General features: G+C 71.3%; 37 protein-coding genes and 1 tRNA gene. 17 read left to right on the top strand and 21 right to left on the bottom strand.

What is annotated here, in order from left to right; genetic code table 11:
* The coding region (locus C6N31_RS37650; RefSeq protein ID WP_198359256.1) for a homocysteine S-methyltransferase family protein at positions 1 to 2,002 on the bottom strand (2,002 nt) is incomplete at its 3' end.
* Positions 2,003 to 2,168: 166 nt separating this feature from the next.
* Here C6N31_RS37650 and C6N31_RS37645 point away from each other — a divergent pair.
* The 4 genes from C6N31_RS37645 to C6N31_RS37630 all read left to right on the top strand — a co-directional run bounded on the left by C6N31_RS37645 (position 2,169) and on the right by C6N31_RS37630 (position 7,028).
* On the top strand, positions 2,169 to 2,936 hold the full coding sequence (locus C6N31_RS37645) for an IclR family transcriptional regulator (RefSeq protein ID WP_138354795.1): 768 nt from the start codon (positions 2,169 to 2,171) through the stop codon (positions 2,934 to 2,936).
* Between the two features lie 145 nt (positions 2,937 to 3,081).
* Entirely contained in the window at positions 3,082 to 3,843 is a 762-nt protein-coding gene (locus tag C6N31_RS37640; protein WP_138354794.1) for an MIP/aquaporin family protein, read from the top strand.
* A gap of 42 nt (positions 3,844 to 3,885) precedes the next feature.
* Positions 3,886 to 5,412, top strand: a complete 1,527-nt coding sequence (gene glpK / locus C6N31_RS37635) for a glycerol kinase GlpK (protein ID WP_138354793.1) — start codon at positions 3,886 to 3,888, stop codon at positions 5,410 to 5,412.
* A 5-nt stretch (positions 5,413 to 5,417) separates the two neighbouring features.
* Positions 5,418 to 7,028 carry a glycerol-3-phosphate dehydrogenase/oxidase gene (locus C6N31_RS37630; protein ID WP_138354792.1) on the top strand — a complete coding sequence of 537 codons (1,611 nt, stop codon included), beginning with the start codon at positions 5,418 to 5,420 and terminating at the stop codon, positions 7,026 to 7,028.
* 100 nt (positions 7,029 to 7,128) lie between these two features.
* Here the strand turns inward: C6N31_RS37630 and C6N31_RS37625 are convergent, their stop codons facing one another.
* Positions 7,129 to 7,704 carry a TIGR03086 family metal-binding protein gene (locus tag C6N31_RS37625; protein ID WP_138354791.1) on the bottom strand — a complete coding sequence of 192 codons (576 nt, stop codon included), beginning with the start codon at positions 7,702 to 7,704 and terminating at the stop codon, positions 7,129 to 7,131.
* Between the two features lie 74 nt (positions 7,705 to 7,778).
* Here C6N31_RS37625 and C6N31_RS37620 point away from each other — a divergent pair, with 74 nt between their 5' ends.
* Positions 7,779 to 8,582 carry a helix-turn-helix domain-containing protein gene (locus C6N31_RS37620; RefSeq protein WP_198359255.1) on the top strand — a complete coding sequence of 268 codons (804 nt, stop codon included), beginning with the start codon at positions 7,779 to 7,781 and terminating at the stop codon, positions 8,580 to 8,582.
* Positions 8,583 to 8,701: 119 nt separating this feature from the next.
* Positions 8,702 to 9,373 (top strand): FadR/GntR family transcriptional regulator, encoded by a 672-nt coding sequence (locus tag C6N31_RS37615; RefSeq protein ID WP_138354790.1) that lies wholly within the window; start codon positions 8,702 to 8,704, stop codon positions 9,371 to 9,373.
* A gap of 6 nt (positions 9,374 to 9,379) precedes the next feature.
* Here C6N31_RS37615 and C6N31_RS37610 read toward each other — a convergent pair whose 3' ends face one another.
* From C6N31_RS37610 to C6N31_RS37585, 6 genes are all read right to left on the bottom strand, one after another.
* Positions 9,380 to 10,345, bottom strand: a complete 966-nt coding sequence (locus tag C6N31_RS37610) for an aldo/keto reductase (protein ID WP_198359254.1) — start codon at positions 10,343 to 10,345, stop codon at positions 9,380 to 9,382.
* 61 nt (positions 10,346 to 10,406) lie between these two features.
* Entirely contained in the window at positions 10,407 to 11,447 is a 1,041-nt protein-coding gene (locus C6N31_RS37605) for an ABC transporter permease (protein ID WP_138354788.1), read from the bottom strand.
* Positions 11,440 to 13,038 (bottom strand): sugar ABC transporter ATP-binding protein, encoded by a 1,599-nt coding sequence (locus C6N31_RS37600; RefSeq protein ID WP_138354787.1) that lies wholly within the window; start codon positions 13,036 to 13,038, stop codon positions 11,440 to 11,442. The genes C6N31_RS37605 and C6N31_RS37600 overlap by 8 nt, the downstream gene beginning before the upstream one ends.
* A 2-nt stretch (positions 13,039 to 13,040) precedes the next feature.
* On the bottom strand, positions 13,041 to 14,093 hold the full coding sequence (locus C6N31_RS37595; protein WP_198359253.1) for a sugar ABC transporter substrate-binding protein: 1,053 nt from the start codon (positions 14,091 to 14,093) through the stop codon (positions 13,041 to 13,043).
* Positions 14,094 to 14,280: 187 nt separating this feature from the next.
* A complete protein-coding gene (locus tag C6N31_RS37590) occupies positions 14,281 to 15,081 on the bottom strand; it encodes an SDR family NAD(P)-dependent oxidoreductase (protein ID WP_138354785.1) in 801 nt (266 codons plus the stop codon).
* The gene (locus tag C6N31_RS37585) at positions 15,078 to 16,424 is read right to left on the bottom strand and encodes an L-fuconate dehydratase (protein ID WP_138354784.1); all 1,347 of its coding nucleotides are present in this window, start codon (positions 16,422 to 16,424) and stop codon (positions 15,078 to 15,080) included. Before C6N31_RS37585 ends, C6N31_RS37590 begins: the two co-directional genes overlap by 4 nt.
* A gap of 109 nt (positions 16,425 to 16,533) precedes the next feature.
* Between C6N31_RS37585 and C6N31_RS37580 the strand changes: the two genes are divergently transcribed.
* Both C6N31_RS37580 and C6N31_RS37575 read left to right on the top strand, forming a co-directional pair.
* Positions 16,534 to 17,556 carry a glycoside hydrolase family 18 protein gene (locus C6N31_RS37580; RefSeq protein WP_138354783.1) on the top strand — a complete coding sequence of 341 codons (1,023 nt, stop codon included), beginning with the start codon at positions 16,534 to 16,536 and terminating at the stop codon, positions 17,554 to 17,556.
* Positions 17,557 to 17,727: 171 nt separating this feature from the next.
* The gene (locus C6N31_RS37575; protein ID WP_138354782.1) at positions 17,728 to 18,675 is read left to right on the top strand and encodes a PAC2 family protein; all 948 of its coding nucleotides are present in this window, start codon (positions 17,728 to 17,730) and stop codon (positions 18,673 to 18,675) included.
* A gap of 83 nt (positions 18,676 to 18,758) precedes the next feature.
* Here the strand turns inward: C6N31_RS37575 and C6N31_RS37570 are convergent, their stop codons facing one another.
* The 5 genes from C6N31_RS37570 to C6N31_RS37550 form a co-directional block, all read right to left on the bottom strand.
* Entirely contained in the window at positions 18,759 to 21,791 is a 3,033-nt protein-coding gene (locus C6N31_RS37570; RefSeq protein WP_138354781.1) for an NPCBM/NEW2 domain-containing protein, read from the bottom strand.
* Positions 21,792 to 22,048: 257 nt separating this feature from the next.
* Positions 22,049 to 23,278: a cysteine--1-D-myo-inosityl 2-amino-2-deoxy-alpha-D-glucopyranoside ligase gene (mshC, locus tag C6N31_RS37565; protein ID WP_138354780.1), complete on the bottom strand. Its 1,230-nt coding sequence runs from the start codon at positions 23,276 to 23,278 to the stop codon at positions 22,049 to 22,051.
* A gap of 171 nt (positions 23,279 to 23,449) precedes the next feature.
* The gene (locus C6N31_RS37560; protein WP_138354779.1) at positions 23,450 to 24,352 is read right to left on the bottom strand and encodes an SCO1664 family protein; all 903 of its coding nucleotides are present in this window, start codon (positions 24,350 to 24,352) and stop codon (positions 23,450 to 23,452) included.
* Positions 24,316 to 24,906, bottom strand: coding sequence for a DUF3090 domain-containing protein (locus tag C6N31_RS37555; RefSeq protein ID WP_138354778.1), 591 nt, complete (start codon positions 24,904 to 24,906; stop codon positions 24,316 to 24,318). Before C6N31_RS37555 ends, C6N31_RS37560 begins: the two co-directional genes overlap by 37 nt.
* A gap of 186 nt (positions 24,907 to 25,092) precedes the next feature.
* A complete protein-coding gene (locus C6N31_RS37550; protein WP_138354777.1) occupies positions 25,093 to 25,830 on the bottom strand; it encodes a histidine phosphatase family protein in 738 nt (245 codons plus the stop codon).
* A 47-nt stretch (positions 25,831 to 25,877) separates the two neighbouring features.
* On the opposite strand from C6N31_RS37550, the gene corA reads away from it, so the two are divergent.
* Both corA and C6N31_RS37540 read left to right on the top strand, forming a co-directional pair.
* Complete coding sequence (gene corA / locus C6N31_RS37545; protein WP_138354864.1) at positions 25,878 to 26,870, top strand: magnesium/cobalt transporter CorA; 993 nt, start codon at positions 25,878 to 25,880, stop codon at positions 26,868 to 26,870.
* A 306-nt stretch (positions 26,871 to 27,176) separates the two neighbouring features.
* Positions 27,177 to 27,782 (top strand): hypothetical protein, encoded by a 606-nt coding sequence (locus tag C6N31_RS37540; RefSeq protein WP_138354776.1) that lies wholly within the window; start codon positions 27,177 to 27,179, stop codon positions 27,780 to 27,782.
* Positions 27,783 to 27,926: 144 nt separating this feature from the next.
* Here C6N31_RS37540 and C6N31_RS37535 read toward each other — a convergent pair whose 3' ends face one another.
* Positions 27,927 to 28,976, bottom strand: a complete 1,050-nt coding sequence (locus tag C6N31_RS37535; RefSeq protein WP_138354775.1) for an LLM class F420-dependent oxidoreductase — start codon at positions 28,974 to 28,976, stop codon at positions 27,927 to 27,929.
* Between the two features lie 126 nt (positions 28,977 to 29,102).
* Here C6N31_RS37535 and C6N31_RS37530 point away from each other — a divergent pair, with 126 nt between their 5' ends.
* Positions 29,103 to 30,083 carry an aldo/keto reductase gene (locus tag C6N31_RS37530; RefSeq protein ID WP_138354774.1) on the top strand — a complete coding sequence of 327 codons (981 nt, stop codon included), beginning with the start codon at positions 29,103 to 29,105 and terminating at the stop codon, positions 30,081 to 30,083.
* A gap of 341 nt (positions 30,084 to 30,424) precedes the next feature.
* Positions 30,425 to 32,590, top strand: coding sequence for an ATP-dependent DNA helicase (locus C6N31_RS37525; RefSeq protein WP_232486140.1), 2,166 nt, complete (start codon positions 30,425 to 30,427; stop codon positions 32,588 to 32,590).
* 77 nt (positions 32,591 to 32,667) lie between these two features.
* On the opposite strand, the gene C6N31_RS37520 is transcribed toward C6N31_RS37525, so the two are convergent.
* Positions 32,668 to 33,276: a hypothetical protein gene (locus tag C6N31_RS37520; RefSeq protein ID WP_138353263.1), complete on the bottom strand. Its 609-nt coding sequence runs from the start codon at positions 33,274 to 33,276 to the stop codon at positions 32,668 to 32,670.
* Positions 33,277 to 33,323: 47 nt separating this feature from the next.
* Between C6N31_RS37520 and C6N31_RS37515 the strand changes: the two genes are divergently transcribed.
* Positions 33,324 to 33,512, top strand: coding sequence for a DUF5703 family protein (locus C6N31_RS37515; RefSeq protein ID WP_138353264.1), 189 nt, complete (start codon positions 33,324 to 33,326; stop codon positions 33,510 to 33,512).
* Between the two features lie 110 nt (positions 33,513 to 33,622).
* Here the strand turns inward: C6N31_RS37515 and C6N31_RS37510 are convergent, their stop codons facing one another.
* The 3 genes from C6N31_RS37510 to C6N31_RS37500 all read right to left on the bottom strand — a co-directional run bounded on the left by C6N31_RS37510 (position 33,623) and on the right by C6N31_RS37500 (position 36,440).
* Positions 33,623 to 34,564, bottom strand: a complete 942-nt coding sequence (locus C6N31_RS37510) for a chaplin family protein (RefSeq protein ID WP_138353265.1) — start codon at positions 34,562 to 34,564, stop codon at positions 33,623 to 33,625.
* A 173-nt stretch (positions 34,565 to 34,737) separates the two neighbouring features.
* Positions 34,738 to 34,971, bottom strand: a complete 234-nt coding sequence (locus tag C6N31_RS37505; RefSeq protein ID WP_138353266.1) for a chaplin — start codon at positions 34,969 to 34,971, stop codon at positions 34,738 to 34,740.
* Positions 34,972 to 35,102: 131 nt separating this feature from the next.
* Complete coding sequence (locus C6N31_RS37500; protein ID WP_381587868.1) at positions 35,103 to 36,440, bottom strand: M20/M25/M40 family metallo-hydrolase; 1,338 nt, start codon at positions 36,438 to 36,440, stop codon at positions 35,103 to 35,105.
* 208 nt (positions 36,441 to 36,648) lie between these two features.
* Here C6N31_RS37500 and C6N31_RS37495 point away from each other — a divergent pair.
* From C6N31_RS37495 to C6N31_RS45335, 3 genes are all read left to right on the top strand, one after another.
* Positions 36,649 to 36,736 (top strand) — tRNA-Leu (locus tag C6N31_RS37495).
* A gap of 220 nt (positions 36,737 to 36,956) precedes the next feature.
* Entirely contained in the window at positions 36,957 to 37,370 is a 414-nt protein-coding gene (locus tag C6N31_RS37490) for a hypothetical protein (protein ID WP_138353267.1), read from the top strand.
* Complete coding sequence (locus C6N31_RS45335) at positions 37,367 to 41,080, top strand: caspase, EACC1-associated type (protein WP_138353268.1); 3,714 nt, start codon at positions 37,367 to 37,369, stop codon at positions 41,078 to 41,080. The genes C6N31_RS37490 and C6N31_RS45335 overlap by 4 nt, the downstream gene beginning before the upstream one ends.
* A gap of 28 nt (positions 41,081 to 41,108) precedes the next feature.
* On the opposite strand, the gene C6N31_RS37480 is transcribed toward C6N31_RS45335, so the two are convergent.
* The 3 genes from C6N31_RS37480 to C6N31_RS37465 form a co-directional block, all read right to left on the bottom strand.
* Positions 41,109 to 43,307 (bottom strand): DEAD/DEAH box helicase, encoded by a 2,199-nt coding sequence (locus C6N31_RS37480; protein ID WP_198359252.1) that lies wholly within the window; start codon positions 43,305 to 43,307, stop codon positions 41,109 to 41,111.
* A gap of 50 nt (positions 43,308 to 43,357) precedes the next feature.
* Positions 43,358 to 43,630 carry a hypothetical protein gene (locus C6N31_RS37475; protein WP_198359257.1) on the bottom strand — a complete coding sequence of 91 codons (273 nt, stop codon included), beginning with the start codon at positions 43,628 to 43,630 and terminating at the stop codon, positions 43,358 to 43,360.
* A gap of 463 nt (positions 43,631 to 44,093) precedes the next feature.
* The gene (locus C6N31_RS37465; protein WP_138353270.1) at positions 44,094 to 45,566 is read right to left on the bottom strand and encodes an SDR family NAD(P)-dependent oxidoreductase; all 1,473 of its coding nucleotides are present in this window, start codon (positions 45,564 to 45,566) and stop codon (positions 44,094 to 44,096) included.
* Between the two features lie 277 nt (positions 45,567 to 45,843).
* On the opposite strand from C6N31_RS37465, the gene fahA reads away from it, so the two are divergent.
* Complete coding sequence (gene fahA / locus C6N31_RS37460) at positions 45,844 to 47,091, top strand: fumarylacetoacetase (RefSeq protein WP_138353271.1); 1,248 nt, start codon at positions 45,844 to 45,846, stop codon at positions 47,089 to 47,091.
* The last annotated feature ends 329 nt before the right edge of the window (positions 47,092 to 47,420 follow it).

The following is a 47,420-nucleotide window of genomic DNA, read 5'->3' as shown; positions in this document are numbered from 1 at the left end:
CGCGGTCCAGGCCGTTCTTCTCGCCGTCGATGATCCGCCGCTGCAGGCGCTCGTCGAGCGGCAGCGCGGCCAGTTCCTCCGCGCGGCCGGCCTTGACGGACTTCATGTCGACGCCCTCGAAGAGCTCGAGGAACTTCTGCAGGGGGTCGTAGCCCTCGCTGCGCCGGTCGTAGATCAGGTCCAGGGCCACATCGCGCTGCTCCTCGGTGAGGCGCGCGATCGGGAGGATCTTGCTGGCGTGCACGATCGCGGAGTCCAGGCCGGCGTCCACGCACTCGTTGAGGAAGACCGAGTTCAGCACGACACGGGCGGCGGGGTTGAGGCCGAAGGAGATGTTCGACAAGCCGAGGGTCGTCTGCACCAGCGGGTGGCGGCGCTTGAGCTCGCGGATCGCCTCGATGGTGGCGACGCCGTCCTTGCGGGACTCCTCCTGGCCGGTGGCGATCGTGAAGGTCAGACAGTCGACGAGGATGTCCGATTCGAGGATGCCCCAGTTGGTGGTCAGGTCCTCGATGAGCCGCTCGGCGATGGCGACCTTGTGCTCGGGCGTGCGGGCCTGGCCCTCCTCGTCGATCGTCAGCGCGATCAGCGCGGCACCGTGCTCGGCCGCCAGCGTCGTGATCTGCGCGAAGCGGGACTCGGGACCGTCGCCGTCCTCGTAGTTGACGGAGTTGATGACGGCCCGGCCGCCGAGCTTCTCCAGTCCGGCGCGCAGCACCGGGACCTCGGTGGAGTCCAGCACGATGGGGAGCGTGGAGGCGGTCGCGAAGCGGCCGGCGACTTCGGCCATGTCCGCGGCGCCGTCGCGGCCGACGTAGTCGACACACAGGTCGAGCAGGTGCGCGCCCTCGCGGATCTGGTCGCGGGCCATCTCGACGCAGTCGTCCCAGCGCCCTTCGAGCATGGCCTCACGGAACTTCTTCGACCCGTTGGCGTTCGTCCGCTCACCGATGGCGAGGTACGAGGTGTCCTGCCGGAACGGGACGGTCTGGTAGAGCGAGGCGGCGCCCGGCTCGGGGCGCGGGCTGCGGGGTGACAGGTCCAGGCCCCGGACGCGGTCCACGACCTGGCGCAGGTGCTCGGGGGTGGTGCCGCAGCAGCCGCCGACCAGGGACAGCCCGTACTCCCGCACGAACGTCTCGTGCGCGTCGGCGAGCTCCACCGGCGACAGCGGGTAGTGCGCACCGTCCTTGCCCAGCACCGGCAGACCGGCGTTCGGCATGCAGGAGACCTGGGTCCGCGCGTGCCGGGCCAGGTAGCGCAGGTGCTCGCTCATCTCGGCGGGGCCGGTGGCACAGTTCAGCCCGATCATGTCGATACCGAGCGGCTCCAGCGCCGTCAGCGCCGCACCGATCTCGGAACCCAGCAACATCGTGCCCGTCGTCTCGACGGTCACGGAGCAGATGATCGGGAGGCTGAAGCCGGCCGCCTTGAGGGCGCGGCGGGCACCGACGACCGAGGCCTTGGTCTGCAGCAGGTCCTGGGTGGTCTCCACCAGGATCGCGTCCGCGCCGCCCGCGATCAGGCCCGCCACGTTCTCCTCGTACGCGTCGCGCAGGGCGGCGTACGGGGCGTGGCCGAGGGTCGGGAGCTTCGTGCCGGGGCCGACGGAGCCGAGCACCCAGCGCGGCCGGTCGGGCGTGGCGAAACCGTCCGCCACCTCGCGGGCCAGCCGGGCGCCGGCTTCGGCGAGTTCGAAGATGCGCTCGGGAATGTCGTACTCACCGAGCGCGGCGAGGTTGGTGCCGAAGGTGTTGGTCTCGACGCAGTCGACACCTGCGGCGAAATACTCCTCGTGCACCGACCGCACGATGTCCGGCCGCGTGACATTCAGGATCTCGTTGCAGCCTTCCAGGTCCTGGAAGTCCTCGAGCGAGGGGTCCTGGGCCTGGAGCATGGTGCCCATCGCACCGTCGGCCACCACCACTCGGGTGGCGAACGCCTGACGCAGTGCGTCGGCTCGGGCTTGGCTGGCGAGGGTGGAGGACGACTGCGGGGCCATGGATGTACTCCCAGGAGTGCGACGGCTGTCGGCTTTACGTGCCTGGCCAGGGTAGCGGGCGCGGTGCGCGGGCCTCGAAAGAGTTCCGAGGGGTGGACGAAGGTGTCAGAATCTTCTCTGAGACTATGGGGTTCGACAATGTCGAACGGCTTGCGGAGGTTGGCGGATGCCCGGACCGATTCAGTCGCTGGCGAGGGCAGCCGCGATCCTACGGTTGCTGGCCGGCGGTGAGCGCCGGCTGGGCCTCTCCGACATCTCCTCCTCCCTGGGCCTCGCCAAGGGGACCGCGCACGGCATCCTGCGCACCCTCCAGCAGGAGGGCTTCGTCGAGCAGGACGCCGCGTCGGGCAAGTACCAGCTGGGCGCCGAACTGCTGCGGCTGGGGAACAGCTATCTGGACGTGCACGAGCTGCGGGCCCGCGCCCTGGTGTGGACCGACGATCTGGCCAGGTCCAGCGGCGAGGCCGTCTACCTGGGGGTTCTCCACCAGTCGGGGGTGCTGATCGTGCACCACGTCTTCCGCCCGGACGACAGCCGGCAGGTGCTGGAGGTGGGTGCCATGCAGCCGCTGCACAGCTCGGCGCTGGGCAAGGTGCTGGCCGCGTACGACCCGGTCGCGCACAGCGAGGCGGCCGAGAACGAGCGGCTCGCCCTCACCCCGCGCACGATCACCGACACGGCCGGCTTCGAGGACGTGCTGGAGCTCGCCAGGACCCGGGGCTGGGCGTCCGACCTGGAGGAGACGTGGGAGGGCGTGGCCTCGGTCGCTGCGCCCATCCTGGACCGGCGGCGGATGCCGGTCGGCGCGGTGGGCATCACCGGGGCCGTGGAACGGGTCTGCCAGGAGGACGGCGACATCCAGGCGCGACTGGTGGCCGCGGTACGCGACTGCGCCCGCGCCGTCTCGCGCGACCTCGGCGCCGGACGGTTCTAGGGACTCGGGTCACGATCCGGAGTCCTCAGCCCCAAGCTCTTGACGAGGAAGATATTGCAGAGAAAACTGCCGTTCGGCGGTCGACATTGTCGAACACCGGACGGGACCCGGTCCGCCTGAATGGACGTAAGACAAGGGAGTCGCGGTGTCCAACAGCCATATCTTCTTCGGCGAGACCATCGGTACCGCCGTCCTCATCCTGCTGGGCGGTGGCGTCTGCGCCGCCGTCACGCTCAAGAGCTCCAAGGCCCGCAACGCGGGATGGCTCGCCATCACCTTCGGGTGGGGTTTCGCGGTGCTCACCGCGGTGTACATCTCCTCGAGCCTCTCGGGGGCGCACCTCAACCCTGCCGTCACCGTCGGCATCGCCGTCAAGACGGGCGACTGGAACGATGTGCCGCTGTACATAGCCGGACAGATGCTCGGCGCGATGATCGGCGCGGCGTTGGTCTGGGTGGCCTACTACGGACAGTTCCAGGCGCACATGGACGACAACGAGCTGGCACCGCCGCTCGGACCGGACAGCGGTCCGGCCGGACCGGTCCTCGGCGTCTTCTCCACCGGGCCTGAGGTCCGTAACCCGGTGCAGAACCTCGCCACCGAGATCATCGGCACCGCCGTTCTCGTCCTGGCCGTTCTCACCCAGGGCCTGACGCCGGGCCTCGCACTCTCCGGAACCGGCGCCCTGATCACCGCTCTGGTGGTCGTCAGCATCGGTCTGTCACTCGGAGGGCCCACCGGCTACGCGATCAACCCGGCCCGCGACCTCGGCCCGCGTATCGTGCACAGCCTTCTGCCGCTGCGCAACAAGGGCGGCTCCGACTGGGGCTACGCCTGGATCCCCGTCGTCGGCCCGCTCGTCGGTGCCGTTCTGGCGGGCGGCCTCTACCGGCTGGCCTTCGCGTAACCCCTCCTGTCCGACCGACGCAGACCCCTTGAGGAGCACACCGTGACCGACGCACACACCGCAGGGCCGTTCATCGCCGCGATCGACCAGGGCACCACGTCCAGCCGTTGCATCGTCTTCGACCGGGACGGCCGCATCGTCTCCGTCGACCAGAAGGAGCACGAGCAGATCTTCCCGAAGCCCAGCTGGGTCGAGCACGACGCCGCGGAGATCTGGACCAACGTCCAGGAAGTCGTCGCCAGTGCCGTCGAGAAGGCCGGGATCACCGCCGAGGACGTCAAGGCCATCGGCATCACCAACCAGCGCGAGACCACGCTGCTGTGGGACAAGAACACCGGCGAGCCGGTCCACAACGCGCTGGTCTGGCAGGACACCCGCACCGACGCGCTCTGCCGCGAGCTGGGCCGCAACGTCGGCCAGGACCGCTTCCGCCGCGAGACCGGCCTGCCGCTGGCGAGCTACTTCGCCGGCCCGAAGGCCCGCTGGCTGCTGGACAACGTCGAGGGCCTGCGCGAGCGCGCCGACCGCGGCGAGATCCTCTTCGGCACCATGGACAGCTGGGTCATCTGGAACCTGACCGGTGGCCCGGACGGCGGTGTGCACGTCACGGACGTCACCAACGCCTCCCGCACCATGCTGATGAACCTGCACACCCTGGAGTGGGACGAGAAGATCTGCGAGTCCATCGGCGTCCCGATGTCGATGCTCCCGGAGATCCGGTCCTCCTCCGAGGTCTACGGCACCGCCGCCGTCGGCGTGCTGGCCGGTGTGCCGGTCGCCTCCGCGCTCGGTGACCAGCAGGCCGCGCTGTTCGGCCAGACCTGTTTCGCCGAGGGCGAGGCCAAGTCGACGTACGGCACCGGCACCTTCCTGCTGATGAACACCGGCGAGAAGGCCGTCAACTCCTACAACGGCCTGCTCACCACCGTCGGCTATCGCATCGGTGACCAGAAGGCCGTCTACGCCCTCGAGGGCTCCATCGCCGTCACCGGCTCGCTGGTGCAGTGGATGCGCGACCAGATGGGCATCATCAAGAGCGCCGCCGAGATCGAGACCCTGGCGAGCTCCGTCGACGACAACGGCGGCGCGTACTTCGTGCCCGCCTTCTCCGGTCTGTTCGCCCCGTACTGGCGCGACGACGCCCGCGGTGTGATCGCCGGCCTCACCCGTTACGTCACCAAGGCGCACCTGGCCCGCGCGGTGCTCGAGGCCACCGCCTGGCAGACCCGCGAGATCGTCGACGCGATGAGCAAGGACTCCGGCGTCGAACTGGCCGCGGTCAAGGTCGACGGCGGTATGACCTCCAACAACCTGCTGATGCAGACCATCGCGGACTTCGTGGACGCCCCCGTCGTCCGTCCGATGGTCGCCGAGACCACCTGCCTGGGCGCCGCCTACGCGGCCGGTCTCGCCGTCGGCTTCTGGCCCGACACCGACGCACTGCGCGCCAACTGGCGCCGGGCCGCCGAATGGACCCCCCGGATGGACGCGGACAAGCGCGACCGCGAGTACAAGAACTGGCTCAAGGCCGTCGAGCGGACCATGGGCTGGATCGAAGAGGAGAACTGATCAGAATGTCTTCCACCCTGCAGAGCGTCCCCACCCTCGGGACGCACCCGACCGCCGGCACCGACCCCAGCCGATCCGAGACCAGGGAGCTGCTCAGCCACGCCACGTACGACCTACTGGTGATCGGCGGCGGCATCCTCGGCACCTCGGTCGCCTGGCACGCCGCGCAGTCCGGGCTGCGGGTCGCGATGGTGGACGCCGGCGACTTCGCCGGCGCCACCTCGTCGGCATCCTCCAAGCTCGTCCACGGCGGGCTGCGCTACCTGCAGACCGGCTCGGTCAAGCTGGTCGCCGAGAACCACCACGAGCGGCGGGTGCTGGCCAAGGACGTGGCTCCGCACCTGGTCAACCCGCTCACGTTCTACCTGCCGGTGTACAAGGGCGGCCCGCACGGCGCCGCCAAGCTCGGTGCGGGGGTCTTCGCGTACTCGGCGCTGTCCGCCTTCGGTGACGGTGTCGGCCGGGTCATCTCCCCGGCGAAGGCCGTGGCCGACAACCCGGGCCTGCGCACGGCGAACCTCAAAGCCGTCGCGGTCTACCACGACCACCAGATGAACGACTCGCGGATGGCCGTCATGACGGTCCGCGCGGCCGTGGAGTCCGGTGCCGTGGTGCTGAACCACGCCGAGGTGACGGGGCTGCGCTTCACGCACGGCAAGGTCACCGGCGCGGAGCTGCGCGACAAGCTGGACGGGACGGAGTTCGGGGTGAGCGCCCGGCTGGTGCTCAACGCCACCGGGCCGTGGGTCGACCACCTGCGGACGATGGAGGACAAGGGCTCCTCGCCCAGCATCCGGCTGTCCAAGGGCGCGCATGTGGTGATGAAGCGGAAGGTGCCGTGGAAGGCCGCCATGGCCACCCCGATCGACAAGTACCGCATCACCTTCGCCCTGCCGTGGGAGGACCAGCTGCTGCTGGGCACCACGGACGAGGAGTACACCGGCGACCCGGCGGACGTCCGGGCGACCGAGGCCGACATCCAGCAGATCCTGGACGAGGCCGCGTTCTCCGTGAAGGACGAGCACCTGGACCGGGACCTCATCACCTACGCCTTCGCCGGGCTGCGGGTGCTGCCGGGCGGGCCCGGCGGCGTCGAGTCCGCCAAGCGGGAGACGGTCGTCTCCGAGGGCCGCGGCGGGATGCTGTCGGTGGCGGGCGGCAAGTGGACCACCTACCGGCACATCGGCCGCACGGTGATGAACAAGCTCGCGAAGCTGCCCGGCGGGCCGCTCGGCGAGGACATGGAGCCGCAGAAGCTGCTCCCCCGGCGGATGCCGCTGCCGGGCCTCGCCAACCCGAACGCGGTCGCCCACCGGCTGCTGGTGGACCGCGACCCGGGCATGCGGATGGACCCGCTGACGGCGCGTCACCTCGCGAGCCACTACGGGTCGCTGTCGTTCGACATCGCCCGGCTCGTCAACGAGGACCCGACGCTCGGTGAGCGGATCCACGAGGACGGCCCGGAGATCTGGGCGCAGGTCGTGTACGCCCGCGACCACGAGTGGGCCCAGACGGCCGACGACGTGCTGCGCCGCCGCACCACGCTGACGGTGCGCGGTCTGGACACCGAGGCCGTCAGGACCCGGGTCGAGGACATGCTGGCCCGAAGGGCCTGATCCGTCCGGCGGTACACGGCACACGGCAGCGGAACGGCCGGGTGAGCGGGGATTCCCCGTTCGCCCGGCCGTTCGCGCGTCGCGCCGCCCGGTCCGCGGATCATGCGCTCCAATGCGGGTCGCGGCCGGAGAGCGCGAGGGCGCGTTCGAGATCGGTGGCCGGGCCGGTGAGTTCGACGGGTTCGGCGAAGCCCTTGTACTGGCGGTACATCTCGGCCTGCTGCTCGACGGCGGCGAGCACCACGGCGGCGGTCTCCTCGTCGGTGCGGAACTCCTGGCCGACGGTCTTCGCGACGTCCCAGCCGTGCAGCACCAGCTCGAGCAGGAGCATCGCGGCGATGTCGGCGGCGGGCATCTCGGCCCCGCCCATGTCGATACCGCCCTCCCACGCCTCGGGCCGGGCCCAGGCGGCGAGCGCGCGGTCGAGCTGCGCCGCGTACGCCTCGGCCCACTCCGGGTCCGCGGTGAAGTCGTGCTCGGTGAGCTCCTCGGGGAGGGTGGTGCGCAAGGCGCGGTGCTCCAGGCCGTGGGAGGTGTAGAGCACCCAGTGGTTGATCAGCGTGCGGGCGTCGAACTCCGGGCACGGGGTCGGCGCGGTGAGGTGTTCCGGCGTGATGGTGCGGGCGATACGGGCGGCTTCTGCGGCGCTGCGGACCAGCTGCGGATGAATGTTCATGAATCCCACGGTAGATCCGCGGCCGGGGCCCGTATTGAACAAACGCGACAGCTCAGAGGTCCTAGGCTGGCCGGATGACGACCCCGGAGATGGGGCGGGGAGTGCTGCGTCCCGCCGTGGCGGCCACCCAGTTCGAACTGCTGCGGGAGGAGCCGGCCGAGGCCGTCGCCCCGTACGTGGAGTTCTACTGGATCGTGCGCTGGGATCTGCGCGGCCGGCCGCCGCACGAGCAGAAGGTCCTCTCGCACCCCAATGTGCATCTGGTCTTCGAGAAGCCCGAGACCGCGGTCTACGGGGTGCAGCGCGGGGTCTTCACCCGGGTGTTGCGCGACCGCGGCCAGGTGCTGGGCATCAAGTTCCGGCCCGGCGGTTTCCGCCCGCTGCTGGGGTCGCCGGTCGCGGACCTCACCGACCGGTCGGTGCCCGCCGCGGAGCTGTTCGGGCCCGCCGTCACCACCGCGGAGCGGACGATCCTCGGGGCGTCCGACGTATCCACCATGACCGCCACCGCGGAATCGCTCCTCCTGAGCCTGCTCCCCGGCCCGGACGCGGCCCCTGACCCGGTCACGGCGGAGGTCGCCGCCATGGTGGAGCGGATCACCGCCTCCCCCTCCCTGTTCCGCGTCGACGAGGTCGCGGACGACCTCGGAATCTCCGTCCGCAGACTCCAGCGGCTCTTCGCCGAACATGTCGGCGCCAGCCCCAAGTGGGTGCTGCGCCGGGCCCGGCTGCACGAGGCCGCCGCCCGTGCCGACCAGGGCGTGGGCATCGACTGGGCGGCCCTCGCCGCCGACCTCGGCTACAGCGACCAGTCCCACCTGACCCGGGACTTCACCGCCACGGTGGGCGCCTCCCCGGCCCGTTACGCGGGCGAGTAGGCCGGAGCCGGAGACCGTCTGCGCAGGGAGTCCGCGCGCCGGCCCGTCCGGGGGCATAATGGCCGGATACATCGGAGGTCTGGCGGCGGGTAGCGGGACCAGGACAGGGGGAGGTCGCGATGGCGGTCACCGACGAGGCGATCGAGAAGATCAAGGAAATGATCGTCTCAGGGGCGCTGCGGCCCGGCGACCGGCTGCCGAAGGAGAGCGAGCTCGCGGCTGAGCTGGGGCTTTCGCGCAATTCGCTGCGCGAGGCGGTGCGGGCGCTGTCGCTGATCCGGATCCTGGATGTGCGGCAGGGCGACGGCACCTATGTGACGAGCCTGGATCCACAGCTGCTGCTGGAGGCGATGAGCTTCGTGGTGGACTTCCACCGCGACGACACCGTGCTGGAGTTCCTGGCCGTCCGGCGGATCCTGGAGCCGGCCGCGACCGCGATGGCGGCGCTGCGCATCCCGGGGCCGGAACTCGACGTGCTCCAGGGGAAGCTGGACGCGCTCGGCCCCGAGCCCTCCGTCGAGGAACTGGTCGCCTCCGACCTGGAGTTCCACCGCGGCATCGTGCAGGCGTCGGGGAACTCGGTGCTCTGCTCGCTGCTCGACGGGCTGTCCGGGCCGACCACCCGGGCCCGCGTCTGGCGCGGCCTCACCCAGCAGGACGCGGTGAGCCGCACCCTGCACGAGCACCAGGCGATCCTGTCCGCGCTGCGCGACCGTGACGCGGAGGCCGCCCGCTCCTGGGCGACCGTGCACATCGCGAGCGTCGAGCAGTGGCTGCGCTCCACGCTGTAGGACGCGTCAGACGGGCGCGGGCAGCGGGATGTCCTCGTCGAGCAGTCCGCGCTCCACGAGGGCGCTCCACAGCCCGTCGGGGATCTCGTACGTGAAGAGCGCGGCGTTGTCCCGGACCTCCTCCGGGCTCGCCGCGCCGACGACCGCGGAGACCACCGACGGGTGCCCGAACGGGAAGCGCAGCGCGGCCGCCCGCAGCGGGACACCGAACTCCGCGCAGACGGCCGCGATGTCGAGGGCCCGGCGCACCAGCTCGGGCGGCGCCGCCGCGTAGTTGTACGGGGCGCCGGGCCGGGGGTCGGCGAGCAGCCCGGAGTTGTAGACGCCGCCGACGACCACGGCGGTGGAGCGCTCGGCGCACACCGGCAGCAGGTCGTCGTAGGCGGTGCGCTCCAGCAGGGTCCAGCGGCCGGCGCAGAGCACCACGTCGACGTCGAGGTCGGCGACGAGCCGCGCGAGCACCCCGCTGTCGTTCATGCCGAAGCCGATGGCTCCCACCAGGCCCTCGTCGCGCAGCGCGGCGAGCGCGGGGAAGCCGGTCGCGTAGACCTCCGGCAGGTGGTCCTCGACATCGTGCAGATAGACGATGTCGACATGGTCGGTGCCGAGCCGCTCCAGGGAACCCTCCAGCGTGGCCCGGATCCCGTCGGCGGTGAAGTCCCACTCACGGGCGCGGGCCGGTGTGTCGACGAAGCCCTGGCCGTCGGTCCGCTCCCCCGGGGCCAGCGGCCGCAGCCGGCGGCCGACCTTGGTGGACAGCACGTACGAGGAGCGCGGCCGGCCGGCGAGCGCCCGGCCGAGGCGCTCCTCCGACAGGCCGAGGCCGTAGTGCGGGGCGGTGTCGAGGTAGCCGCAGCCGAGGTCGAGGGCGGCCGCCGTGACGGCGGCCGCGGTCGCGTCCGGCATGGCCCGGTACAGATTGCCCAGCGGCGCGCAGCCGAGGCCCAGGCGGGGCAGTGGCGGTACGGGCATGTGTCGGTCCTTGTCGTCGCGTCGGCCGGCCGGTCGGTCAGTCGGTCGGTCAGTCGGTCGGTCAGTCCTGTTTCTCGCCGCTCGCGAAGCGGGAGATGATCAGCGCCACGATGATGATCGCGCCGTTGAGGAACTGGTTCCACAGCGGGGGCACACCGCCCAGCGTCATCACATTGACGACCAGCTGCAGGGTGAGCACCCCGGTCAGCGCCCCGAAGAGGGTGCCCCGCCCGCCGTTGAGGCTGACGCCCCCGATGACGGTGGCGGCGAACACCTGGAAGATCCAGCCGTTGCCCTGGCTGGCCGAGACCGATCCGTAGTGGCCGGTGTACAGGATTCCGGCGAACGCGGCGAGCAGCCCGCCGAGCCCGAGCACGATCCAGGTGATGCGGTCCACGCGGATACCGGCGGCGCGCGCCGCCTCGGTGTTCCCGCCGATCGCGTAGAGCGCCCGGCCGTGCCGCAGATAGCCGAGGGCCAGGCCGCCGACCGCGAAGAGCACCAGGCAGATCCAGATGGCGGCGGGCGCGCCGAACCAGGAGGCCTTGCCGAGGTAGGCGAAGGACTCCGGCACGTTGACGATCGACTTGCCCTCGGCCACCCCGATCTGGAGGCCGCGCAGCATGGTGAGCATCCCGAGCGTGGCGATGAAGCCGTTGACACGCAGCTTGAGGATGAGGAAGCCGTTGATGCCGCCGATCACCACGCCGACCGCCAGGCAGACCGGGATCGCGGTCCAGGACGGCAGTACGCCCAGACCGTGGAAGGTCGCGGGGCCCGACGAGGGCAGCACCAGCCACATGGCGATGACCGGGGCCACGCCGATGGTGGATTCCAGCGACAGGTCCATCCGGCCGCTGATGAGGATGAGCGCCTCGGCCAGCACCAGCAGGCTCAGTTCGGTGGACTGCTGGGCGACACCGATCAGGTTGTCGGAGGTCAGGAAGGCCGGCGAGACGATGAAGCCGATCACGCACAGCACCAGCAGCACCGGGATCAGCGACAGGTCCCGGTAGCGGGCCAGCTGGAAGCTCAGACCTCCCGGCCGGCGCGTCTTGGAGGTGCCGACCGGCTCCACGGTCAGCTGGGTGGTGTCACTCATCTTCGTCGTCTCCCTTACGGCCGCCCGGGGTCACGGGCAGTCCTTCCATCGCGGAGACCACGTCCCTGTCGGTCCATCCGCTGTCGAACTCGGCGATCACCCGCCCGTGGAACAGGGCCAGTACGCGGTCGCAGACCCGCAGGTCGTCCAGCTCGTCGGAGACGATGACCGCGGCGTTCCCGCTGTCCGCCACCTCCCGCACCACACCGAGCAGGGAGTCCTTGGACTTGACGTCGACGCCCGCGGTCGGCCTGATCGCCACCAGCACCCGCGGTTTGCGGGCCAGTGCCCGCGCGATGACGACCTTCTGCTGGTTGCCGCCGGACAGGTCGGAGACCGACTGGCCGGGTCCCGAGGTCTTGATGTCCAGCGAGTCGATCATCGACTGCGCGAACTCCCGGGTGCGGGAGGGCAGCACGGTGCCGTACGGGCCGAGCTGGTCCGTGACGGTGAGCGTCGCGTTCTCCGCGACGCTGCGGCCCGGCACCAGCCCCTGCCGGTGCCGGTCCTCCGGCACGTAGCCGATCCCGGCGCCGAGCGCGTGCGGCACGCTCCCCGGCCGTACGGTCCGGCCCGCGACGACGGTCCGGCCGGCGGTGGGCTTGCGGAGCCCCACCAGGGTCTCCCCCAGCGCCGTGTTGCCGCTGGCGGTCGCCCCGGCCAGGCCGAGCACCTCGCCGGGGCGCACGGTGAAGTCGATGGCCCGGTAGGCGCCGTCGAGCGCCAGCCCCTCGGCGCGCAGCACGGGTTCGTCCTCCCGCCGCACCGTGGCGCCCGCCTGCCAGGCGGTGGCGGACTGCGCCGAGTCCCCGGTCATCGCCTGCACCAGGTCGGCCTTGCCCAGCTCCGCGACGGGCGCGGTGAGCACATGCCGGGCGTCACGGTAGACGGTGACGGTGGTGCACAGGTCGTACACCTCCTGGAGGTGGTGGGAGATGAACAGGAAGGCGACGCCCTGCCGCTGCAGTTCGCGCAGCCGGGCGAAGAGCCGCTCGATACCCGCCGCGTCGAGCTGGGCGGTCGGCTCGTCGAGGATGATGAAGCGGGCGCCGAAGGACAGCGCTCGCGCGATCTCCACGAACTGCCGCTGCTCGACGGTCAGATCCTTGGCGCGCGCCGCCGGATCGACCTCGACGCCATACTCGGCGAGCAGGTCACGGGCCCGCTGGCGCAGCTTCGGCCAGCGGATCCGGCCCTCCCCGAAGCGGCCGGCCGCGAGGCCGTACCGGTTCAGGAAGAGGTTCTCCGCGACGGTCAGATCCGGGACGACCATGGACTTCTGGTAGACGCAGGCGACCTTCGACTGCCAGGCGGTGGTGTCCCCGAACGCGGGCGCCGCCTCGCCCTGGAAGGCGACGGAGCCCGCGTCCGGGGCGTGCAGCCCGGTCAGTACGGAGACGAGGGTGGACTTGCCGGCGCCGTTGCGGCCGACGAGCGCGTGGGACTCGCCGGCCTGCACCGTCAGCCGCACCCGGTCGAGCGCGACGGTCGGCCCGAAGCGCTTGACGACGCCCTCGGCGTGCACGGCCGGCGGCGGTGCCCCGGCCGCCGGCTCCTGGCGGGGGAGTTCCTTGGCTGGTGCCTGGGACATGGTCAGCTCTTTCCGAGCTGGTTGGCCCACAGCGCGGCGTCGTCCACGTTGCTCTTGGTGACGAGCGGGGCGGGCAGCTGGTCCTCCAGACCGTTCGGGATCTTGATGATGTTGGAGCCGTGGTCGGTCGGACCGGGCTGGAACGTCTTGCCGTCCAGCGCGGCCTTCGCGTAGAAGAGCGCGTACTTGGCGTAGAGGTCGGCGGGCTGCGAGACCGTCGCGTCGATCTTGCCCTCGCGGATCGCCTTCAGCTCCTCGGGGATCCCGTCGTTGGAGATGATGGTGATGTGGCCTGCCGTGCCCGGCGGCTTGAGCAGGTGCTTCTGCTCCAGCAGGGCGAGGGTGGGCTGCAGGAAGACGCCGCCGGCCTGCATGTAGATGCCGTTGATGTCCGGGTCCGAGGCGAGGGTGGCCTGCAGCTTGGAGGAGGCGACATCGCCCTGCCAGTCGGTGGCCAGCTCGATGACCTTGATGTTCGGGAACTTCTCCTTCATGCAGGACGCGAACGCCTCCGAGCGGTCCCGCCCGTTGATGGAGTCGAGCGCGCCCTGGAACTCGACGACCTTGCCCTTGCCGGCGAGCTGCTGGCCGAGGTATTCGCACGCCTTCTGCCCGTACGCCTTGTTGTCGGCGCGCACCACCATGTAGACGTCGCCCTTGTCGGGGCGGGTGTCGACGCTGATGACCGGGATCTTCTTGTCCGCCAGGCGTTCCAGGGTGGAGGCGATGGCGCCGGTGTCCTGCGGGGCCATCACCACCGCCTTGGCGCCCTGGTCGGTGAAGGTCTGGGTGTTCGCGACGAGCTTGGTGATGTCGTTCTGCGAGTTGCTGCGCGGCAGTGCGGAGACGACCCCGTCCTTCACGCCCTTCTCGATGTACTGCTGGTACGAGTTCCAGAAATCGCTGTCGGCACGCGGCAGGTCGATACCGACCTTGCCCGAGGTGCCCGCCTTGTCGTCGCTGCCGCGATTGCAGCCGGCGACGGCGGTGACCGCGAGGAGTGCCGCGCACGCCGTGACCATGGTGCTCGTGAGGGAACGCTGCCGCAGTCTCATCGTCGAGTCCTGCCCTTCTTGGTGTGTAGCGGCTCGGAATGCTTACGCCCTGGGAGGCGATGGGGAGTGGATCAGCGAGCGGTGTCCTGCGGCTTCGGATCCAAGGCGGAGGAGGGAGGCGACGCGGAGCGTCGTCGACCGACGACAACGCCGGAGCCGGAGTCGCAGGACACCGGGAGCCCGCTCCCTATTGCCCCCCAGGGCGTTGGGGGGTGGGGCGGAGTCTCAGTCCTTGCATGCCACCGTCGACGGCCAGTGCCGTCCCGGTGACGCTCCCGGCGGCGGGGCTCGCCAGGTAGGCGATGGCCGCGGCGACCTCGTCGGCGGCGACGAGGCGGCCCAGCGGTTGCCGGGCGTTCAGTGCGGCGCGCTCGGCGGCCGGATCATCGGCACGGTCGAGCAGTCTGCCGATCCAGGGGGTGTCGGCGGTACCGGGATTCACGCAGTTCACGCGTACGCCCTCGCGGACGTGGTCGGCGGCCATCGCGAGCGTCAGCGAGAGCACCGCGCCCTTGCTGGCGCTGTACAGGGCGCGCTGCGGAAGTCCCGCGGTCGCCGCGATGGAGCAGGTGTTGGTGATGGACACACAGCCGGGGCGGTCCGCGGCGGCGGCCCGCAGGTGCGGCAGCGCGGCCCGCGCGGTGCGCACCATGCCGAGGACGTTGATGTCCAGGACGCGGAGCCATTCGTCGTCGTCGTTCTCCTCGACGGTGCCGATCGCGCCGATCCCCGCGTTGTTGACGAGGATGTGCAGGCCGCCGAGGAGTCCGACGGCCTCGGCGACCGCGGCCCGTACCGCGGGGCCGTCGGCGACGTCCGCCGTGACGGCCAGGGTGCCGGGCGGCGCTCCCGCGGGATCGCGGTCCAGGACGGCGACGCGCGCGCCGCGCGCGGTGAGCAGGGCGGCGGTGGCGGCGCCGATGCCGGAGGCGCCGCCGGTCACGAGGGCGGTGAGCCCCCGCAACTCACGGTCTTGGATGTTGTTCATGCGGATCCTTCCTGGCGGGCCTGCGAAACAGTGCGGTCCTCCTGCCGGGCCTGCCAGACCGGGCCTTCCGGGTAGCGGTGGTCGGCGATGGATCGGGGTTTCATCCGGGCGGAGAAGCCGGGACGGGCGGGGGCGCGGTAGCGGCCGTGGTCGATGACGACGGGGTCCTCGAAGTGCTCGTGGAGGTGGTCCACGTATTCGATGACCCGGTCGTCCCAGCTCCCGGAGACGGCGACGTAGTCGAACATCGCCAGGTGCTGCACGAGCTCGCACAGGCCGACACCGCCCGCGTGCGGGCAGACCGGCACCCCGAACTTGGCGGCCAGCAGCAGGATCGCGATGTTCTCGTTGACCCCGGCGACGCGGGCCGCGTCGATCTGGACGAAGTCCACGGCGCCGGCCTGCAGCAGCTGCTTGAACATGACGCGGTTGGCGGCGTGTTCACCGGTGGCGACCTTGACGGGCTGCCCGGCGCGTACCGCGGCGTGCGCGAGGATGTCGTCCGGGCTGGTGGGTTCCTCGATCCAGTACGGGTCGTAGGCGGCCAGGGCCTTCATCCACTCCAGCGCGGCGGAGACGTCCCAGCGCTGGTTGGCGTCGACGGCGATCCGGATGTCCGGGCCGACGGCCTCGCGGGCGATCCGCATCCGGCGCAGGTCGTCGCCGAGATCGGCGCCGACCTTGAGCTTGATCTGGTGGAAGCCGTCGGCGACGGCTTCCTTGGACAGCCGGGCGAGCTTCTCGTCGGAGTAGCCGAGCCATCCCGGTGAGGTGGTGTACGCGGGGTAGCCGCGGTCGCGCAGCAGCGCGGCCCGTGCGGCCCGGCCGGGTTCCGCGGCGCGCAGGATGTCCAGCGCCTCCTCGCGGGTGAGCGCGTCGGTCAGATAGCGGAAGTCGACCATGTCCACGATCTGTTCCGGGCTCATCGAGGCGAGGAACTCCCAGACCGGCTGGCCGGCCCGCTTGGCCGCCAGGTCCCAGGCCGCGTTGATGACGGCGCCGGCCGCCATGTGCATGACGCCCTTCTCCGGGCCCAGCCAGCGCAGCTGCGAGTCATGGGTCAGTTCCCGGTGGAGTCCGCCAAGATCACCGGTAATACTGTCCACGCCGCGTCCCAGTACATAGGGTCGCAGGGAGCGGATCGCGGCGGCGGTGACATCGTTGCCGCGGCCGATCGTGAAGCAGAAGCCGTGCCCCTCCAGGCCGTCGGGGTCATCGGTGCGCAGAACTACGTAGGCGGCGGAGTAGTCGGGGTCGGGGTTCATGGCGTCCGAGCCGTCGAGCTGCTCCGAGGTCGGGAAGCGTATGTCGTAGACGTCGACCTCGGTAATGGTCGGACTCATGTACACCCCCGTCGTGAGACATCGGATCTTTTTTCGAACAACCGATGTATAGCGCCGAAAACCTCGCGAAGTCCAGGGGGTAGAGCCAACTTTGTGGAAGACAGATCGGATGTCTCGCGAGAGACTCCTGAAATGGCTGCGTCGTGGGGCGCTGGTGACCGCTGTGGTGCTCCTGGTCCCCGTGGTGGCCGTGGCCATCGCGCTGCGGCTCGAATACGCCGGGGATCCCGGCGCGGCGGGCCGCACCCGGGGGCATGACGCGGTCTGGCTCGGGCACGCCTGGGTCGACGGCCGGCACACCGCGGCCGACCTCGAAGCCCTGCGCGTCCAGGCCCAGGGCACCGGGATCCGGGACCTCTATGTGCACACCGGACCGCTGGAGCAGAACGGCAGTCTCGATCCGACGCTCTACCCGGGCGCGGCCTGGCTGATCGGCGAGGTCCACCGGATCCTGCCGGGCGTCCGGGTGCAGGCCTGGCTCGGCAACGTCATCGCGCACCACAACGGGGACGACGGGCTGCACCTGCCCGACGAGGCCACCCGCGCCCGCATCCAGGCCAGCGGTCAGCAGGTGCTGGCCGCCGGATTCGACGGCGTCCACCTCGATCTGGAGCCCAACTACTCCGGTGACAAGGACTTCCTGGACATCCTGGACCGGTTGCGCGCCACGACTTCGGCGCACGGCGCCGCGCTGTCGGTGGCCACCCACCAGATCGATCCGCTGCCGGGACTGCACACCATCGCGCTGTCGATGTTCGACCATCCCAAGTGGTGGTCGCAGAAGTACTTCGCCGAGGTCGCCCGCCGCGTCGACCAGGTCGCGGTGATGGCGTACGACTCGGCGATGCCACTGGAAAGCCTGTTCGGGGGTTACCTCGCCCAGCAGACCGCCCTCGCCCTGGAGGTCACCCCGGCCGGCACCGACCTGATCATGGGGCTGCCCGGCTACCACACCAGCACGAGCGGACACCATCCCTCCGCCGAGACCGTCACGGCCGCCGTGCGCGGCGCGCGACTGGGTCTGGCCAGGCACGGAAAGGACCGCGAGGCCTTCGGCATGGCGCTCTACGTGGACTACGCCGCGACCCCCGGCGACTGGGCCGCGTACCGGTCCGGATGGGGCGGGCGCTGACCGCCGCGGGAGCGGATCGTGACCGGACGCGTACGTGCGATGACCGTGGGGATCATCCTGGTACGAGGGCTGCGGAGAGGGCCTCCGTAAGCCGTAGGCTGGTCCCGCACTGACACGAACAGCAGCCGGCAGGGGACGGCCTCGCCCCCTCCGGCCGGAAGGAGGCGCTGGGTGATCGAGCTCGAGGGAGTACCCGAGCTGATCGACCCGGTCATGGTGGCCGCGTTCGAGGGCTGGAACGACGCCGGCGACGCAGCCTCCACCGCGGTCGGCCACATGGACCGGGAATTCAAGGGGGAAGTCTTCGCGGCACTGGACGCCGAGGACTACTACGACTTCCAGGTCAACCGGCCGACCGTCTGGCTGGACGCCGGGGTACGCAAGATCACCTGGCCGACCACGCGGCTGTCGGTGGTCCGCGTCCAGAACCCCCGGCCCCGTGACCTCGTCCTGGTCCGCGGCATCGAGCCGAGCATGCGCTGGCGCTCGTTCTGCAACGAGATCCTGGGCTTCGCCCATGAACTCGGCGTGGAGATGGTCGTCGTGCTGGGCGCGCTGCTGGGCGACACCCCGCACACCCGCCCGGTCCCCGTCACCGGAGTGACCTCCGACGCGGACCTGGCCGTCGCCCTGAACCTGGAGGAGTCCCGCTACGAGGGCCCGACCGGCATCGTCGGCATCCTGCAGGAGGCGTGCACGCACGCCGGCATCCCGGCGGTCAGCCTGTGGGCCGCCGTCCCGCACTACGTGTCGCAGCCGCCGAACCCCAAGGCGACGCTCGCCCTCCTCAACCGCCTGGAGGATCTGCTCGATGTGCGGATCCCGCTCGGCGAACTGCCGGAGGACGCGCGCGCCTGGCAGGTCGGGGTGGACCAGCTCGCGGCCGAGGACAGCGAAGTCGCCGAGTACGTACAGACGTTGGAGGAGGCCCGCGACACCGTCGAACTGCCGGAGGCGTCGGGCGAGGCCATCGCCAAGGAGTTCGAGCGCTATCTGCGGCGCCGCGACCCCGACACCGGCGAGGCCCATCCCTACCTCAGGGACACCTCATCGGGACCGCACCCCGCCCGGGGCGCCGCCAAGGAGGAGCCCGAACCGGACGACTCCGACGACGAGTAGCCCGGTACGCGGGACGACCGGCCGCCGGCCGGGTGCGCGCTGCGCATCCGGCCGGCGGTCGTCCGTCACGGGGTCCCGACGGGTCAGGCGCAGCTGAACTTCGCCGCGGCCCAGTCCCCGTGGTCACCGCTCTTGGAACCGTTGGTGTCGGTGATCTTCAGACGGACGTGGCGCGCCCCGCCGAGCGGGACGTCCACCGGCACGGTCGCGGAGGCGCCCGTCACCTTGGGCGAGGTCCACAGCACCTTGCCGTCGGCCTCGACCGAGAAGGCCACCTCCCCATAGCCGTTGATCTCGTCGTCGATCCCGGCGTCCGCGGTGAAGCGGGTGCAGCGGCCGCCGGTGTAGAGCTCGATGTCGGAGTCGGCGTGGGCGCCGATCCCCTTGGGGTAGACCGTGCCCGCCAGGGTGATCGGATGACCGTCCTCGGCGCCCGACTCCCCGTTGCTGCGATCGCGTTCGGGCGGCCCGTAGCCGTTCCCCTCGCTCAGCCACACCATGTCGCTCGCCCAGGTGTCGGCCACCGGTGGCGGCGGCATCGCGGAGACCGCGAACGGCTGCGCCGTCACCCGGGCCTGCCCGCCCGTCCGGTAGGCGGCGGAGGCCGTCAGCACCGCCTCCCCCGGTGCCGCGTTCTGCGGCGGGGTGACGGTGACCTGGACCCTCCGGGTCGTCCCGGCGGGAATGCGGCCCACCGGCGCAGGGGCGGTCACCGACCAGCCGGCCGGCGCCTTCAGCGTCACCTGGACTCCGGTGGCGTCCCTGCTGCCCGCCGTCACGTCCACCGGCACGGTGGCCGGCACACCCGCGCCGACCTCCTGCGCCGGCGGCGACGACACCACGGCGGCGCTGCCCGGCGCCTTGCCGCCGAGCGCGCTCGCGCCCAGCAGCCGGAGGGAGAACGCCTTCGCGGTGCTCAGCGACGGGGTCTTGACCTGCACCACGCCGCCCCGGTCGGCCGTGTCGAACCACCAGCCGCGCGAGGCCGCGTCGAAGGCGGCCTTGGAGGTGTACTTCGGCAGCGCGGACCCGTCCAGCAGCAGACCGGCAGGCGCGTCACCGGTGTGCACGGTGAACTGGTACGGGCGGGCGGTCTGCTTGCCCTGGAAGGTTCCGTTGCTGGCTCCGACGTCGACGGTCACGTCGCCCGCGCCGGACGACGGGGCCTTGACGGTGACCTTCTGCCGCGCGTACTTCCCGGCCCGGCTCTGCCGGGTGACGCCGTCGTCCTCGTACAGCGTGAAGGACGACGTGCCCTGCGGGTAGACGTCCCAGGCGACCGGCGAGGCCGGGGTGCGGTCCTGGTAGGACCTGATGCCGGGCCACATCGGCACGGCGGCACCGGCCTTGACGAACAGCGGCAGCGTGCCCAGCGGCGCGCTGTAGCCGTTGACCGTGGTCGGGCCCTGGTAGACGCGGCCGGTCCAGTAGTCGCTCCAGGTGCCCTTCGGCAGATAGATGCCGTCGCGCACCGCGGTGTCCTGGTAGACCGGCGTCACGAGGAAGTCCTCGCCGGACAGGAACTCGTACTTCGCCGCGTCGGACGCCGCCTTCGGGTCGTCCGGGTACTCCAGCGCGAGCGGCCGCACCTGGCCGACCCCGGTGCGGTTCGCCTCGGCCGCGTAGGAGTACGTGTACGGCAGCAGCGACTCCTTGAGCTTGAGGTACTGGCGGTTGATGGAGGTGTACGGCTCCCCGTACCGGTAGGGCTGCTTGTCGTTCGCGGCCCAGCCGTCCATCGTCATCACGGCCGGCAGGAAGGACTTCCACTCCAGGTCGCGGGTGTAGGTCTTGGGGCTGCCGCCGAAGATGCCGTCGATGTCACCCGAGGTGTAGGCGAGCCCGGACATCGTGGCGCCCGCGTACGTCGGGATCTGCCAGCGGATGTACTCCCAGCTGCCGGACTGGTCGCCCGACCACTGCACGCCGCAGCGCTGCGCGCCCGACCAGCTCTCGGGAGCCCAGGTGAAGCCGCGGGCGTCGCTGTTGTCCTCGATGCCCTGGTAGGCGTCCTTGCAGCCGTCGAGGGCGAACTTGTAGCCGCCGCCGACCCAGGCCACGTCGAGCTTGGCGATCCGCTGGCCGGCCTTGACCTGGTCGGCGAGTTTGCCGATGCCGTCCTCGGTCCACAGGCCGGTCTTCATCTTGCGGTCCTGGAGACCGGCGGAGGTCTGCGGGAGGTTCTCGTAGCCGCAGCCGTAGCCGTCGTTGACGAGCATCCAGCCGTTCGGCATGTCGTTCTTGACGTAGTCGTCGGCGACCTTGAGGGAGTCCAGGGTGTGCCGCTCGCCCCGGTTGGCGTTGTGCAGATAGCAGTCGGAGTCGCCGACCTCGAGCCCGTACACGGGCGGCAGGAAGGGGCGGCCGGTCAGCTGGGTGTACTGGCCGATGACGTCCTTGGCCGACGGGCCGGCGAAGTAGTACGCGTCGAAGCGGTTCTCCTGCTCGGTCGTCGCCACCGGATCGGTGAAGGCGTACGTGCCGGGCGCATAGGTGTTGCGGAAGGCGCCGTAGCCGGCCGTGGACAGGTAGAACGGGACGGAGTTGGGGTGCCCGCCGTCGTTCCAGTTGTCGTCGACGCCGACCTCGACGGTCTGGCCGCGGTGCGAGGTGTTACCGCGGCCGTTCTGCATCCCGGCGCCGTAGAACTGCTCGGTGGCGCCGCGCTCCAGGGTCTGGGTGGTCCTGGTGCCGTTCCACGTCAGGCCCTTGGACTCGGCCCAGACCTTGGTGCCGTCGGCGCGGTAGAGGGCGAAGCGCAGCGGGGACTTGTACGCGCGCAGGGTGACCTGGGAGGTACTCAGCTCGTACCGGTCACCCGCGTCCCGCCACCGGGTGGCCGGCGCGGCGCCCTGCGGCAGCACGATGTCGGTGCCGGTGGGGTCGCTGAACTTCCCGTCGGGCGCGAGCTCCACACGGAACGTCTGCCCGGACACGAAGGTGACCCGGACCTCGGCCTGGCCGGCCGTCAGGTGGTAGACGGGCCCGGCGGCGGAGAATCCGGTCAGATTCCCGACGGTGGTATCGGCGGGCGCGGCGGCGTGCGCCGTACCCGGTACCGGGACGAGGAGGGCCACGAGCAGGCCCAGCATCACCATCAGCGGCATCGCAGACATTCTGCGATGTTCTTGAGCATTCCTGTGCATGAACACCTCTCCGGCTGCATCTGCGCGCAGTTGGAAGCAAGAAATGAGCAACTGCGAGCGTGTATAGCGCAGATGCCGTGCTCCTGACCAGAGGGCCGTCGGGTGCCGGGTCACCGCTTCCGGCGCGGCGGGCCCCGTTCCGCTGTCCGCCGGGCGCAACGAAACGGCCCCGGCGGCGATCCGCCGGGGCCGTTCGGTTGCGCTACGAGCTGTCGTACGGGCTGTCGTTAGAGGGCGACGCCCAGGAGTGCGTCGACCGCGCGGGAGACCACACCGGGCGCTCCCTCGTCCGTGCCGCCGGACAGGGCCTGCGAGGCGGCCCAGCGGTCCACCGCGGCGAGCGCGGCCGGTGCGTCCAGGTCGTTCGCGAGCGCCTCGCGGATCTCCTCGACGAGCGCCTCGGCCGGCGGCCCGTCGGGACGGGACACCGCCGCGCGCCAGCGGGCGAGGCGTTCGACGGCGTCGGCGAGCACGCCGTCCGTCCACTCCCAGTCGGCGCGGTAGTGGTGGGCGAGGAGCGAGAGCCGGATCGCGGCGGGGTCGACCCCGTCACGGCGCAGCTGGGAGACGAAGACCAGGTTGCCCTTGGACTTCGACATCTTCTCGCCGTTGAGGGCGACCATGCCGGCGTGCACGTACGCCTTGGCCATCGGGAACTCGCCGGTGAGCACCTGGGCGTGCGAGGCGCCCATCTCGTGGTGCGGGAAGGCGAGGTCGGAGCCGCCGCCCTGGACGTCGAAGCCCATCCCGAGGTGGTCCAGCGCGATGGCCACACACTCGATGTGCCAGCCGGGCCGGCCGCGGCCGAGGGAGGCGCCGTCCCAGCTCGGCTCGCCCTCACGGGCGGCCATCCAGAGCATCGGGTCCAGCGGGTTCTTCTTGCCGGGACGGTCCGGGTCGCCGCCGCGCTCCGCGGACAGGATCCGCATCGCGGTCGCGTCCAGCCGGGAGACCTGGCCGAAGTGCGGGTCGGAGTCGACGGAGAAGTAGGTGTCGCCACCCAGTTCGTAGGCGGCACCCAGTTCCAGCAGCCGTTCGACCAGCGGGACGATCCCGGGTATGGCCTCGACGGCGCCGATGTAGTGGGCCGGGGGGAGCATCCGCAGCGCGGTCATGTCCTCCCGGAACAGGGCGGTCTCACGCTCGGCGAGCGCGGTCCAGTCGTCTCCGTTGGCGATGGCCCGCTCCAGGAGCGGATCGTCGACGTCCGTGACGTTTTGGACGTACTGCACCTGACGCTTCGTATCGAGCCACACGCGCTGCACGAGGTCGAACGCGTTGTAGGTGGCCGCGTGCCCCATGTGGGTGGCGTCATAGGGAGTGATCCCGCAGACATAGATGCGGGCGACCGGACCGGGGTCCAGGGTTACCGGGCCACCGGTCGCGGTGTCGTGGAGGCGGAGGTCGCGGCCACTGCCGGGAAGGGCAGGGACGTCGGAAGCGGGCCAGGCATACATGAGATGAGCGTAACCGGACGTGGGTTCCGGAAACGAACCGGCGGCAGGCACGAGTGCGGATGGGCCGGATTGGCCGTCTTGACTTTTCCGCGCGCCGCCGCCCGGGAGGGTCGGCTCCGGGTCCTCGGCCCGACGGCTGTGCCGGCAGGGCAGACCTGCGGCTGGAGACTCCTAGACGGGCGGCCAGGGAATGGCCGGCCACTGGCCGCTCGGCCGCGGGTAGCGACCGGTGCGCAGCAGATCCGCCACTCGGGTGCCGACCGCTGCCACCTCGGCGTCGGTGAGCAGCTCCGCGAGCCGGGCGCCCAGCCCGCCCTTCAGGGCGTCGGTGAGGCGCCGGAGCACCTCGACGGCGTCCTCGGGCAGCGGTTCGTCCGCCCAGCCCCACAGGAGGGTGCGCAGCTTGTCCTCGGCGTGGAAGGCGATGCCGTGGTCGATGCCGTAGAGCCGGCCGTCCGGTGCGGGCAGCAGATGGCCGCCCTTGCGGTCGGCGTTGTTGATCACGGCGTCCAGCAGGGCGATCCGGCGCAGCCGCGGGTCGTCGGCGTGCACCAGCAGCGCGGTGCGGCCGCCGCCCACCTCGGCCCGGACGACCGCCTTCCAGCCCTCGCCCGGCTCGTCCTCCTCGACCAGGGCCAGCAGCTCCGGCGCCTGGCCGGACTCCTCGTCGGCCTCGTCGATCCACAGCTGGCACATGCCCTCGCCGTACGGGCCGTCGCGCAGCACCGTCGGTGGTACGAGGCTCCAGCCGGTGGCCTCCGAGACCAGGTACGCGGCCACCTCGCGCTCGGCGAGGGTGCCGTCGGGGAAGTCCCACAGCGGGCGCTCCCCGGCGACCGGCTTGTACACGCACTCGGCGGTCCGGCCGTCGAGGGCGACCTCGCAGTACAGGACGGCGTTGGAGGCGTCGCGCAGCCGCCCGCGCACGGTCAGCTCGCCGCGGGTGAGCAGCTCCATGGCGTCCCCGGCAGCGCCGGACGGGCCGCCGGGCGGGCCGGTGGTGTCACCCGGATCGCCGGACGTACCGGCGTCGCCGGTCAGGCCCCCCGCCGGTACCCGTTCTGGCGCGGGCATACGTGTCCTTCCGGGTCCAGGGGCAGGCTGCACAGCGGGCACGGCGGACGGCCCGCCGAGACCACGTCCAGGGCCCGCTTGGCGAAGGACCGGGCCTGCGCGCCGGTCAGGTGGACCCGCAGCAGCGGCGGGCCGTTCTCGTCGTCCTCGCGCAGCTCCTCGGCCGCTTCGAGGGTGGCGTCGTCGGCGTCGGGCTCGACCTCGACGAGCGCCTGGGCCTCCAGGACCATGCGCTCCTGGGTGCTGTCCCAGGCCAGCGCCATGGTGCCGACCCGGAACTCCTCCTCAACGGGACTGTCGAGCGGCGCGGTGTCGGCCAGTTCGCCCGGCGCGACCGCGGGCACGACGGTGCTGCCGCCGGTCCGCCGAACGACCTCGTCCAGCAGCTCGTCGATCCGTTCGGCCAGCGCCGCGACCTGCGTCTTCTCCAGGGCGACGCTGGTGGTGCGGCCTGCGCCGGTCGCCTGCAGGAAGAAGATGCGCTGGCCCGGCTCACCGACCGTGCCGGCGACGAACCGGTCCGGTTGTTCGTAGAAGAAGACCTGACGGGGCACGTCCTGCTCCGTTTGCTCGACTGTGCGGCTGCTCGACTGTGGGACTGCTCAGCTGTGGCGGTGCTCAGTTGCGGCTGTGCTCAATTGTTTGGGCTCAGTTATGGGTGTGACCGGCCGTTCCGTACCGCCGGACACGGTCCGGGGCGGCGGAACACTGCCGGTCCACCACCCTACTGCGGAAGCCGATCACGGTGTGCCGGTGCCACCACCGACCACCGCGTCCCCCGTCGTGCCCCCGGCGGCGTTTCCGCCTGTTTCCGACGCTTCGGTGGCCGCCGCGGACGGCGCGGGCGCGAGCCCGGTGAGGTCGCCGGTGTCGCCGAGCCGCAGCAGGAACGGCCGGTAGGCGGTGTAGCGGATCGCGGTCACCGAGCAGGGGTCGACGGCGATCCGCTGGAAGAGGTCGAGGTGCATGCCCAGGGCGTCGGCGGCGATGGCCTTGATGATGTCGCCGTGCGAGCAGATGGCGTAGACCGCGTCGGGGCCGTGGCTCTCCTCGATCCGCGCGTTCCAGTCCCGTACCGCGTCGACCGCGCGCGCCTGCATGGCCCGCAGCGACTCGCCGTCCGGTCCGGGGAAGACCGCGGCGGACGGGTGGCGCTGCACGGTGGCCCACAGCGGTTCGTCGGCGAGCTCGGCGAGCTTGCGGCCCGTCCAGTCGCCGTAGCGGCATTCGCCGATCCGGTCCTCGGTGTGAACGGGCAGCTCGGGGCGGGTGTCCAGCATCGGCTGGACGGTCTCCCGGCAGCGCTGCAGCGGGCTGGTGACGACGGCGGCCAGCGGCACCACGGACAGCCGGGCGGCGAGCTCGGTGGCCTGGGCGCGGCCGCTGTCGTCCAGGGCGACGCCCTGGCTCCAGCCGGCCAGCACTCCGTCGGCGTTGGCGGTCGACCGCCCGTGGCGGACAAGGATCACGGTGGGCATGCGGGCCAGCCTACGTCGGTGGTGTGACTTCGCCGGATCGCGGAAGAATAGCCCTCGTGATCGTGGACTGCGCCATCTACAAGGACGGGCACCGGACCGAGGGGCCCGACGACCTCTCCGATGCCCTGGACCAGGCGCGGGCGTCCGGCGACGCCTTCCTCTGGATCGGACTGCACGAGCCGACGGAGGACGAGTTCGACCTGGTGACCTCCGAGTTCGGCCTGCATCCGCTGGCCGTCGAGGACGCCCTGACCGCACACCAGCGCCCCAAGCTGGAGGTCTACGACGATTCGCTGTTCGTGGTCCTCAAACCGCTGGAGTACGACGACGCGGCGGCGACGGTCACCGCCGGTGAGCTGATGGTGTTCATCGGTGACGCCTTCGTGGTGACGGTGAGGCACGGCGAGGGCAGCGCGCTGGCCGAGGTGCGGCGGCGGCTGGAGAAGGATCCCGAGCTGCTGAAGCACGGACCGCCCTCGGTGCTCTATGTGATCAGCGACACAGTGGTGGACCACTACGTGGAGATCGCCTACGAACTGCAGGTGGACCTCGAGGAGTTGGAGTCGAGCGTGTTCACCCCGAATGCCGGGGACACGGCCAACACCGCGAGCACGATCTACACCTTCAAGCGCCAGGCACTGGAGTTCCGCCGTGCCACCGGTCCGCTGATGGACCCGATGGCCCGGCTCGCGGGCGGCGGGGTGCCGTTCGTCTCGGCGGCCAGCCGGCCGTTCTTCCGCGATGTCGCCGACCACCTGACCCGGGCGAACGAGCAGGGCGAGAGCCTGGACCGGCTGCTGTCCGACATCCTCGCCGCGCATCTGACGCAGGTGGGAGTGCGGCAGAACGACGACATGCGCAAGATCTCGGCGTGGGCGGCGATGGCCGCGGCGCCGACGATGATCGCCGGCATCTACGGCATGAACTTCGACCACATGCCGGAACTCCACCAGACGTGGGGTTATCCGGCCGTCATGACGCTGATGGCGGGCATCGTCGCCCTCCTGTACGGGTTCTTCAAACGGCGCGGGTGGCTGTAGCGGGGTGGGGCGGGTGGTTGCGGCCGGGCGGTGCGGGTGGCGGTGACCGTGTGGGGTGGCGGGCAGACTGTGCGCGGCGGGTCGCCGTGACCGTATGGGGCGGGTGCCCCGCGAGGCGTAACTCCTGGCCCGCTGAGGCGTTGTGTTTGCTGACGGCCGTGGCGGGGAAGACCCCCGAGCCCCCACCACGGCCGCAGATCCCAGCGATCCGGTCGAGCCTCCTCATCCCGCACTGTCCTACCTCCTGGGTAAGGTGCAACGGGGGCTGAGGGGCCAACGAGGCCGTGAATCGCGAAGCAGGTGGACATGTTCAGCAAGGCGACGAGGAGCCGCCCGACCACGCGCCGGTCGGGTCCGGCGGGGTCGGACTGGTCGCCGTACGAGCGGCTCGAGGACGCTTCCGACGCCTACTTCCTGCACGCGGACGTCGCGTTGGACGCGATCAGGGGGGTGCTCGGACGCCGCAAGGTCCTCGGTTTCACCCTGGAGCGGGTGGTGGATCTGACGGAGGCCGGCACGTCTGTCTGGCAGGAGGCGGCGGTCTGCGACGGCCGGCGGCTGATCCTGTGGCACAGCGAGGAGTTGGCCGACGACAGCGCACCCGGCGGGACCGTACTGGACTCGTCGGTGCAGGTGCTCCCGTTGAACTCCATCGGCCATGTCGGGATGCGGACGCTGGTCGGGAGGAACGAGCAGGGAGTGCGCGTCGACCGCGGGGTGTACCTGGTACTCGCGACATCGATGCCGCACGAGTTGAGCGCCGTGCAGGGCGATCCGGACTCGCCGGTCGCCGCCGCCCGCTTCCGTCCGGAGGCGTTCCGGTTCAGCAAGTCGCTCGACGACGGCGGACCGGGCCAGATAGCCCGGCTCGTCGCGTTCGGACGGCTGCTGGGGCGGCTGGTGCCCAGCTAGGGCGTGTTGCGAAAGTCCCGCCTGGCCCACGACGCCTGGCACGCGCCCTAGAACCCGACGGCCCTCAGGCAGGACGCCGGTCCGCCGCCGGGACCTGCATACCGGCCCCGGCCCTCCGCGGGACCGGGGCCGGTCCTCTGCCGGCTACGCGAGGCCCGCGCGCTCCATGGCCTCGACTCCCGCGCGCAGTGCGGCGACCCGCTCGTCGAGCGTCCAGCCGGCCGGGGTGACGGTCAGGGTGGTGACGCCGGCGGCCGCGTACTCCTGCATGCGGTCCGCGATCCGCTCGACCGGGCCGAGCAGGCTGGTGCGGTCGATCAGCTCGCGCGGGACGGCGGCCGCGGCGCCGTCCTTGTCGCCCGCCAGGTACTTGTCCTGGATCTCGGCGGCTTCCTTCTCGTACCCCATGCGCTGCGCGAGCCGGTTGTAGAAGTTCTGCTTCCTGCTGCCCATGCCGCCGACGTACAGGGCGGTGTAGGGGCGGAAGATGTCGGCGAGCGCGTCCACGTCGTCACCCAGCGCGAGCGGCAGCGTCGGACAGACGTCGAAGCCCTCGAGGGTCTTGCCGACCTTGGCGCGGCCCGCGCGCAGCGGGGCCAGCGAGGTGTCCTCCATGTTCTCGGCGGCGCAGAAGAGCGTCAGCGCGCCGTCGGCGATCTCGCCGGTCTGTTCCAGGTTCTTGGGGCCGATCGCGGCGATGTACAGCGGGATGTGCTCGCGCACCGGGTGCACGGTGAGCTTGAGCGCCTTGCCGGGGCCGTCGGGCAGCGGCAGCGTCCAGTGCTCGCCCTCGTGCGAGAGCCGCTCGCGGGCCATCGCCTTGCGGACGATCTCGACGTACTCCCGGGTGCGGGACAGCGGCTTGTCGAAGCGCGTGCCGTACCAGCCCTCGGAGACCTGCGGTCCCGAGACGCCGAGGCCCAGCCGGAAGCGGCCGCCGGACAGCGAGTCGAGGGTGGCGGCGGTCATCGCGGTCATCGCGGGGGTACGGGCCGGGATCTGGAAGATCGCCGAGCCGATGTCGATGCGCTCGGTCTGCGCGGCCACCCAGGAGAGCACGGTCGCGGCGTCGGAACCGTACGCCTCCGCGGCCCAGCAGACCGCGTAGCCGAGCCGGTCCGCCTCCTGGGCGACGGCCAGGTTGTCCGCATCCATCCCGGCGCCCCAGTAGCCGAGGTTGATTCCGAGCCGCATGCCGCTCCCCTTACTGATGAGTAACGTCTCTGTCACTCCGGACTTTAGCGCCATGGCGTGCTTCGCGCGCCTGTCGGGTTCGTCACTGCTGCCCAATCAGCCACTTCACCAGTAATCTCAGCGGTCATGGAACAGAGGCACCTCGGCCGCACCGGGTTGCGCGTGTCGCGGCTTGGCCTGGGCACGCTCACTTGGGGGCGCTACACCGGGGAACGCGACGCGGCCGACCAGCTGAAGACGTTCTGGGAGGCGGGCGGCACGCTGGTGGACACCGCCGACGTCTACGCGGACGGCGGCGCGGAGTACCTGCTCGGGCGGCTCATCGAGGAGTTCGTCCCGCGCGCGGATCTGGTGATCGCCACCAAGGCGGGCAGCGTGCCCGATCCCGACCGGCGCTTCGACTGTTCCCGCGGCCATCTGCTCTCGGCCCTCGACGCCTCCCTGCAGCGGCTCGGCACCGACTACGTCGACCTGTGGCAGGTGCACGCCTTCGATCCGGCCACCCCGCTCGACGAGACGCTGCAGGCCCTCGACATCGCCGTCACCTCCGGCCGGGCCCGGTACGTAGGGGTGTCCAACTACTGCGGCTGGCAGCTCGCCAAGGCCGCGACCTGGCAGCGCGCGGTGCCCGGCCGCACCCCGCTGGCGAGCACGCAGATGGAGTACTCGCTGCTGCAGCGCGGCATCGAGCGCGAGGTGCTGCCGGCCGCACTCGACCTGGGCATCGGGCTGCTGCCGTCCTCGCCGCTGGGCCGGGGCGTGCTCACGGGCAAGTACCGCAGCGGCACCCCCGTCGAGTCGCGCGGCGGCTCGGAGGAGATGGCGGCCTTCGTCGACCCGTACCTCGACGACACCGCCCGGCTCATCGTCGACGCCGTCACCACCGCGGCCGACGGGCTCGCCGTCCGGCCGATAGACGTCGCGCTGGCCTGGGTCAGGGACCGGCCGGGAGTGACCGCGCCCATCGTCGGCGCGCGCAACGCGCAGCAGCTGGCGCAGGCATTGTCAGTGGAGGCCCTTAGTCTTCCGGGTGAGATCTGCCAGGCGCTGGACGATGTGTCGGCGCCGCTGCACCGTTACCCGGATCACGACTGGAGCACGCTCTGAGCGAGCCCGGCCGGGGATCCGCCGCACCACGCCGCACCACGGAGGCCCACGTGACCGAGGACCGCACCGACCAGGACGTCGCGACGCCCGGCGCCGACGGGCAACCGCCCACGGCCCCCGCCCGCCTCGCCGAGACGGAGCGGGCCCAGGAGCGGGTCATAGACGATGCCGCCGCGCCGCTCGTCCCCGCCCCGGCCGCGCGGGCCGGCGCCCGTGCCAAGCCCGCGGTCGACCTCGCGGACCTCGCCGCCGCCATGCGCTCCATCGAACGCGGCGACAACCCCTCGGCCCCCGCCCCCAAGGGCGATGCCGCGGCCGCCCGCCGCAAGCGCCGCGACGCGATGGCCGCGGAGGCGGCGAAGCTCCAGGCCGCCGAGGCGGCGGCCGTGGCGGGCGTTCCCGTGCCTGGGGCGGAAGCTGCCGAGGGGGCCGAAGCCGCGGAGGGGGCGGAGGGTTCCGAGGGGGCGGACGAGGCGGCTGTCGTCGATGGTCCGGAGGCCGCTGCTCCGGAAGGTCAGGACGCCGCGGAATCCGCGCCTGCCGAGTCCGCCGAGTCCTCTGAGCCGCCCACTCCTTCGGAGCCTTCGGAGGCGGAGGCCGAGAGCACCGACGACGCCGAGGAGAACGAGGAGGACGAGGAGGACGAGCCCGAGGAGGTCGTCGACGCCGAACCCGTCGCGGCTGAACCCGTCGCGGCCCCGGCTCCGGCCGTCCCCGCTGAACGGCCTGTCCGGGAGCGGGCGGAACAGGAACCGATCCGTCTCGCGCGGATGCCGGTGGTGTACGACCCGGCCGCCGTCGAGGCGGTGCGGGCCGTGCTGGCCGAGGGCGGGGCGCCGGCGGAGCTGGCCGAGCCCGCGGTGGCCGCGCTCGGCGAACGGGCGGCGCAGGCGCTGCGCGAGGATCCGTGGCAGGTGTTGTCGCTGGCCGGCGTGCGGGTCGAGCACGCGGACGGCTTCGCGCGGGCGCTGCTCGGCGCCGACTGCGGGCCCGACGACGAGCGCCGCGTACGGGCCCTGGTCGTATGGCTGTTGGAGCGGGCCGCCGAGCAGGGGCACACGGCCCTCGAATCGTCCGTGCTGCGCACCGCGCTGGAGAAGCAGTCGGTCTCCGGCGCCGAGGAAGGACTGAGCGCCGCCATCGCCGAGGGCCGCGTGCTGGTGTTCCAGGACACCGAGGACGTCCCCGGGGCGAAGCCGGCCGCGGCGGACGAGGGGGACGAGGGGCCGCCGGTCCGGCTGCTGCTCGGCCTCGACCGCTACGCGCTCGCCGAGGAGAGCCTCGCGGACGGCCTGGACCGGCTGCTCAAGACCTTCGAAGGCGACGATCTCGACTGGGAGTCCGCCGCGGCCGCCACGTCGTCGCCGTCCGCCGCCGCGCTGGTCCGCGCCGCCGCCGTCAGCGGTCTCGTCACGCACACCGGCGGAGAGGCGGCCCGCGCCGAGCCGGCCGCGCTGGTCGCCGCGGCGCGGGAGCTGGGGCTGCGCGCGTACGCCGCCGCGTACACCGCGGAGGGCCGGCGACGGCTCGCCGCGCACCTCGGCGAGGACACCGCCGTCACCGTCGCCGGGCTGCTGTCCGGGCAGGAGGGTCCGGGCCGGGAGGCCGACGGGAGCCTGGCTCTGGACGTGCTGGCCGTACTGGACGCCCCGCAGCTCGACGTGGAGCTCTCGGCGACGCTCGTGGAGGCCGTTCCTGACGGTGCACGGCTGGTCCTCAGCGGCGACCCCGGGGTGCTGTGGTCGGCCGGGCCCGGCCGGGCCTTCGCGGATCTGCTGGCGGCGAAGACCTGTCCGCAGGTGGCGTCCAGGACCCCGGACCCGGGGCCGATCGGCGAGCTGGTGTCGGGGATCGGCATCGGGGAGCTGACGGCGGTGGAGGCTCCCGGTAAGGAGGTCGTCATCGTCCCGGTGCGCGACCCCCGCGAGGCGGTGCACCGCACGGTGCAGCTGGTCGCCGACTCGGTGCCGCGCGTCATCGGAGTGCCCGCCACGGAGACCCAGGTCATCACGCCGGGCCACGGCGGCGCGGTCGGCACCCAGGTGCTGAACGCGGCGCTCAAGGAACGGCTCAACCCCGGCCCGGGCCGGTTCGGCGGCTTCGACCCGGGCGACCGGGTGGTGTACGCGCCGGAGCCTGGCCTGACGCTGCCCGGCACGGTGCTGTCCGCCGATCCCGAGGGTCTGAACCTGGACTGCGCGGGCACCCGGGTCCTCGTACCGCGCGACCAGGTGGCGGCGCTGCGGCACGGGTGGGCGATGACGGCGCAGCAGTCCGCCGGGCTCCGCTGGCCCGCCGTGGTCGTGGTGCTGCCGGGCGACGCCGTGCAGGCGCTGACCCGTGCGTGGGTCTACACGGCCTTCGGCCGGGGCGAGCGCCACCTTTCGGTGGTGCAGGGCGCCGATCAGGGCCTGGCCCAGGCGGTGGCCGGCATTCCGGCGAAGGACCGCACGACCCGGTTGCGTTCGGTGCTGCGCGAGCAGGCGCGCGAGCAGGCGGCGGAGTGAGCCGCGCCGGGGCGGACGGAAACCCGTCCGCCCCGGCGCATGCTCCTGCTGCGGAGTCCGGCTCTTGTTGTCCGGGTCTAGTTGTCCGGGTCGAGGGCGCTCAGCTCGTCGTCGAAGACCGAGCTGACGTCGAACCGGCAGATGATCAGCTGGGGGTCGGCCTGATCGAACGGGGTGGCCAGCCAGTCCCCCGGATCGGTGGGCTCCGCGGCGGAGACCCAGAGGGTCGAGTCGCCCTCCTCGAGCCCGAACTCCTTGTGCCGCTGGGCGATCTCGTCGGGCTCGTACTCACCGAAGAGAATGCCGACGGCCGCGTTCACCCCGGTGTCCGGTCCGGAGTCGGCGTCGGCGACCCGCCGGGCCTGCAGCAGCAGCCGCTGCGGCTCCACGATGCTGTAATCGCGGCGGATCAGCACGCTGATCGCGGCAGGTTCATCGGAGCCCGCGTACTCGGGCAGCGTGTCACCGGACGGCACCTCGAACGGCGTGACCTCGTCATAGGCGTCGTAAAGCAGCTCGTCATAGGCCTCGGCGGCCGTGGCGAGGTCGTCAAAAGCGGTGTAGACGGCGGGGTCGTCCTCCCCCGTCCGGTTCTCGATCGCCTCAAGGTGGCGGTCCAGCGCGGCTTTGACCGCCTCAGCGGCGGCACGTACCTCGGCAACGGTGGGCTGCACGTCATCAGACATGGTGCAGACGCTATCCGCACCAGGGCGTTGCCCGCACAATAGATGCGATGCCGGAATACGAATTCACAGAGATGTACGTCCCCCGGGGTGTGTCCCGGAAGGACGCGACGCGACTGCTGACCGATCACGCGGAGTACGGCCACTGGGAGTTGGACCGGCTGCGCCTCTACCCCGACGGGAGCCGCCGGGTGCGGCTGCGCCGCCGGATCATCCGTCAGGTCAGAGCAACCTGGTGAGCTGATATCCACCCATAACGTATAAATGGGACCCCGCCGCCGCGGGGTCCCATCGAGCCGTGCGCCGAGCCGCGCGGCGGCCTTCCGGCCACCCTGCGGCTCTCCTGCCGTCAGCGACGGGCGGCGCGGTTACGGCGGTAGAGCATCCCGCCGCCGAGCAGCAGCGCGGCACTGGTCGGCAGCGCCATCCCGATCGAGCCGCCACCGGTGGCGGCCAGCTGAGCGGTCGGGTGGTGCGCGGCCGGAGCGTAGGGCGACGAGGGCCCACCCGGGTTGGAGTGACCGGTGCCGGGGTTGCCCGGGGTGCCGGGGTTACCGGGGGTCCCAGGGTTACCAGGCTGGCCGGGGTTGCCGGGCTTTCCGGGGTTACCCGGAGTGCCAGGGTTACCAGGCGTGCCGGGGTTACCGGGCTGACCCGGGGTGCCGGGGTTGCCGGGCTGGTCCGGGTTGCCCGGAGTCCCCGGGTGCCCCGGATTCCCCGGGTGACCGGGCTGGCCCGGATGTCCAGGCTGACCGGGGTGGCCCGGGTGGCCCGGAGTACCCGGGTTTCCGGGGTGCCCCGGAGTGCCCGGGTGGCCCGGCTGGCCCGAGCAGTCGTCGCCGTGCGGCGCGTGCCACTCCGTGTTCCCGCAGCCGTTGCCCATCGCGGGGTTGAGCCCGCCGATCACGGTGATGCTGTTGCCGCACGCGTTGACCGGGACGTCGACCGGAACCTGCGCCGAGTTGCCGGAGAGAACGCCGGGCGAGTGCGAGGCACCGCCGTGCGCCACCGCCCCGGAACCGCCTGCTCCGCCCCGTCCTCCATGGCCCGAGACGTTCGCGCAGCTGTTGCCCATCGCCGGGTTCAGCAGCCCGATGACGTTCGCCGTGTTCCCGCACAGGTTCACCGGTACATGCACCGGCACCTGCACGTTGTTGCCCGACCCGACGCCCGGCGAGTCGGACGTGGTGCCGACCGCACCCGAGTCCGCAAACGCGAAGCCGCTGCCGGCAGCGAGAACGCCGCCCGTCGCGACCACGGTGATCAGGCCCTTTTTCGCGACCTGTCGCATAGCCTTCCCTACCTTCGCTCTCAGTGAGGCCCCGGGGTCGCGGCCCCGGGAAGGGAACGGACGGCTGTGAAATCCTTGTCCGATTCCCCCATAAAGACCGAGGGGCCCCGGAGCGCGGAAATAAGCACTCCGGGGCCGGCCCGGTTCAGACCCTCAAGGGGTCGAACATGACGTCACTTGTTGACGCAGCTGTTGCCGAAGGCGGGGTTCAGCAGACCGATCACGGAGACCGTGTTGCCACAGGCGTTGACCGGGACATGGACGGGGATCTGGATCAGGTTGCCCGAGAGCACGCCCGGGGACTGCACGGCAGCACCCTGCGCGCCGGCATCGGCAACGGCCAGGCCCGCACCGGCGAGTACGAGACCACCAGAGACAGCAGCAGCAGCGACGATCTTCTTGATCATGGTTTCCTCCTAGTTCGAAATGCGGTCCCAGCCGCGGACCGCACAAGTCGTAACGACCCCGAAGGAAACGAGCTACGAAACTGCGGGAGCTTTCACCCGTCTCAGTTCGACTGACACAGGTGGTCGAATCATCAGCAATTTTCGATGAAACGGTCCAGCACTCGAACGCCGAACTTCAGCCCGTCCACCGGAACCCTCTCGTCCACACCGTGGAACATGCCCGCGAAGTCCAGCTCCGGCGGAAGCTTCAGCGGCGCGAATCCGAAGCAGCGGATTCCGAGGTCGTCGAAGGACTTCGCGTCCGTCCCGCCCGACAGGCAGTACGGCACCGCCCGCGCGATCGGGTCCTCGGCCTTCAGCGCGGTCTGCATGGCGTCCACCAGCGCACCGTCGAAGTCCGTCTCCAGCGCCTTGTCCGAGTGCACCGACTCGCGCTTCACCCGCGGGCCGAGGATCCGGTCCAGGTCGGTGAGGAACTCCTCCTCGTAACCGGGCAGGAAGCGGCCGTCGACGTGCGCTGTGGCCTGGCCGGGGATCACGTTCACCTTGTAGCCCGCGCCGAGCATCGTCGGGGCGGCGGTGTTGCGCAGCGTGGTGCCGATCATCTTGGCGATGCCGCCGAGCTTCGCCAGCGTCGCGTCCATGTCCTCCGGGTCCAGCTCGGTGCCCAGGGCGTCCGACAGCTCGTCGAGGAAACCGCGCACCGACTTGGTCATCCGCACCGGGAACTTGTGCCGCCCCAGCCGCCCGACGGCCTCGCACAGCTCGGTGATCGCGTTGTCGTTGTTGGTCATGGAGCCGTGCCCGGCCGTGCCGTCGACGGTGAGCCGCATCCAGTGCATGCCCTTCTGCGCCGTCTCCACCAGGTAGAGCCGCAGGTTCTCGTTGACGGTGAAGGAGAAGCCGCCGACCTCGCCGATCGCCTCCGTGACCCCTTCGAAGAGGTCCGGGTGCTTGTTGACGAGGTGCCGAGCGCCGTAGACGCCGCCCGCCTCCTCGTCCGCCAGGAACGCCAGCACGATGTCACGCGGAGGCCTGCGGCCGCTGCGCAGCCGGTCGCGCACCACCGCCAGCGTCATCGCGTCCATGTCCTTCATGTCGACGGCGCCGCGCCCCCACACGCACCCGTCGGCGATCTCGCCGGAGAACGGGTGGTGCGTCCAGTCGTCGGCGTTGGCCGGCACCACGTCGGTGTGCCCGTGGATCAGCAGCGCGGGCCGGGAGGGGTCCTCCCCCGCGATCCGGGCGACGGTGGACGCCCGTCCCTTGTGCGACTCGAAGATCTGCGGTTCGAGACCGACCTCGGCCAGCTTCTCGGCGACGTACTCGGCCGCGGCGCGCTCGCCGGGCCCCGAGTGATCCCCGTAGTTGCTGGTGTCGATCCGGATCAGATCCCGGCACAGGTCGACGACCTCGTCCTCACCGGTGATCTTCCTGTCGCTCCTCGCGCCCGAAATCGACTCGCTCACGCTGTCTCCTCGTCCCTCACGCACTCCCGCGCCCGCATCCGGCGACCGCGGCGGATTCCGCTCCCCATACTCCCCCGCCCGCCCCCCGCACCCAAGAGCCACCCGCCCCACGTCATGATCCCTTCACACCGGCACCCGTGATCGGGCCCCTGGGATCTTTGCTATGGTTTACCTCGTCGCCGCGGCCGAGAGGCCTGCGGTACACCCGGTCCGGGTGGCGGAATGGCAGACGCGCTAGCTTGAGGTGCTAGTGCCCTTTATCGGGCGTGGGGGTTCAAGTCCCCCCTCGGACACCACGTTTTTGATCATGTTGCGGGTCAGGACTCTTCCTGGCCCGTTTTTTTCGTCCGCGCGGCCGGACGCACCCTGCGCAGTACAGCGACGGGGCTGCGGGTATTCGGCCGAGCCTCGGGCCCTGGCCGAATACTCTCTGTCGTCAGCCGGTGATCCAGCAGTACGCTCTGTCATTTGCCGAGGTGGCTCACCTGTAGGTGAGCCGGTAACGGGGGGTTCTGGATGGTTGACGGGGAGCGGGCCTGGCGGCTCGAAGTACTGGCAGGCGGCGACACCTTGCGGCAGGAACGCCTCACGCGGGCGCTGCATGACGAGCTCGCGAAGGCCGACGGGGCAGCCGTCGGATTCCTGGAGGCCGGGCCGGCCACCGGTGACGGCCATAAGGGTGGGGTCGCCGGCGACGTGGCGTTGTGGGGCTCTATCGCCGCTGCCGCCCGACCCGCGTCCCAGGTCCTCATCGCCTTGGTCACGGAATGGTGTGCCAAGGAGCGCAACCGGAAGGTCGAGATGACCTACCGGGGCAACTCCGTCACGATCAGCGGGCGTCCGGACGAGATGCAGGAGCAGATGATCCGCGACTTCCTGGGGACAGTCCGCGAGGACGAAGGGAACAACGGGGAGAACGAGGCGGAGTGACCCGCCTCGTCCGCCGCAAGGCGCTACTGATCGGCAACGAGAACTACCACGACAGCCGGTTCGGACGGCTCCCGTCCACCCGGGCCGACACCTGGCAACTGCGCCAGGTTCTGGAGCACCGCACCATCGGTGCGTTCGCGTCCGTGAAGACGGAGACCGACCTCACCGCGGACGCCATGCGCTCCGCGATCAGTGAGTTCCTCGAAAGCTGCGAGTCCGACGAATTGGCCCTGCTCTACGTCTCGGGGCACGGCACCCGGCTCGTGCAGGCCCGCGGCGAGTTCTACTTCGTCGCCTCGGACACCGACTTCGACGCGGTTGCCGCGACCGGGGTGAGCGCCGGGTTCGTCAACGAGCAACTCGAAGGGTGCTGGGCCCCGCAGAAGATCGCCCTGATCGACTGCTGCCGGAGCGGTGGCTTCGCCATGGGTCTGCGCACAGTCGACGGACCCGCTCCTCCCTCCGCCAAATCCGGTGAGGCCGCGCCCCTGACCAGTCGGGGCGTGTACGTGCTCTCCTCGTCACGGGCGGGCGAGGACTCGTTCAGCGGTGCCGAGAGCGACGCCGGCGTCGAGCCCTCCGTGTTCACGGCGGAAGTCGTCGAAGCACTGCGTACCGGCAAGGTCGGCAAGGACGGGACCGGCGAGGTGTCGGTGGACGACCTGTTCCACTATGTGAACGGGCGGATGCGGGCCAAGGGCTCGCAGCAGATACCCGTCAAGTCCGCGCACGGTGTCGACGACCGCATGATCCTGGCCTCCTGCCCGCTGGGAAGCGCACCGTTGCTGGTGCCGCTGACGCGGCGGCCGCCCGCCGAGCCCGGCACGCCAGCGGCGCCAACCCGCACCGCCGGTACCTGGCCGACATGGGACAGCCTCCTGAGCTACTACCGGGAGTGTGTCCTGGCGGACACGACGGAGACCCCGCTCATGCCGGTCCGGGACGAGGGAACCTCGTACGTCTGCCTGACCGGAACCGAGCGGTTCCTCTCCGGCGATCTGGACGACGACGACTGCACCGCCGTGCCCCCCGAGGCGGCCGCGCTGGTCGACGCGGCGGCCGAGCAGGACGCGGAACTCTGGGCGGGCTACCCGGCAGTGGTCCTCAACGGCCTGCGTGACGGGCGGACCTGGCGGACGCCGAAATTCGCTCCGCTCCTGGTACGCCGCGTCGAGGCGGTCCAGGAGGCCGGCGAGGTCCGCCTCAAGCCGTACGGACCCGTGCTGCCGCACCCCAGGCTGGCTCGCGACTGGCTGGGGGTGGAGCAGGCGGCCGACCTTGTCGACACCTACCAGCAGACCTGGCACGCCGGGCAGCACGATCGGATGGCGGTCGAAGTACGCCAGTTGCTGAGCCAGGAGTACGAACTGCCCTGTGTCCAGGAGCCCCGGCCGGACCAGCTCGCCGACTGGATCGACATCCGTACCCCGGGCAATGGTGCCCGCAATGCCGCGGTCCTCTTGCTGGTGCCCCGCGACAGCAAGATCACTAAGAAGCTCCTCGCGGATTTCGAGAACATCTCCCGGAAGAGCGCGCAGATCAGGGCGACGGCGCTCGCCGCACTCTCCCCCCACCCCGCAGAACGCGCGGGACCGGCCGGGTCTCCCGCCGAACGGGACCCCGGTTCCGTACGGCTCGTAACACCGCTGCCGTCCAACGAGGCCCAGTCCGCAGTGCTGCGTTCGGCCATGACGCGCCGCCTCACGGTGGCCACCGGGCCGCCCGGCACCGGCAAGAGCCAGCTGGTGGCCAATCTCGTCGCCACCGCTGTGGCGGCCGGCCAGAGCGTGCTGGTGGCCTCCACCAACAACCAGGCCGTTGACGAGGTGTGGCGCCGCTGCGAGCAGCTGTCGCCGGGGAGCGTCGTGCGCACCGGTCCCGCGGGCGGCGACCCCGACTACGCGGAGGCCGAGGCGACGACGCTACGCCGGCTGATGGTCTCCCCCGCCCCCGCGGTAAACGTCACCACCGCGGGGATGGACGTCGACGTGGCGAACGACCGGCTCGACGCCGTCCGGCAACAGCTCGCCCGCTCGGCGCACACCGAGCGGGTGTTGCGCGGGGCGGGCGAGGACCGCGAGCAGCACGCCGCCAGGCTCCACCTGCCTGTCTCCGCGCTGCTCGGGCTCCTGGCAGCGGTGCGGGACCCGGGAGCCCTGGAGCAGAAGGCGACGCGGAGGGCCACCGCGCGCCTCTTCGGCGAATGGCGTCGCAGAAAGCTGCTGGCCCGTTTCGGCATCGCGGCCTTCGACGGCACCACCATGGACGCCTGCACCGCGCTCGCCGACTTCACCCGTGCCGAGCGGACCTGGCGGGCCGAACGCGAGCGGGCGGCGACCGGGATGGACGACGCCGGCCTCACCGCTGCTCTCGACCTGGCGGAGTCCGCCGTCCGCACCTCATCCGCGGCGTTGCTCGACAGCGCCGTGCAGGGCGCCGGCCGAGCGGGACATCAGCGCATCGCCGGGCTCCTGACCGCCCGTGACGCCGGTGGCAGCGACTGGGCCGCGGTACGAAACGCCCTGCCTGCGGCGCGGGGCTGGGCCGTTACCAGCCTCTCGGCACGGCGGTTCCCGCCGGATCCGGCTCTGTTCGACCTGGTCGTCGTCGACGAGGCCAGCCAGTGCGCGATCCCGCACGTCCTGCCCCTGCTGTTCCGGGCCCGCCGGGCGCTGGTCATCGGCGACCCTATGCAGCTCACCCACATCACCACGATCGACCCCGACGGGGAAGCGGTGATCCGGCGCGCGGCCGGGCTGCACTCCGACTGGCTGGAGAAGCAGCGCCTCGCCCACCGGCGCCACTCCGCCTTCCATGCTGCGGAGCGCGCGGCGGGCGGCAGCCTCCTCCTGGACGAGCACTTCCGCTGCCACCCGGACATCGCCGATGTCTCCAACCGCCTCTTCTACGAAGGCCGGTTGACCGTGCTCACCGACATCCGTGCCCGTCCCGCCCTCGGCCGCCGTGCGGTCATCTGGGCGCCGGTCACTGGCCGTGCCGTACGCCCGCCCTCCGGCAGTTCCTGGGTCAACCACGATGAGATCGACAAGGTGGAGGCCAGCGTCCGGCATCTGCTGGAGCAACTCCCGGACGGGACCGGGGCCACGATCGGGGTGATCACACCTTTCAAGGCCCAGGAGGAGGCCCTGAAGCGGCGACTGCTCCCGTACGGCGACCGGGTGCGCACGGGCACGGTGCACACGTTCCAGGGCGGTGAGCGTGACGTCATGGTCTTCTCCCTGGTCGCGGGAGACGGCATGCACCCGGGGGCGATCAGCTGGGTCGACCGGCAACTGAACCTCTGGAACGTCGCTATCACGAGGGCTCGATCGCACCTCATCGTCGTCGGCGATGTCGAGCTCTGGCAGCGCCGGGGCGGCGTGGGAGCCGCACTGGTGCACGCTGCCAACGCCACAGACAGCGACCTGGGTGCCGCTGAACCGGACGAGCTGCTCAAGCGCCTGTACAAGGCGCAGTCGGGTCGCCCAGGGGCAACGGTGCAACTCGGCATCTCCGTCAACGGCCACCCCGCTGACGCGATCGTACGGACGGACAGTGGCTCCACCGCCGTCCTCCTGGACCGGGGCCCGGACGAAGGCGCTGACGAAGCGCGGCATCTACGGCTGATGCTGCGGCGCCGCGAACTGCTGGACGCCGAACGGGTACCCGCCTGGCAGTTGTACGACGAACAGCCCTCGGGCGGACGTTGACACCGGCGGTCGTGCCACGGGCGTCGGCTCACGAGGCTTCGTCCCCCGTGGCGGAGGTGGCGAGGCGGAGTTGTTCCTCCGCCACGATCTGGCGGGCCAGGGACTGTTCGGAGATGTCGACGGCCTCGGGGGTGGACTCCGCGGTGTCGCTGCGGCGGGCGTAGGCGTCGAAGAGGCGCTTCTTGCCGTCGAGGATTTCGAGCATGCGCTGGTCGATGCTGTCGGCCGTCAGGAGGCGGTGGACCTGTACCCGGCGGATCTGGCCCATCCGGTGGGCCCGGCCGATGGCCTGGGACTCCATGGTGGGTTTGACCTGGGGTTCGCAGAGGATGACGACGGACGCCGCCTGCATGTTCAGACCGACACCGCCCGCCTGGATCTGGCTGAGCAGCACCGCGTGGCCGGGGGTGGCCGTGAAGTCGTCGACGAGTTGCTGGCGTGCGGTGACGGCGACGCTGCCGGTGATGGGACCGAGGGCCGCGTCGCCGAGGGCTTCCCGCACCGTGATCAGGACGTCGCGGAAGAAGGAGAAGACGACGACCTTCGCGTTGTTCTCCGCGGCCTCCCTGACGAGTTCCAGCAGGCGCTGGAGCTTCGCGGACTTCTCGGGGTCGGCGTAGGCGGCCCGTCGCATGGCCATGAAGTTTCCGGCGGTCACGGCCGAGCGGTAGGCGGCGAGGTCGGCGGCGGTGAACTCCTCCCACTCGTCGACCTGGATGAGCTCGGGGAGTTCGGTCAGCACGTCCCGCTGATTGCGCCGGAGATAGGCGGGGGCGACGGCGCGGCGGAACACCTCGGATCCGGCGACGGCGTCGCTGTTGCGGACATGGGGCACGAGATCGGGCTGGAGGTAGTGGACGAGGTTGCGGAACTCCTCGACCCGGTTCTCCATCGGTGTGCCGGTGAGGAACAGGACGTGGTCGGTACGGGCCGTCCAGCGGGCTACGGATCGGGAACGGCGGGCCGCCGGGTTCTTGACGTAGTGCGCTTCGTCGACCACGAGCATGCCGACCGTGGTCTCCTTCGGGACCTCCAGGGTGTTCAGGCCGTCGAACGTGGTGACGGCGACGTCACCGCACCGGAGCCACTCGTCCAGCGCGGCTTCGCGGTAGGGGCCGTGCACCCGGTACGCGTCCAGGGTGCTGCGGGATTCGATCTCCCGCGTCCAGTTGATCAGGACGCTGGCCGGGCAGACCACGAGAAAGTGCGTCTGCCCCTCCGCCTTGAGATGGGCGAGTGCGGCGATGGCCTGAATGGTCTTCCCGAGCCCCATCTCGTCGCCGAGAACCACCCGGCGCTGGGTGAGCGCGAATCGGGCCCCGAAGTCCTGGTAGCCGCGCAGCGAGACCCGGCGGTGGGTGTCGTCCAGCCGCTGGGCCCGCACCCGGCCGGAGATGTCGGTCGGCAGGAAGCCCTCGGCCGCGTCCACGTCCGGCGCCAGCCCGGCGATCTCGGTGAGCAGGCTGTAGTAGTCGGGTGAGCGGACCTGGAAGTCGATCCACGCCTCGTCGGCCGGAACCGGTGGCCGCAGCAGGTCCGTGGAGGCCTGGGCGAGCAGCAGCGGCGTGGCGTCGTCCGTGCACTGGACGAGAAGGGCGTCGATCGCCTGGACCGCGGCCTGTGCCTCCTTGCGGCCCGTCCGTCCGGCGAACAGCATGCGCAACCGCCCCCGGGCCGGCCGGGCGCCGGCCATCAGCGGGTCGAGTTCCCCGTCGATCCGACCGGCCGCCGCGACGGCCCGCGGAGTGTCCGGCCCGGCGTTCACCAGCTGGTTCAATGCCGTTACCAGCGCCGTCGTACGAGGATCGGCGCTCGCGTCGGGATCGATGCGGACGGTGACATGCTCCTCGACCGCCTCGGCGATCTGCCGCGCGGCGGCTATCGCCTGAACCGCGCTCTGCACACCGATCCCGGGGAGCTGCTCGAGCGCGTACCGCCGGGCGTCCAACACCTGCCGGACCGTGGAGTACCCGGCCTGCTCCAGAGCGGTCAGCCGCAGCCGTCCCTCGGTCACGTCCTTGAGCCGGGAGACCGGAATGCCGTCCAGCTCACGACGGACCAGCTCGTCCTTCAACGGAGTCAGGGCGCTCCGGACCGCGCCGCGGACCCGGTCGTGATCGGCGATCACTCCCCTGGCAGCCGCCATGAGGGCGTCAGCCCGCAGAAGCACCTCCCTGGCCCCCTTGCCGGCAGGCACCGCCTTCCGCTCCAACCCCACCCCACCCATGGCGCCCCTCGTGATCCGCCCGCTCCGGTCCCGTCACATGATTCACCGGCTCAGGGCTGTCCGGACGACTTATCCCGCATCACGTTCGCCGGCGTGCGGGGCGGTGGGGTGTTGTCCCCGCCCCCGGCGCGCGGGCTGCCCGCGACGCACGCGGTGAATGCGCCGCGGTCCGCCTGGGTCGGCAAGCTGTGGATTCCGGGCGGCCTGGCGCACGAGGTGGTGGCGTCGGGCAGCACCACGATGAGGTCGCTGTACTTCGAGCGGGGCCAGGGCCCGACCGGATGGACCGGTATCCAGCCCGTCGCGGTGGGCCCGCTGCTCACCCAACTCATCCACCAACTGGCCACCGGTGTGCTGCCCGCCCGCGTGCGCGCCGAGGCCGTCCTCATGGATCTGCTCGAACCGGTGCCCGTCGCCACCCTCGACGTGCCCCTGCCGCGCGACGGACGCGCCCGGGACGTCGCTCAGGCCCTGCTGAAACGACCCGGCCAACCACCGGACGCTCGCCGAGTGGGGCCGCACCGTCGGCGTCGGCGCGCGCACCCTGCTCCGGACGTTCGCCGCCGACACCGGCGTCCCCTTCGGGCGCTGGCAGACATCGCTGCGGCTGAGCGCCGCGCTGCACCACCTGGCCGCCGGCGAGCCGGTCAGCCGTGTCGCGTCCCTGGTCGGCTAAGACACCCCCAGTGCGTTCGTCGCCTTCCGCCGCGAGACGGGCCTCACCCCGGGCGCCTACTTCCGCACACCGCCGCGCGGCGAGTGAATGAGTCGGACGGGCAGGCCGGGTTACCAGGCGGCCGGGGCGTAGTCCTTGAGGAAGCAGCCGTAGAGGTCTTCGCCGAGTTCGCCGCGGACGATGGGGTCGTAGACGCGGGCGGCGCCGTCGACCAGGTCGAGGGGGGCGTGGAAGCCCTCTTCGGCCAGGCGCATCTTGTCGGGGTGGGGGCGCTCGTCGGTGATCCAGCCGGTGTCGACGGCCGTCATGAGGATGCCGTCCGTCTCGAGCATCTCCTGGGCGCTGGTGCGGGTGAGCATGTTCAGGGCGGCCTTGGCCATGTTGGTGTGCGGGTGGCCCGGGCCCTTGTAGCCGCGGCTGAACTGGCCTTCCATCGCCGAGACGTTGACGACGTACTTGCGGCGCGCGGTGGCCGCGGCCATCGCCGGGCGCAGCCGGCTGACGAGGACGAACGGCGCGGTGACGTTGCAGAGCTGGACCTCGAGGAGCTCGAGCGGGTCGACCTCCTCGACGCGCTGGATCCAGGTGTTGGTGGCGTCCAGGTCCGGTACGAGGCCGCCGGCGTCGATGGCGGTGCCGGCTTCGATTCGGGCCGGGGACGCGGAGCCGGTGGTCAGGGCCAGGGCGGTGATCGACTCGGGTGTCAGGGCGTCGTGGCCGGACGACGACGGGCCGGGCAGCGCGATCTGCGCGCCGCTGCCGAAGTGGCCCAGGACGGTGCGCGAGGGCAGCTCGCCTGCCGGCAGCGGGGCGAGTTCCGCGGCGACGAGCTCCGCGTAGGCGCGGGGGCTGCGGCGGACGGTCTGCGCGGCGTTGTTGATCAGGATGTCGAGCGGGCCCTCGGCGGCGACCTCGTCGGCGAGCGCGATCACCTGCGCGGGGTCGCGCAGGTCGATGCCGACGATCTTCAGCCGGTGCAGCCACTCCGGGCTGTCGGGCATCGCCTTGAAGCGGCGGATCGCGTCGTTCGGGAAGCGGGTGGTGATGGTGGTGTGCGCGCCGTCGCGCAGCAGGCGCAGCGCGATGTACATGCCGATCTTCGCACGGCCGCCGGTGAGCAGGGCGCGGCGTCCCGTGAGGTCCGTGCGCGCGTCGCGGCGGCTGCGGTTCTCCTTCGCGCAGGGCGGGCAGAGCTGGTGGTAGAACGCGTCGACCTCGACGTAGCGGGTCTTGCAGACGTAGCAGGAGCGGGGGCGCTCCAGGATGCCGGCGATCTCCTGCGTCACGGACGTCGTGAGCATGTTGCCCAGCGTCTCGTCGTCGATGCGGTCGGCCGCGCCGGTGGCCGTGGCCTCGGTGACGGCCTTGTCGTTCGCCGTCTTCGAGGCGCGGCGCTCCTGGCGGCGGCGCTGCTTCACCGTGCGGTAGATGCCGGCGGTGGCGCGCCGGACGGCGATGGCGTCGGGGTGGTCGACGTCCAGCTCGTCGAGCTCCGCGAGGACGCTCAGGCAGAGCTCCAGGCGCGCCGGGTCGATGCCCGTCGAATCATCGCGCCGGGTTTCCGTCTGCTCACTCGCTGTCATGCCGTTACTGCCTTCTGGATTGTCTGTTCCGCCCCGAGTCCACCCGAGTCAGGCGGAACTCTACGTACGCACGTGTAGCACCACCAAACTCGAGGCCGTCGGCGGCCCCTGGATCTACCGTCGGTGTCCGGACCGGCACTTACCGTTGCCACGCAGGTGCATGGCCCCCGCGTCCGGCCCCGCGTGCGGCCCGCCTCCGGCCACGTCCGGCCCTTGAGACGGGAGCCCCGGAGGCGGGAGATAGTCTCGGGACGTTCGTTCTCTCCCTGGAGGCCAGTTGAGCGCCAGCAGCCCGCTCACCGTCCCTGACGACTCTCCGTTCGGCGTACACAACCTGCCGTACGGCGTCTTCACCACCGCCGACCGGCCGGAACAGCGCCGGATCGGTGTCGCCATCGGTGACCACGTTCTCGATGCGGGCGCGGCGGCCCGCGCGGTCGGTGCGCTCGCCGAACCCGGATTCGCCGCGCTCGACGCCCCCTCGCTGAACCCGCTGCTGGCCGCCGGCCGGCCGGTCTGGACCGCGGTGCGCGCCGCGGTCACCCGGTGGCTGACGGACGAGGCCCTTCGTGCGGCCGTCGAGCCGTGCCTGGTGCCGCGCGCCGATGTCACCCTCCACCTGCCGTTCGAGGTGGCCGACTACGTCGACTTCTACGCGTCCGAGCACCACGCCACGAACCTCGGCCGGATCTTCCGGCCGGGCTCCGAGCCGCTGACGCCCAACTGGAAGCACCTGCCGATCGGCTACCACGGCCGCTCCGGCACGATCGTCGTCTCCGGCACGCCGATCACCCGCCCGTCCGGGCAGCGCAAGGCCCCGGCCGACCCGGTTCCGGACTTCGGCCCGTCCCGCCGCCTGGACATCGAGGCGGAGCTGGGCTTCGTCGTCGGCACGCCGACCGAGCTGGGCAGCCCGGTCGCGCTCGCCGACGCCGCCGAGCACGTCTTCGGCGTCTGCCTCGTCAACGACTGGTCCGCCCGTGACCTCCAGGCGTGGGAGTACGTGCCGCTGGGCCCGTTCCTCGGCAAGTCCTTCGCCACGTCGGTGTCGCCGTGGATCGTCCCGCTGGACGCCCTCGCGCAGGCCCGCACCACCCCGCCGGAGCGCGACGTCGAGCCGCTCCCGTACCTCGACGACCGGGACGCCGCGGCCGAGCCGTCCGGCTTCGACATCGCCTTCGAGGTCCGGCTCAACGGCCATGTCGTCTCGCGCCCGCCGTTCGCCGCCATGTACTGGACGTACGCGCAGATGCTCGCGCACATGACGGCCAACGGCGCGTCCCTGCGGACCGGCGACCTCTTCGCCTCCGGCACCATCAGCGGTCCCGAGCGCGAGACACGCGGCGCGCTCATCGAGCTGACGTGGAACGGCCAGGAGCCGCTCAAACTGGCGGACGGCAGCGAGCGCACGTTCCTCGACGACGGCGACGAGGTCGTCATCACCGCGACCGCGCCGGGCCCGAACGGAACCCGCATCGGCTTCGGCGAGGTGGCGGGACACATCGTGCCCCGCCCCACCGCCTGACGGTCACGGCCTGACGGTCTCCGCCTGACGGACTCCGCCTGACAGTCACGGCCGCTGGGCCGTCCGACCGCACACAAGCGCCCGCTGGACGTCGTTCCTACGATGTCCAGCGGGCGCTTTCCGCTGCTGGGCGTGTGCCGTCTGCGCCGCGTGGTCCTTGAGCGGGCCCTGCCTAGGTCTGCCGGTGCTGTCCGGCTCGTTCACCGCGGTGCTGTCCGGCTCGTTCAGACGGTGGTGTCCGGCTCGTTCAGACGGTGGTGGCGGTGCTGGTGGCGAGGGTGTCGTCGAGCCAGTCGTAGATGCGGGCGAGGGACAGGCGCATGGCGCCG

The organism is Streptomyces fildesensis, from assembly GCF_016107395.1.
In the GTDB taxonomy this organism is placed as follows: Bacteria; Actinomycetota; Actinomycetes; order Streptomycetales; family Streptomycetaceae; genus Actinacidiphila; species Actinacidiphila fildesensis.
The sequence above is the reverse complement of the archived record's forward strand: the minus strand, read 5'-3'. Positions and strand labels throughout refer to the sequence as shown.

Excerpts from the sequence above, each read along its gene's own strand:
- C6N31_RS37645 (WP_138354795.1), top strand. The coding sequence starts at position 2,169 with ATGCCCGGACCGATTCAGTCGCTGGCGAGGGCAGCCGCGATCCTACGG.
- C6N31_RS37630 (WP_138354792.1), top strand. The coding sequence starts at position 5,418 with ATGTCTTCCACCCTGCAGAGCGTCCCCACCCTCGGGACGCACCCGACC.
- C6N31_RS37625 (WP_138354791.1), bottom strand. The coding sequence starts at position 7,704 with ATGAACATTCATCCGCAGCTGGTCCGCAGCGCCGCAGAAGCCGCCCGT.
- C6N31_RS37620 (WP_198359255.1), top strand. The coding sequence starts at position 7,779 with ATGACGACCCCGGAGATGGGGCGGGGAGTGCTGCGTCCCGCCGTGGCG.
- C6N31_RS37615 (WP_138354790.1), top strand. The coding sequence starts at position 8,702 with ATGGCGGTCACCGACGAGGCGATCGAGAAGATCAAGGAAATGATCGTC.
- C6N31_RS37610 (WP_198359254.1), bottom strand. The coding sequence starts at position 10,345 with ATGCCCGTACCGCCACTGCCCCGCCTGGGCCTCGGCTGCGCGCCGCTG.
- C6N31_RS37605 (WP_138354788.1), bottom strand. The coding sequence starts at position 11,447 with ATGAGTGACACCACCCAGCTGACCGTGGAGCCGGTCGGCACCTCCAAG.
- C6N31_RS37600 (WP_138354787.1), bottom strand. The coding sequence starts at position 13,038 with ATGTCCCAGGCACCAGCCAAGGAACTCCCCCGCCAGGAGCCGGCGGCC.
- C6N31_RS37595 (WP_198359253.1), bottom strand. The coding sequence starts at position 14,093 with ATGAGACTGCGGCAGCGTTCCCTCACGAGCACCATGGTCACGGCGTGC.
- C6N31_RS37590 (WP_138354785.1), bottom strand. The coding sequence starts at position 15,081 with ATGAACAACATCCAAGACCGTGAGTTGCGGGGGCTCACCGCCCTCGTG.
- C6N31_RS37585 (WP_138354784.1), bottom strand. The coding sequence starts at position 16,424 with ATGAGTCCGACCATTACCGAGGTCGACGTCTACGACATACGCTTCCCG.
- C6N31_RS37580 (WP_138354783.1), top strand. The coding sequence starts at position 16,534 with ATGTCTCGCGAGAGACTCCTGAAATGGCTGCGTCGTGGGGCGCTGGTG.
- C6N31_RS37570 (WP_138354781.1), bottom strand. The coding sequence starts at position 21,791 with ATGTCTGCGATGCCGCTGATGGTGATGCTGGGCCTGCTCGTGGCCCTC.
- mshC (WP_138354780.1), bottom strand. The coding sequence starts at position 23,278 with ATGTATGCCTGGCCCGCTTCCGACGTCCCTGCCCTTCCCGGCAGTGGC.
- C6N31_RS37560 (WP_138354779.1), bottom strand. The coding sequence starts at position 24,352 with ATGCCCGCGCCAGAACGGGTACCGGCGGGGGGCCTGACCGGCGACGCC.
- C6N31_RS37550 (WP_138354777.1), bottom strand. The coding sequence starts at position 25,830 with ATGCCCACCGTGATCCTTGTCCGCCACGGGCGGTCGACCGCCAACGCC.
- C6N31_RS37540 (WP_138354776.1), top strand. The coding sequence starts at position 27,177 with ATGTTCAGCAAGGCGACGAGGAGCCGCCCGACCACGCGCCGGTCGGGT.
- C6N31_RS37535 (WP_138354775.1), bottom strand. The coding sequence starts at position 28,976 with ATGCGGCTCGGAATCAACCTCGGCTACTGGGGCGCCGGGATGGATGCG.
- C6N31_RS37530 (WP_138354774.1), top strand. The coding sequence starts at position 29,103 with ATGGAACAGAGGCACCTCGGCCGCACCGGGTTGCGCGTGTCGCGGCTT.
- C6N31_RS37525 (WP_232486140.1), top strand. The coding sequence starts at position 30,425 with ATGGCCGCGGAGGCGGCGAAGCTCCAGGCCGCCGAGGCGGCGGCCGTG.
- C6N31_RS37520 (WP_138353263.1), bottom strand. The coding sequence starts at position 33,276 with ATGTCTGATGACGTGCAGCCCACCGTTGCCGAGGTACGTGCCGCCGCT.
- C6N31_RS37515 (WP_138353264.1), top strand. The coding sequence starts at position 33,324 with ATGCCGGAATACGAATTCACAGAGATGTACGTCCCCCGGGGTGTGTCC.
- C6N31_RS37510 (WP_138353265.1), bottom strand. The coding sequence starts at position 34,564 with ATGCGACAGGTCGCGAAAAAGGGCCTGATCACCGTGGTCGCGACGGGC.
- C6N31_RS37505 (WP_138353266.1), bottom strand. The coding sequence starts at position 34,971 with ATGATCAAGAAGATCGTCGCTGCTGCTGCTGTCTCTGGTGGTCTCGTA.
- C6N31_RS37490 (WP_138353267.1), top strand. The coding sequence starts at position 36,957 with ATGGTTGACGGGGAGCGGGCCTGGCGGCTCGAAGTACTGGCAGGCGGC.
- C6N31_RS37480 (WP_198359252.1), bottom strand. The coding sequence starts at position 43,307 with ATGGGTGGGGTGGGGTTGGAGCGGAAGGCGGTGCCTGCCGGCAAGGGG.
- C6N31_RS37465 (WP_138353270.1), bottom strand. The coding sequence starts at position 45,566 with ATGACAGCGAGTGAGCAGACGGAAACCCGGCGCGATGATTCGACGGGC.